The following is a 57,671-nucleotide window of genomic DNA, read 5'->3' as shown; positions in this document are numbered from 1 at the left end:
AATGGTTGCCATTTGCGCCAGCGTCAGTTCGTTTAACGGCTTACCGTAGTACACCTGCGCGGCTGCACCGACACCGTGGGCACGATGACCAAAGGTAATTTTATTCAAATAAAGTTCAAGAATTTCGTCTTTACTCAACAACTGTTCAATGTGGACAGCGATAAAAGACTCTTTCACCTTACGCATCCAGGCACGGTCAAAGCTTAAGAAGAAGTTTCGCGCCAGCTGCATGGTAATGGTACTGGCACCTTCCTGAATTTCACCGGTGGTGAGCAACACGCTAAAAGCCCTGGCAACACCTATTGGATCAACCCCAAAGTGCTGATAAAAACGGCTGTCTTCGGTAGCGAGAAAAGCATCAATAAGCGGTTGAGGTACATCTTCCAGTTTTACCGGAATTCGGCGTTTTTCGCCAAACTGCGAGATCAGTTCACCGTCAGCGCTAAACACCTGCATGGGTGTTTGCAAACGCACGTCCCGCAAGGTTTCCACACTGGGTAACTCGGGCTTAACGTATAAGTAAAGGCTGCCAACCGTTACCCCGCCAAGAATAATACACACCAGCAAGGTGTAGATTAGCCGCTTAAACCACTTCAATTATCTGCTCCATGACTTCATTTTTACTACGTCAGAACTTACGCCAGAACTTACTACAGAAACACGCCAAAGTGTTGAAACCGAAATCACCGACATAAATTAGCTCATAACTCTTACTGACTATTATGGAGGATTTTTGTTCACAACACTACGCTTGCATCTGGCTTTTCTACAATAAGGATATTGTCTAATGTCATTACTTCGGCAACAACCACTTGCTGTGCAAATTAATCGTGAAAATTGTCTGGTTTTACAATTGTCCCGCCGGGGTCGGCATTTTGTTGTCGAACACTTTTCTCAGCAGCACCATAGCAGCTTAACCGGCAAGGGCTTAAAACCAGACAGTATTGTCTCGGCACTGGACTACAGCGCAACCCACTATCAGAAAATTCCGTTAGACAATAACCAGCAGGTTGAAGAGCAATTACTGGAAAAATTACCGCCCCAGCTAAAACGCAATACCGGTATAAGCTACGACTACTGCACCCATAACCACGGGCAAGAAGCAGAAGCGGTTATTGGCCAGCGTTCAGCACTGGAGGAATTGCTGGTCTTACTGGCCCCGCTGAAAATGCCGGTGCAAGTGGTTGAACCCGTTTATCAGTCAGTAGTACGGGCAGCTAATGCGGTTTTGCCTTACCTTTGGCCTGACAATACCAAGTTCGAGACTGACATGGCGTGGATAGTCGTTGATCTCCGTCAGCAACAATCCATTTTGCTTTATTGTAAAAACGGCGTCTTTCAGCGGCTCGACTCTGTCGACACCAACAATTTGGTGGGCTTTTTGCTTAAGGCTCAGCTGTCTCATCAATTCAACTGGGTAATGAGTTTTGGCGATAAAGCCATTCAGTCGCAACTTGAACGGGAACTTTCTCATCAGCAACAACTGAAGCATCTGGTGCTTTCTACGGCACCATTTTTCCAAAACAACGTTGCCCCCATTGTTTCAGCCCTGGACAACGAACTAGTACTGCTGGGTTTAGCTTTACGGGGGTTCAGTCAATGGCATCGCTAAACCTGTTGCAGTGGCGGGAACAAAGCCTATGGCTGCGCTACCGTGCGCTGCATTGTCTGGGTATTCTCCTGCTGCTTATTGTCGGCGTTGTATCGGTGCAATGGGTTGTTTCTTACGAGGGTTACCTGAACAACTTAAAGCATCAGCTGGCAGAGCAAAAGCTGGCTCTGAAAGAGCAGAGCGTTCAGCAGCAACGCTGGGAGCAATACCAAAAACAGCAACAGTTGCAAAAAGCCTTTACCCAACAAAAGCATACTAACCACGAGATGCTCAACGCATTTTACGCTCTGCTTGAGCGAACACAGCACCATCTCCAGCAGCGCGAGCTTTCCCTTAGCCGGTCACAAATGAAACTCACCGCCATCTACTGGCAGATACAGCAGGTTAATGAACAGTATTTATGGCTGGAAAAGCAGTTAATAAACCCCGGACTAAAGCAGCAGCTATTGCCTCAGCAAGGTGTGGTGTTCTCCTACACAAGTCCTCAGAAAAACGCGGACAGCGGAGCTGAACCTAATGGCTGAATCACTTACAAAACCACTCTGGCTATGGATCGGCTCTGTTGCGCTTTTCACGGCGACAGCTATGGGTGTCAGTTACTTTCTTACCAGCTATCAGGCAAGCCAGCTAAACGAGCAGCTTCGGACACAACAGAAACAACTGCAGCAGACCGTTCCTGAGGTTCCCGAACAAACCGGGCCAGTTTTGAAGGAGCACGCAGAAACGGAAGTCTCCACTTTATTAACGCAGGCGGCAAGGCAGCATAATGTTGACCTTTATTATCAACAAAGCCCGGAAAACGCAAAGCAGTGGCTGGTTGGTGTTAACGGAACTTATCAGAACGCGTTGCGATTGGTCGCCTCTGTCATGCAAGCGCAGCAGAAAGTGCGACAGCCGTTTCCATTTACGCAAACACTAAAGTGGCGTGACACCGGGGAAAACAGCGGCAAATTAAGCTGGCAATTTCTCTGGTTAACGGCTGGCAGCCCAGCGCCCTCAGAACTTAGCGCCCCTTCGTTGTTTAAATCAGACTTCCCGGACGTTATCGCAGAGCCTATCGAGTGCTTGGGCAAACCTGAAATGCAAAGCGATATTCACATTAACGACTGGTCTCTGGTGCAGTTAATTGCCACTCAAACCTCTCCAGTCAAAAAAGCCCTGCTGAAAATGCCGGATCAACCACTGCTGACACTCGCGGCAAGTAGCTGGATAGCGGCCCCTCTCATGCAGCTACAAAGCGTTAACGGCGAATACGCCGAATTTCAGCTTTGGGAAAAGCAATCCGGATGCTGGTCAGCAAAACCGTTGAAAATCCATTTAACTAAGGACAATTCCTCACAATGATACCAACACGACTCTCTTTTTATGTCTTTTTGCTGCTGGCTATTCTGAGTTTCCAGCCCGTGTCTGCAGTCTATGCAGCCGACAAAAACTGGCAAAGCCTGCTTAGCGAACAACAGCGCTTACAACCGGTATCTCTCAACACCCGTAAAATGCCGCTGCGCGACCTCATACAGCTATTAGCGGATCAGCACCAACTGAACATATTGATGACCGACAACGTGAAGGGTGAGTCCAGTCTGAAGCTGAACGGTGTGGCATGGCAGGACGCATTTGCTACGTTAATTGCCAGCCATGATCTCGCTATTCGTCTGCAGGGCTCTATGCTGCGCATTGATGTTGCCGGTGAACACACCACAGACAGCAGCGAGTATCGCTCGATTTTACTCAGCGTTAATTTTGCAAAGGCCAGCGACTTAGCCAAGCTACTAAAAAACGAGCAGCAAAGCTTTCTGTCACCTAACGGCGCGGTAAGCGTCGATGCACGTACCAATACACTTATTCTACGGGATACACCAGAGCAACTGGCAACTATCCGGCAACTGGTTAATGATCTGGACGTGCCGGTTAAACAGGTACTGATTGAAGCCCGCATGGTCACCGTAAAAGCGAATGTTAGTAAAGAACTGGGCATTCGCTGGGGTGTTTCGGAATACGGTCTGGCAATACCCGAAGACCCCGGAAGTTTTGTTAAAGGCATGCAGGTAGACTTGCCTACCGCCGCACCCGCCGGCACTTTTTCTGCTAATTTAGCGCGGCTGAGCGACGATATTCTGCTGGATCTCGAATTAACCGCGCTGGAGCAGGAGAACAAAGCGGAAATTATTACCAGCCCCAAAATTTTCACGTCGAACCAACAACCCGCCTACATAGAGCAGGGCACCGAAATACCTTATGTAGAAACCGCCGCACACGGCGCTACTGCAGTGCAGTTTAAAAAAGCGGTAATGGGCTTAAGCGTTACACCGCAAATTACTCCCAACAACCATGTTTTAATGGAGCTGACCATAACTCAAAACACACGCGGCGATACCGTTGCCACCCCAACCGGCCCAGCTGTTGCTATCGACACTCAGGAAATGTCCACCCGGGTATTAGCAAAAAATGGCGAAACTATCGTTCTGGGCGGAATCTTTCAGGAACATAACTTGAATGATGACAGTCGCGTCCCCATCTTAGGGTCGCTGCCATTAATCGGGAAATTGTTCTCTCATCAGCAGCAACGCGATGAAAAGCGGGAACTTATGATTTTTGTAACACCAACGATATTGCCACAAAGTTAGTCCAAAAGCCGATTACTATTGCTAAAGTGGGCTCAAGTTGCGATAATCGCGCTTCTTTTCGTTGGGTTGGGGGACGTCTCCAGACACTCCGGATTCGTGAGTTACAGCTAATTTTAACCAATGATGTAAGCAGGAATATGGCTGAGAAACGTAATATTTTTCTTGTTGGGCCCATGGGGGCTGGCAAAAGTACGATTGGCCGTCAAATCGCCAGACAATTACATTTAGAGTTCTACGACTCAGATTCTGAAATTGAGCGCCGCACTGGTGCCGAAATCAGTTGGGTGTTCGAGCTTGAAGGTGAAGAAGGCTTTCGTGCACGCGAAGAAAAAGTGATCGAAGAGCTTACCGAAAACATGGGCATCGTCTTAGCGACAGGTGGCGGCTCGGTCATGAGCAAAGAAAGCCGTAACCGGTTATCGGCTCGGGGTGTGGTGGTTTATTTAAAAACCCCTATCGAGAAGCAGTTGGCTCGTACCCAGCGTGATAAACGCCGGCCTCTAATTGCCGAAGCTGAAGACCCACGCAAAGTGCTTGAAGAGCTGGCACAAGAGCGCGATCCTTTGTACGAAGAAATTGCCGACATTACGGTGCAAACCGATGAGCAAAGTGCAAAGTTTGTGGTCAACGACATTATCGAACAGCTTGAGTCCATTAACGGTCTTGGGTAAGTAACAGGAGCTGCGTTCATGGCTGAGGTTAACGTCTCTTTAGGTGAACGCAGCTACACTATCTACATTGGTAACGCCCTGTTACCCAACTATGTAGAGCGCCTTCCGCACAAACTGAATCAACAACTGCTGGTCGTCACTAACCCGACCATTAGTCAGTACTACCTTAAGCCGTTATTAAAAAGCCTTGCCGGTCATCAGGTGAAAGTGTTTGAAATGCGCGACGGCGAGCAGTTCAAAAGTCTGGACAGCTATGCCGAGGCCATGGATATTCTGATAGACGCAGGTTTTAACCGCGACTGTGGCATTATTGCTTTAGGCGGCGGTGTGGTAGGTGATTTAGCCGGCTTTGTGGCGTCAACTTTTCAACGCGGCGTCGATTTTTACCAAATTCCGACCACCTTACTGTCGCAAGTTGACTCTTCCGTGGGCGGTAAAACCGCGGTTAATCATCCTCAGGGCAAAAACCTGATTGGCGCTTTTTATCAGCCTAAATCGGTGGTTATCGACATTGACTGCCTGCAAACGCTCACTGAGCGGGACTACCGCAGCGGTTTAGCCGAAATAGTAAAATACGGCGTTATCTACGACGCCGATTTTTTCCAATGGCTGGAACAACATACCGAAGAATTAAATCAGCAAGACCCGGCCGCACTAACCTACGCTATTCAACGCAGCTGCGAAATTAAAGCCGAAGTTGTGGCTTTAGACGAGCGCGAAAAAGGCCTGCGGGCATTGCTGAATTTAGGCCACACCTTTGGTCATGCCATTGAAGCCGCCACCGAATACGGCGCATGGACACACGGCGAGGCTGTGGCTGCTGGCATTATAATTGCATCTAAGCTGTCAGAAGTGACACAGCGGCTCAATTCGTCAGATTTTCGACGCATTAAAGATTTACTGCTGGCACTTAGCTTGCCAACAAAGGGTCCGCAAATGCCCTGGCAGGACTGGTTAGACTACATGCAGCGCGATAAGAAAGTAAAAGATGGTCAGCTGCATTTTGTTCTTCCGGTTGCTATTGGTCAGGCTGAAGTTGTCAGTACTGTAGAACACAATACCGTTGCTGCTGTGATCACTGAATGTTGCTAACGCCAACGCGTTATCTCTATTCGGCTGACAGACAGGAACAGACAGATGCAAGCACTTGCAAGCCCACAATATATTGTTGCCGCGCCGGTAAAAACCAAACCGAGCCAACAGCAGGTTATTGACCAGCTCCACGAGCAGTGCCAGCAAAGCGTGTCGCTTATTATGCTGCACGGTAAAGAAGGCAGCGGCAAAACCACCATTGCTGAAGTCTTTCTTGAACAGGCATCGGAATACGCTGAAGTCGCTTTTATCAGCGCCAACGAACGCTCCACCAATGACCGCCTCCGCGCCCAAATTCTGAACCAACTGTTCGGTACTATCAGCATTAACGACGAGTCGTTAAGTCGTCAAATTCAACGCCAGCGCCCGCTAAAGCACGCCATTGTTGTTATTGATAACGGCGAACAGCTATCCGAAAGCTTCATGGCCGAGTGCATTTCTACCGTTACCCAACTGAGTGCCATTGGCCAGCGCACCAGTATTATCATTACCGGCGACAGCCGTTGGGCTCAACAGCAGCGTCCGGCACCGCACTTGCGGGTGCAGGGGCCAACCATGATAGAAGTACAGCCACTGAACCACGACGAACAAATACGTTTTGTGCAGGCGTTATTACCAGAAAAACAGCGCAGCTTCTGGAACCTGGAACGCATTCAGCAATTTTTAAATTCCATTCATGGGTTTCCCGGTGAAATTCAGCAACGTCTGCAATTTACTCTGACAACTCAGGCTGCCCGTTATCGCGATACCACGACAGACGAGAATTCCGACAAGAATGCCGACGGTAAAGACGCCAGCGAACAGAGCACAGCAAAACATAGCCCAGCACAAAACAACCGTCGGAATATGCGCCTTTGGCCCATTATTTTAGTTACAGTGGTTATTAGTCTGGCTTTTGCCGGCTTTTTGAATAAAGAACAGTTAACCGCTTATTGGCAGCAAGTGACTTCTGAATCAGCGACACCGGCAGAAACAACCGCAGGAGACGCTGCAAACAACACGACAGAAAGCGTGCCTGAAACAACAGCAGAAGCAACAGAGCAAGTCGCCAGCCTGCCAAGCTTTGAGCCTTTAACCGAGCGCTCTTTAGAACTGGTTCCTGCAGAATTAGCGGCGTCTTACCGGAACGCTCTGGGCACACTGAATACTGTCGCTGCCTCTGAAATATCAGAAGGCGAAATCTCACTTGGCTTCATAAAGCAACAACAGCCTCAGGAAGCCGAGCCTGTCGGACAATCTAACGAGCAGTCGCCAGCCGAGGCAGGCATTGATACCGTTGTAGCCCAACCAGAACCAGAAGTTAAAGCAGAACAACCTGAGCCGCAACCGCAACAGCCCCAACGTGCGTTGCCGTTCCAGACCCAATGGGCGCTGGATCAGAGCTCAGGCAACTATACACTGCAAATCAGCATTATTAGCGACCCGCAGCTACTGCGCAATTTCCGTAATGACTACGGCATTGCCGGAAATACCCAAGTTTACCAGCGTGCCGACCAACGTTATGTGGTTATTTTTGGCAGCTACCCCAGCATTGAGCAAGCACGTGCAGCCGCCACGCAGTTGCCAGCTGAAGTGCAGCAAATGGAACCCTGGGCGAAGTCGTTTGCCAGTGTACAAAGCGACATTAATAGCCAGTAGCGGGACGAATCACGCAGTCAGCAATTTTCATCCCCCGGCCTTTGGGTTACAATCCGCAAAGGATAAACCAACGGCCGGCGCATGAAGAAGAATCGGGCATTTTTAAAATGGGCAGGCGGTAAGTACTCACTTATCGAGCCGATAACAGCACGCTTGCCGCAAGGTAAAAAGCTCATCGAGCCTTTTGTGGGCGCCGGTTCAGTCTTTCTGAATACCGACTACGACAGCTATCTGCTTAACGACATTAATCAGGACCTCATTACCCTGTATCAGTTTGTGAAGCGCCGTCCGAAGACTTTTATTCAGGACGCCCGCAAGCTCTTCGTTGATCGTAACAACCAGGCCGACGCTTATTACGCCCTGCGCGCCGCCTTTAATGCCAGCAGCGACCCTTACTTTCGTTCATTGCTTTTTTTATATATGAACCGCCACGGCTACAACGGCCTGTGTCGCTATAACAGCAAAGGCATTTTTAACGTGCCCTTTGGTGATTACCGCAAACCGTATTTCCCGGAAAAAGAGCTCGAACATTTTGCCGAGAAAGCGCGCAAGGCCAAGTTTATTTGCCGCCCGTTTGAGCAAGTGTTTCGACGTGCACGACAAGGCGATGTAATTTACTGCGACCCACCCTACGCACCGCTGGATCAGACCTCTAATTTTACCAGCTACGCCACCGGTGGCTTTGGCCTGACCGATCAGGACGAGTTAGCTCGCCGCGCGGTACAGGTTGCGAAAAAACGCCATATTCCGGTACTGATCAGCAACCACGACACAGACCTCACCCGCGCCTTGTACAAGCACGCCGATATCAGTAGCTTGTCGGTTTCGCGCAGCATCAGTCAAAAAGGCGACGGTCGCAAACCCGTAGCCGAGCTGCTCGCCTTATATGATAGCGAAGTCAATAAAAGTAACGTGGTTTCTCTTAGCAACTCATTAAAGAAAGTAGGCACATGAACTGGCATTTAAAAGCATTTAACGACCTTTCACTGCATGATCTTTACGACTTACTGAAACTTCGACAGGAAGTCTTTGTGGTAGAGCAAACCTGTCCTTACCTGGACGCTGACGGCGCCGATGAACAGGCCTTACATTTGTACGCCCGCAACAATGCCGATGAGATGATCGCCTACGCCCGGCTATACCTGGCCACCGCCGATACCGGCTATTCCCGTATTGGCCGGGTAATAACGCATGAAAAAGTGCGAGGCCAGAAACTGGGCGTTGAAGTTATGCAACGCAGCATCGACTATCTTGAAGAGTATGCCCCCAAAGCCCCAATTCGGGTGGGCGCTCAGGTTTATTTGCTGAAGTTCTACCAAAGCTTTGGCTTTGAGGCCATTAGCGAAGAATATCTGGAAGACGATATTCCGCACATTGATATGCAACGCAAGGCTGCGCAGTGACAACTACGGCCCGGGTTCCCATTCTTGCAGGCAGCGATGCTGAAACCGTTGCGGCACAAGCCATTGCCGAGCGTTGGGGACTGCCGTCTGAAACTACGGATAATGACGTTTTTCAGCTTTGGCTGACCAACGGCGTACTGGCACTGCACTGGCTGCAAAGCCCGCAGAAAATGTCGCCCTTAGTGGTGGACTTTCATCAGGGTAAAGCTGCCTATCGTGCTCAGAACACACAGTTAAAGAACGAAGCTATTGCCAAAGCGGTCGGCGTAACCGGACAGTTTAAGCCATCGGTTGTCGATGGTACCGCTGGCCTTGGGCGAGACGCTTTTGTACTGGCGGGCTTAGGTTGTAACGTGCAGCTTATTGAACGGCACCCAGTTGTCGCCGCATTGCTCGATAACGGCTTACACCGAGCCCGGCAGGAAGGCGACTTTATTGGTGACACCTGCCAACGCATGCAGTTAATTGGCACCGACAACCTTTTTACCGGTAGTGGTTATACTCAAGAGCCCGACGTGGTCTACTTAGACCCCATGTACCCGAAAACCGGCAAGCAAAAGGCCCAGGTAAAAAAAGACATGCAAATGTTCCAGCAACTGGTGGGCAGTGACGAAGACGCCGATACCCTGCTCGAACCCGCCCTCGCTCTGGCCAAATATAGGGTAGTAGTAAAGCGCCCTAACAGCGCACCTTTTCTGGCCGGGCGTGAACCAAACAGTCAAATAAAAAGTAAAAAGCATCGCTTTGATGTTTATATAAAACGAGGTTTTCATGAGTCAGCAAATTAAAGAAGGCGATAAAATTCCATCAGGTTCACTGACCAGCAAAGGTGATCTTGGCATTCAGAACTACGACCCGGCAGAGATATTTGCTAAAGGCACGCACGTACTGTTTTCAGTGCCTGGCGCGTTTACTCCGACCTGTTCGGAGAAACACCTGCCCGGCTACGTAGAACACGCCGAAGCATTAAAAGAAGCGGGTGTTCTGAGCATTAATTGTGTGGCCGTAAACGACGCCTTTGTTATGAAGGCCTGGGGCGAATCTTTAGGGATCGGAGAAAAGGTTCGGTTATTGTCTGACGGCAACGGCGCATACAACCAAATAATGGGCCTTAGCATGGACACCGGCAGCTTCGGTGGCATACGTTCTAAGCGCTACGCTATGATTATTACCGACGGCCAGGTAAAAGGCCTGTTTGTTGAAGAAGACAAGTCCTTTGAAGTGAGCAAAGCCGAATACATACTGGAGCAGTTGCAGAAATAATGTCGAACTGGGATGTGATTATTATTGGTGCCGGCGCGGCAGGGCTGCACTGCGCCGCTCATGCCGCACAGCGCGGTAAGTCGGTGCTGGTATTGGATCACGCCAAGCAGGCAGGTAAGAAAATTCTGATTTCCGGCGGCGGTCGCTGCAATTTCACCAATATGTACGCCGGCCCGGAAAACTTTTTGTCTTCCAACTCACATTTTTGCAAGTCAGCACTCAGCCGCTACACCCAATGGGACTTCATTGGCCTGGTGGCTGAATACGGCATTGCCTACCACGAAAAAACCTTAGGGCAGTTGTTCTGCGACGACTCCGCCAAAGATATTGTCCGCATGCTGATGAGCGAATGCGACCGACACGGCGCCAAAGTTCAGCTGCGCACCGAGATTGTGTCAGTAGACTACGACGACAACTACCATATTGAAACCAGCCGTGGCGGCTATAGCTGCGAAAAACTGGTTATTGCCTGTGGTGGGTTGTCTATGCCCAAATTGGGCGCCACTCCGTTGGGGTATCAAATTGCCGAGCAGTTCGGGCATTCTATTGTGCAGGTACGCGCCGGTTTAGTGCCTTTTACCCTGCAAGACGACGAAAAGGCCCGCTTTGCCGAGCTTTCCGGTGTGGCTGTTCCGGTAAGTGCAGAAGCCCACGACGGCTATTTCCGAGAAGCCATGCTGTTTACCCACCGTGGCGTCAGCGGACCGGCCATTTTGCAAGTATCTTCCTACTGGCAACCCGGCGAAGCCGTGACCATTAACCTGCTACCCGACTTAGACGCCTTTGAGTGGCTGAAAACACAACAACAGCAACAACCCAAAACCCAGCTCAATACCGTATTGCAGCAACACTTCCCCAAACGCGTGGTGACCGCATTAGCAGAGCACCACCAATGGCCGCTGAACAACAAACTGGCCGACACCTCTAACGCACAATTTCAGGCCATAGCCGACAACCTTAACCGCTGGCAGCTAAAACCCAACGGCACCGAAGGCTACCGCACCGCCGAAGTCACCTTAGGCGGCGTTAACGTCGACGAAGTCAGCTCCAAAACCATGGAAAGCCAAAAACAACCCGGCCTGTACTTTATAGGCGAAGTGCTGGACGTAACCGGCTGGTTGGGAGGCTTTAATTTCCAGTGGGCCTGGAGTAGTGGTTTTGCTTGTGGATCGGAGTTGTAGGTGGCTATAACTAATGGAAAGGGATAATCTGTGAGTAATTCACCTCTTACTGAGCTGGCTAAGTCGAAGCTATCAACTTGGGAGGAGCTTCTTAATAACCAATTGAGTGAATATCCAGACTTTTACTTAGAATTTCGAATACTGAGAGAGTCAAAAAATTGGAACCAAGTCTTAATGGATGAAATCTTTAAGTATTCGGATCAGTATCCAACTATGCACCAAATATTGCACGACTGTTGGGATTACTTTGAGTCGAATTATGAAAGAGTTTTCCCTCTATCCACGCAAAACAAAATAATTGAAATCGCCCAACTGGCTACCGAAGCAAACTCCCCTAATTCACTCTCAATTCAAAGTGCACTTCTAACTAAATTAGCTAAGTTTAAGACGCCTAATGGATCCTGTAGTTATTTTCAAGAAGTAGAGAGAGGCTATCGTATCTGTTTTACTATATTTAAAGAAAAATACTTTGACAGTCACGAAGGTAAAGAAGCCCTTAAACTGCTTAGACGCATTGACTGTGAAGCTGATATGACAAGCTCCCCTGCCTTGGAAAAGATTTTATCACTAGAAAATCAGATGAAACTTGATAATAAGTCACTTTTAGAGGCGAATGTAAGGCGTCTAATAGAGTTGGGCGAGATAAACCCTGTAGAATATGTAGAGTTTAAAGAATCCCTAACTTTATCTAGAAAAGCGCGCAGAAAAGGAAATAAACCGCAGAAAGACATTGAAGCCAAGACTCTAAAATGTTTAGCCGCCTTTTTAAACACTCAGGGAGGTTACTTAATTTTGGGTGTTGATGACTACCACAATATAAGGGGGGTAGACCAAGAGGTTAATGAAAACTTCAACGGCAGCTATGACAATTTTTATCTTCATATACAAAACATCATTAAAAGTAGGCTTGGCCCTGATGCAGCGCGCTTGATAAACATAAGCCCATGCTCAATTGACTCTAAATCGTTGGTGTTCATGGAAGTTGAATCCGCTAATAGACCGGTTGAGTTTGATAAAATCTTTTACATTCGAGAGTTTGCAAAATGTGAAGCTCTTAAAGGACAAACCTGTGAGGATTATTTAAGAATGCGCTTCCCAAATTAAAAGAATAAGGTACTCGACCTTAAAGCCAGCTGGGCATATTGAAAATATATGAGTTTGTAGTGGATGCGGTGGTAATATTGACAGACTCAATACACTTAACCACTAGAAACGTTACCAGCTTCCTTTTCCTCGCTATTATTATGCTCAACTTTTGCATGCGAGAGTTTCTGTTCCCATAGCCGTTTAAATTGATAAGCGCTTATAACCTCTTTCACATTATCAAACAATGCATAGCCTGGAACTGCTAGTACCGCACCTAGAACAAATAAAGGTTGAATGAATTCTTCCAAACTATGACCCGATTCAGACTCAAAAAGATCATTTATCCAAGAGCCAGCTAATCCAGAGAGCGAGAGAGTAATGCAAACAGTAGCTACAATCAGAAATAACCAGCTACTTTTTTGGTTGAATTTAGCAGACTTTTTAATACACCAAACATCAGACGAATTTGAGGAGCTGGGCTCTAAGGCTTTTCGTCCGTTAACATAAGCTTCAACTGTGGATAATGGAAAACGCAGTTGCGCAACAGCGTCCAACCCCAACTCTTGGACAAACACATATTTAACACCATAAGCCTCCCATACTTTTTCCTTTAAGGAACGAATTAATGCAGTGTCATAATCATAGACTATAAGCTCACTGGCTTTATGAACACTTACCCCACACAATGCTTCTAACGCTTCTATCCGAAACTTTTGGTGTTCACGCTCCTTTCTTTTCGGATCCCAATCAGAGAGAAGTTTCATGAACTTGATAAAAGCAATACCGCCAATAGCAAAACCCAAAACCATAGTAGACTCTTCTGAATTAAAAAATCCACTTTCTGTAAGGGAAGACCAGGCACTCATAGTTTAAATTCCCACTCTCACAAATATGAAGATAAAACATATTTTAAAAAATAATGACGTACAATAATTAACACTGCATATACAAAAACAGAACATGATGTTAACTTAAAATAAACGTTTAACCTAGATTATAAATATGTCCAGTCCAATTATAAAAACGAGCGACGAGCTGAACCAAGCAAAACAATTACTCAGTAAAAGCGTTCCAATGCACCGCAAAGCATATAGCGATCGAACAGCATGGTTAATGGCATGCTTTGCTGAGCTAGCCTATATGAGATTTAACCCCCCGGTTATTACAGAAAGATTGGGCAATCAAGTGGAAAGCATGCTGTCGAAAGGAAAAAAGAGTGATGGAGTGCTTAAAAGTGCTATTCAGCTAGCTGTCGACAAGTTTGCCTATAACCATGACGAAGAAAAGAAGCTTTTGGATGCACAGTTAGGGCAGCTTGATGCTGAACTCATAAAAACATTCGATGCTGATGGCAGCCAAGCAATACTTATAAAAACAAACGAATTTGTCGTACTGTCGTTTCGCGGTACCGAGCCAACAGAGCTAAAGGATATTAAGTCAGACGCCGACGCGGTTCTGACTAACTGCGTTACCGAAGGAAAAGTTCATTCAGGCTTCCACAATGCCTACAACATAATCGAAATGGAAGTTAATCAATCTCTAAAAGAATTCGGCGAATTACCTATTTTTATTACGGGACATTCTCTTGGTGGAGCTCTCGCAACAATAGCAGCTAAAAGAATAACTCACTTGGGAGGAAATGCTGCCTGTTACACATTTGGCGCTCCAAGAGTTTCAGATGACCACTGGCTCATGACAATGAAAACGCCAATTTACAGGGTTGTTAACTCCTCTGATGGTGTAACTATGGTGCCTCCTCCCGACTTTCTCATCACTTCTATTTCATGGGTACTAGGTTTTATTCCTGCTGTCGGAGATAAGCTTAAATCAGCTCTCCGAGAAAAGTTTGGAGAATATATTCACGGGGGTGATATGCGCTTTTTAACAAACGTGAAAGCAGGTGAATACAGCAAAGCTCGATTACTAACTCATGTGGATATTTGGTATCGACTTAAGGGGTGGGCGAGAAAACAGTTGACCTGGAAAAAGTTTGGGACCGACCACAGTATGTCTGTCTACCGCGCTAAACTAGCTTTTATTGCTTTAAAAAGAAATTAGAGTAAATGAGATGAAAGATTTATTTGAAAAGCTTTCTACATACAACATTTTCAACTATCTCTTGCCGGGGGTGGTCTTTGTAGCAATAACTAAGTCATTAACTAAATATAACTTTATTCAAGAAGACATTGTCATTGGGGTTTTCCTATATTATTTCATAGGGTTAGTGATTAGCAGAGTTGGTTCCATTATAATTGAACCAGCACTTAAATGGATTGAGTTTATTAAATTTTCGGAATATAGAGATTATGTTGAAGCGTCTAATAAAGACAAGCTTATAGAGGTTCTTTCAGAAGCAAACAATATGTATAGAACTTTCTTATCATTGTTTCTATCTTTATCTCTTTTAAAGATATTTGAAATTTTGTCTGAGCGCCTCCAATTTTTGAATAAGTTTTCGGCAGAAATGGCAATTGTAGGGTTGCTATTACTATTTGCTTTTTCATATAAAAAACAAACCGCTTACATAACAAAACGCATAAATAGTGCGAAGGACAAGGAATAACTAATGTCTGACTTTTTTGAAATAGATTTCTTGGACGTTGAATCTAAAAGGAGCGGAGATGCAATACCTCTCCGATATTCAGTCAACGGAGATACCAGGATTCATGTAACCGATGGGGGGTTCCAAGCCACAGGTGATTCGTTAGTCAAGCACATAAATAAATATTACGGACTGCCAAGACGTATAGATGCTGTAATTGTAACGCATCCCGATGGCGATCATGCCGGAGGGCTCAGGAAGCTGTTTGACGAATATGAAATTGGTGAATTATGGATGCTACGGCCATGGCTATATTCTGATAAGTTAATCGACCGATTCAGTCGCTTCACATCTTCAGATAATCTAACAAAAAGGCTAAAAGAATTATATCCAAACTTGGTTGCTCTAGAAGAACTAGCACAAAAACATAAGGTAAAAATCTCAGAGCCATTTCAGGGCGCAAAGATCGGAGACTTTAATGTCTTGGCTCCATCGAAAACGAGGTACTTAGACCTTGTTGTTCAGTCAGAAAAAACCCCTGAAGCAACAAAGGTGGAGGAGCAAAATTTAGCTGAAGCAGCCGGACAGTATATTAGAAAAGCTATTAATTTCATTAGGTCTGCATGGGGTGAAGAGTATTTCCCAGAGGACGACACAAGTCCTGAAAATAATATGAGCGTAATTCAGTACGCTTGCCTATGTGATCAGAAAATCTTGCTAACTGGTGACGCAGGTAGATCTGCTCTCGACGAAGCTGCAGAGTATGCTCCATATGTTGGTTTGCAACTCCCTGGAATTGATCGAATACAGGTTCCCCACCATGGTTCCAGACACAATGTATCAACGGAAATATTGGATAGGTGGCTAGGTACTAAACATAACGCACATCCTGATTCGGAGAGTTTTACTGCAATCGTTAGTGCTGCAAAAGAAGATAAAGATCATCCTCGAAAGTCTGTTGTTCGAGCCTTCATTCACAGAGGAGCAAAAGTAATTTCTACCGAAGGAAGCCACAAGAAAACCGGTTACAAGGCTCCAGAACGTGAGGGATGGGTAACTGTAACTCCGTTACCATACCCTGAAGATCAGGAAAATTGATTTACTCATATGATTTATGACGGGGTTAGTCTTATCTATTTATGAAAATTGATATAAATGAGTTACTAAAGTTGGAAGATAAAACGATCGCTAGACTGGGGTTGCTTGTGACTGCAGCAATGATGTTTATTTCACCAGCCGCATTTATCTTTCTATTTGAAGGCGCAGAGAGGCTTCTAGAGTACAGCACTCCAATAGTCTTGCTCATATTTGGTATTGTATCCGTTCCGTTTCATATACTAGGTGGCATCACCTACCTCCATCCATACAAAACACAGTGGGAAATATCCCAAGGAATACTCTCTAGCTGGGCTATAGTTCTGGGCGCTGGTATGTGGTCATCTATAACTGCAATTGCGTCTTACGGCTTAGTGCATGGTCTATTTATAAAGCAGTTATCGGAGTTTGACCCTAGTATCCCGGTTTTATATGTGCTGGCTTGGTTTTGCCAAATTGCTCCTATGTCTTTACTGTTATTCTTTAATAATAAAAGGTTGTCTCGCGCCCCAGGCAATAAAAGCTAGCAAGTGTCGTTACCGGCTCAACAGCCACGATTCTATATGAAACCTAAAGCTGCCCAATTGTCAAACGTCATGACTTTAAGAAGTAAAGACTGAAAAAAATGAATGCGGTTGTGAATGCGTTTTATGGAGAGATGCATAGATGAATTTTATAGTTTTAGATAGAAATGAACGCAAACCCCCTACAAGCATGAATACTGCTTACTTAGAGGTGGATTATTGGAATGACTACTCTTTCATTACCGCTTTCTATTTGACCGTATTTGATGAGAAAGGAAATGAATATGAAATTGGCAATGTGAAGATTGCTTTTAAGGGACAGACAACTGATAAAGCTACATATGTAACGTTAGGTAAGAATTTTTCGAATTTAAGTGACCAGTACTTCTCATTAGGAACTGATGTCGAATATTACAAAAACCTTAGTAAGCTTGACCCGCAGCTCAAGCGCGATGTATTAATTTCTTTAGAAGATATTGTTTATAAGCCTGAAAGAATCAAAGAAATTGAAGATGAAGTAGTCTTAAACACGTCTCTTTTTCGTGGGGTGACATTATCCGACGTGCATGGACAGTTTTCTAGAGTCTTAAACGGTCTTGCTGAGTTATCTGATTATGATTTTAGTTTTGTTAGGGAAAATTTCGATGGTTTTTGTGACCTTAAAATACCATTTAAAGTTAAAGTAGGTTCAATCCCGAGTACAAATATTCATGCTTTTATCGGCCGTAATGGTTGTGGTAAAACAACTATTTTAAACGGTATGATTGATGCAATCACTAACCCTAATAACGAGTCCTGCTATTTTACAGAAAGCGATATATTAAATGAATCTCGCATTCCTAATGGCTATTTTCGCTCCTTAGTTTCAGTCTCCTTTAGCGCATTTGATCCATTTACTCCACCTCATGAGCAACCAGACCCGGCTAAAGGAACGAAGTATTTTTATATAGGTCTTAAAAATAGAGAAAATAGTGAAGCGCTAAACTCACTAGTTGATCTTCGTAAAGACTTTGTTTCAGCTTTAATCGGTTGTCTAAGTAACGAGGAAAAAAAAGATCTTTGGCTTGACGCTATCGATAACTTGAGCAGCGACAAAAACTTTGAAAATATGGGGCTTAGTATTCTTAATACACGATATGTTAGCCTTAAAGAAAAGCACAAAAACATTCAAACTGATAATGAGAAGTTTGAAGAGTTATTTTATCTAGATATTTCTAATTACTTACAGCGCATGAGTTCGGGGCATGCAATCGTACTATTCACCATAACGAGATTAGTTAACACAGTTGGTGAAAAATCTCTTGTATTGTTGGATGAGCCAGAGGGTCATCTACATCCACCTCTTCTATCTTCATTTTTACGCACCTTGAGTGATTTGTTGTATCTCAAAAATGGAGTGGCAATAATCGCAACTCACTCCCCTGTTGTTCTTCAAGAAATACCTAAATCATGCGTGTGGAAAGTCACCCGCTCTAGAGAGGTTATATCTGTTGACAGGCCGGAAATAGAAACTTTTGGCGAAAATCTTGGAGTATTAACTCGTGAAGTTTTTGCTCTTGAGGTTGCAAACTCTGGATATCACTCGCTTTTAACTAAATCCGTTGAATCTGGAGCATCATATGATGCTCTATTATCAGAGTATAAGAATCAAATAGGCTTAGAAGGCAGAACCGTTCTAAAAGCAATGGTTTTAAGTAGGGATGCAAAAAAAGCGCAATGAAAAGACTCGACCTTCCCAATATATCTTTCTATGGCATGCTGGCAAAGTGTGCGGAAGGAATGGAGCAAGTTAATGTCCGAAAAAGCTTTATTTCAGAGTTTCAGGTTTTTCATGATAAAGAGCAACAGTATCAAGAATTAAGCAAAGATGGCAACTTGCATGCATACCCCAAAACACATCCTTTAACCAATGAAACACCAGTGGTAGGGCACCTAACAAAAAGAAAATTAGTCAACCTATATGAAAATAATTTACGTAATAAAAGCAAACCTGCAAGAGATTATTATGATGCCCTTTTGCTCTCTTCCGGAGAGCGTTGCCCATTTTGTGGAGATATAGGCCATACTAAGAATTTAGACCATTTTTTGCCTAAAGCTCATTTCCCTGAGTTTTCCATAATGCCATTAAACTTAGTACCATCATGCCGTGATTGCAATATGGGAGAAAAAGGTCAAGTTTTCGCGACCATTTCCGACGAACAAGCGATTCACCCCTATGTTGATAAAGATATTTTTCATCAAGAGCAGTGGGTTTTTGCTGAGTATCTTGCTGAAGATGATGGAGCGTTTTGCTTTTTTGTTAATTGTCCCAACACATGGAGCCAGGAAGACCAAAATAGAGCAGCAAACCATTTTAATACTCTAGACTTAGCCAGCAGATATAGATTAGAAGCTGGAAAACATCTAAGTGAAGTTATCGATCAAAAAAATGCTTTCACACAAAGTGCATTGAGGATCGCACCACAAGTAACACCTGATGTGGTCAAAACGGAGTTTATTCGGTCATACCTTATGCCAATAATACAATCCACCCAGTTTGCTAATCATTGGAAAAAAGTAATGTACCAATGCTTAGTAGATTCAGTCGCTTTTTTTGAGGTGTAGTTTGATGTTTGCTCTCAATTCAGTGTGCAAACTTTATTGTCAGTTCACAAGGTGGTTCTTAATATTCAGATAGAAAACCCGAACTGTGTTACACTCTCAGCATAGCTTTTTTAAGTTCACAAGCTCCAGTCTTCTCTCATATACAATCAAAACCTATTCTCCACATCAAAGTACCTGCACATTTCATTCTCGCTTGCAGTAAGAATTGCCAACCACTGTTGGTTCAAACGCTCAAGCACAAGGCAATACCATGAATATGACTTCATTAGGCGTTATTGGCAGCTCTAAAAAGGAAGATGAACGGCGCGTGCCGATACATCCGGAACATTTATCGAGGCTCCCCGAAAAAATACGTAAGCAACTCATTTTTGAAACGGGTTATGGCGAACGCTTTGGTATTGATGATGCTGAACTCGACGATCAGGTGGGAGGATTGGCATCAAGAGACGAGTTGTTAGAAACCATGAACACCGTTGTTATCGCCAAACCAGTACTTGCCGATTTTGAGCAATTGCGTATCGGCGGCGTACTCTGGGGTTATCCTCATTGCACACAACAACGAGAAGTCACCCAGATTGCCATTGATAGAAAACAGACTTTAATCGCTTTTGAAGATATGTATGTCTGGGGTCCTCAAGGCCAGGTTGGCCGCCATACATTCTATAAAAATAATGAAATGGCGGGATATTGCGGGGTTATCCATGCGCTCCAGCTTAAGGGCATAGACGGCCATTATGGTAATCAGCGTAAAGCGCTTATCTTCAGTTTTGGTGCTGTCAGTCGTGGGGCTATTTATGCACTCAAAGCCCATGGCTTTCGCGATATTACTATCTGCATTCAGCGACCTGATCATGAGGTCCGTGAAGAAGTCCTCGATTGTCATTATGTTTGGTTAAGAGCAGGCGCTGCCGATCAAGCAAGAATGATGGTGGTTGAACATGACGGTACAGAAAGGCCACTGTGTGATTTGATCAGCGAATCGGGGCTCATTATCAATGGCATCTATCAAGACACCAACAACCCTATCGACTTTGTCACTGAACAAGAGAAAGCTTGTCTCAAACCGGGCTGTTTGATTATTGATGTCAGTTGTGACGAAGGTATGGGTTTTTATTTTGCTAAACCAACCACCTTTAAGAATCCCATGTTTCAAGTTGAAAAAGTGGATTACTACGCCGTTGACCATACACCCAGCTATTTTTGGGAAAGTGCCTCACGCTCAATTTCCGCCGCATTGGTTTTCCATTTACCGGCCATAGCCGCAGGACCGGATGGATGGCAGCAAAATGAAACCATACGTCGAGCCATCAATATTGATAAAGGCGTCATTCAAAAACCAGATATTCTGGCTTATCAAAACCGCCAGCAGGCTTACCCACACCTGCCAATTTAGTGGCTCCAAGCCCATTTATTTGGGCTTCCTCTACACCACGTGCGATGTCGTTGAGCCACTTTAGTGTTCGCTTAGCCGAAATGAATCCCGTAAATGCAATGAAATTTTTAAACTACTTACGTTGCCCGCCCTAACTTTCGATGCAGGCATACCTAGTCAGATTCAGTTCTTGAGAGGGACACAAGAAATCAACAGTACAGTCCATTTTTAGGCGTCAACATGGGGCTGTTTTGATAATCCATTTTTCAAGGCTAAGTTTATCTCCGCAATATTGTGCATTTTGTTATTGTGCTGTGTATTTAAGTCGTTTACTGTCAATTACATAACAAAAATTTAAAGTTGGATATCATGAGGCCGTTAGAGGGTGGCTGAACATGCTCAAATTGCTTTTGCTTATTCAGGTCATTTCAAAGTAGGAATTTTCGTTTGCTCAGTAACTTAAGAAGTGGCAACTATCAATTGAACGAGTTACAAAGTGCGCATCCACAGTATATAAATGTTATGCCTTTAATAACCCCATCATTTTATGGAGAGAATAAATGAAAAAGATATCTTTCGCTCTGCTAATCGCAGTTTTACCGATGTCTCTTGCGGCGGAGAACCTTCAAGATACTGTACCTCAAGCAAAGACTAAGATTGAGCAATTTAGTGCGAAAACAGGGATTGTCTTAATTCGAGGATTTCACAAAATTGGTAATACACAAGGGCTTTACAATACGTCAGTAAATATCGAAGCTAAGGAATTCACTAACGTTACTGATGGAACAAAGCAGTACGGGATTACAATCGAAGCTTTCAAAGAAAACGGACAATATGACAAAGATCACACATCTTTCATCGACTATGACGAGATCGATTCTCTAGTTAAAGGAATCGAATACATATCAAAAGTTAAAGCATCTGTGACTAAACTTGATGATTTTCAAGCAGATTATTCAACTAGAGGTGATTTGAAAATATCCACCTTTAGCTCTGGTGAGCAAATTATGGCTGCCGTAACCAGCGGAAATATAGGTGCTGTGGCTGCTTACTTCAACATTGACGACCTTGAAAAAGTAAAAGCTCTCATTGTGAAGGCCAAGAACAAGATAGATGAAATCAAAGCATGACAAAGCGCTGCTAGGGACTTGCTTACGCTACGCTTCGGCAAGCCCCGGAGCGCGAGGTTATAACTTAAGGAGAGTTCGTTGAAAGACTCGGTTTTCTTCACAATACTGGCTGGTGTGGCGGTTTTCGTCGTGGGCCAATTTATTCTGAAGCTGGTGCTGGAGCCAATAGTTTCCTTCAAAGAAAGCCTAGGTAATTTATCCGCATTTTGCCTGCGGTACAGAGCCAAAATCACAAATGCCAACGCTTCACTTGAACTCCAGAGTGAACTAAAGGTGTTGATCTCAACGATTTTATCGAAGAGCCAGTCTATTCCGTTCTACTCAGCTTTCGCTAAAGCGCTAGGTTTGCCAAACCAGGATTCTATAATCGAAGGTTGTCGCCTCCTAAACGGTATCTCATATGAAATGGTCAGAGAAACATCACAGCATCAAGGAAAACTCGAAGGCCCAGTTCAGATACTTACGGATTTGCAGAGAGTGAGCGAGCTGTTGAGAGTTAGACTTGACTACAGTGAATTATAACCAAACCAGTCACGGCGACTCCCACTCTATTGCGGCTTCGACCCATTTCCTAGCCACCCGTACTGAGCGGCGTTATGTTTTAAACCATAGGCGTAGTACCCAATATGACTGAAGAACCGGATGAGAAACTGTTAAAAATTGCTCAAGTGGTTGCTGCTTCAGCTGATCGCCTTAATGGGTTTCTTAAGCGGGTCGAAAATAGCCCATTGTGGAAGAAGGTAATCTTTGTTGCATTGCTTCTACTCATGCACTTGGCTATTTCGCTTTACTCGAAGGATTTCGGCTGGCTATCCGCTGGAGGCGGACTCATAACGATCCTCGGCCTTCTTGCAATATTTTCAGAAGCATACTTTTCGTCACTTGATACTGACAAAATGAAAGTTTATCTCGAAGGTACACCCGAAATTGTAAGGGACTTCGGAAGTTTTTGGGGCGAGTATACACCCGATTCTGAAAAGGCTGCAAAGCTAAACGAGCGTCGCAGTCAGTTCATTGAGAGGTACAGAAACGTTTGGTTTTATCTATTGGTAACTATACTCGGCACGCTAATATGGGCTTACTCCTCGTTTCTAAATTCGGTATTTTTTCCGGTTTCAGAGTTTACGGCAAATCAAACATAACCAGTAGCGGCAGTTCGCGACCGGTGGCCGCCAGCGATTAAACCATCAGAGTAGTTCTCCCCCTTTACCACGAGAGACGGGCGATGACACGCTTCTCATCAGAGAGCAGCGAAAACGACCAGCCGTTGCGCTCACACAGCCGCTGTACAATACCTAAACCCAGACCATACCCGTGAGACGACGCCTCAGTCGGCGTGTGCCGCTCATCAGCGTCACTGCTCACCTGATTAGTGACTAAGAGCTCGTTCTGTTTAATACGAACCGTGATGGGCCCTTGGCCGTCGAGTGTGTGCTCGAATGCATTTCGCACCAGATTATTGACGGCGATAGCGAAAGCTTGTGGATGTCCGTAGACTATGGGGTTTGCGTGCTCGGCAATTTCAACATCAACGAACTTGCCGCTCAACAGGTAGCGCTGTTGCTCTACCGCCAGGCTCACCAGCGGCATCACTAAAAACATCTCATTATACAATCCGTCGTCGGTTTCGCGAGAGAGACACAGAAACATTTCAATCGTGGTTTTCATGTCTAGCGTGGCGCGCCTCACTCTATTTAACGTCTTCACATCAGTCGCTGACAGATCGCTTTGCTCAAGTAGCTCAAGCGCACCGGTTATCACCGTTATAGGTGTCCGCAACTCGTGGCTGGCTGAACTGGTAAAGTATCGCTCCCTCTCAACAAAGGCACTGATACGCTCAAGAGTCTTCTCAATAGTCCTGGCGAGCAGGCCTACCTCATCATCGCCAAACCGAGTGGACTCTATACGTTTATGATCTTCTGCCGATAGTTGCTCTGGATTGATGTCCGCGACTACTTTGGCGAGCTGTGCAACCGGGGCGACAGCTCTACGCATTACAAGAATTCCCAACCCGAAACCAAGAGTACCGAGCGTACCCACGACACCGGTAATAACGAGCAGCCACCACCAATCCTCTGACGACGCAGCCTCTATTCCGGCGACATCGAAAACCACAAAGGCGTGTCGCTGTTCATTGTCGGTAGAGAGCACCGCGACATGCAGCTCTTCTTTCTCGAATTCGTACACGCCCTCACCGGGGTTTGTCTGCGCCCACTCCCGGAGTGGTTCCGGCAAGTTACTCGCCTGGTCGTAACCACGAAGGTTTATCGGCATAGAGGGATAACTCTCAATAGCATGCTGCAGTTGACGCGTCATCACACGGTCCTCGCTCAACTTAATCGCGGCGAAGAACGCAAAACCCCAGACCACGCTGAGCACAGCAACACAAATCGCAAATGCAACGGCGACACGCGTGCGCAAACTGTGTCGATACATTACTCAATGTCCTCTGCAATTCGGTAGCCAATGCGGTGCACGGTATGAATTAGCGGAGTATCAAATGACCTATCAATAGCCTGTCGCAGTTTGTACATATGCGAGCGAAGCGCATCACCATCAGGGGGTTCGTCAGCCCACAACAACGTCTCTAGAGCATCGCGAGTCACAACCGACGGGGCTTCTTCCATCAATCGCTGAAGGAGTTTCATGCCAGTAGGGTTGAGATCAATTCGTCGCCCCGAGCGATGAACTTGCAGCGTGGATCGATTCAGAGTGAGCTCTCCAACCGTTAACAGGTTATCGGTTTTTCCGTGACTGCGTTTGTAAAGCGCTTGCAGCCGCGCATGCAGCTCCTGTAATGCGAATGGCTTAACCAAATAGTCATCAGCTCCCGCCTCGAAACCCTTAATTTTATCGTCAAGCGTGTCTCTCGCCGTTAGCATAAGCACTGGTGTTTCTAGCTTGCCATCAGCGCGCAGCTTTTTGCAAAAACTTAGGCCATCCATCCCTGGAAGCATGAGGTCCAGAACAATAATGTCAAACGGGCTGGTCAACGCCAGGTGCATAGCGCTGATACCGTCGTAGGCAAAGTCCAGTATATAACGATGCTTTTCCAGGTAAGCGGCAATGTTTCCACAAATGTCGCGGTTATCTTCGACAATCAACACTCTAATCGGCGCCGCACCAAGCACGTTTGTCATCTACTGTTCTCCTTATCAGGCTCTTTAACAAACCTCTTTACCAAGCATAATCGAATCGCAAACCAATCAGAGGCTCGGCCTCACTTTCGTCTTTCACTTCAACACCCCGACGGTAGTCAAACTCGGTGTCGTCGCCCGATGATGCAGACGTTACGTTGATGACATCGAGAAAGGCGGTTACATCTACAGGGCCAACTGCGCGCCGATAGTCAACGCGAATATTCAAAATACCGGAACCGCTTTTGCGACCGACATTGCGCTCAGTAATCTCTTTCGAATAGCGCAAAGGTTGTCCTGGCCCCAATACGTCTGAGTGAATAATAAATTCGTTGTCTGGCCTGCCAGAAAGATATTTGTAACGCCCGGCGACCTTCCAGCGGTCATTTATTTCCCAGGTCAGGCCGAGGGTCGCAACATGCTCTCGGTTAAACTCGGCGGCTACGTCACCGCGACCGTCTTTCCGGTCGACTTCGGCATCGTTATAAGAATAGGTTGCGGTAGCGTACAGGCCTTCACTAATCATACCATTGGCGACAATATCCACACCGTAGGATGTACCGTCACCAATGTTTGCAAAAGTCCCGTTTGCTCGATCAAGGTCTACCACCAGATTATCGAGATTTTGATAATAGGCTTCGGTCAAAATTGACCAACGTTGGCTCGGGAAGTACTCAAAACCGACACTGCTGTGTGTGATTTCTTCGTTCTCAAGATCGTTAGACTCGTTAGCAGCAAGGTCTAAAAACCGTGGCGACTGATGAAATAGCCCAGCACTGGCAAAGTATCGAACCGTGTTACCGGGTCGCCAGTTAACACTGAACCTGGGCGACACTAAAGTTTCGTCGGCAAAGCCGTCCCGCTCAAGCCGCATGCCCGTGCGAAAATCCCAATCACCGTACTCAAAAACTTGCTCCACGTAACTTGCTAAGCTCGTTTCTTTCTGACTGAGTGAAGAGTTAATGTTTTCCGGCGTCAATACAATATAACGTTGATCGGGGTCTGGCCTAAAATCATCGTCGTCGTAGACAAATCGGTTCCAATCTCCATCTAAGACGGTGTCGTAATCCAAATCCAGTTGCGTGACTCGAATACCAGCACTGAAAACGCCCCATTGATTCAGCATTTCGAAGTCACTTCGCCAGCCAATCTCGGTTTCGTCTTCCCCGATAGTAATTATGTCTTCCCGAACCGGAAAACTGGACGCGGGCGACCCCGAAGGCACTTGATCAGGGAATGCCTCACCCTCAGAACTGGTTTTGTCGCTTTTGCGGTAGTAAACCTTGTTGGTCAAGACACCGGTATCACCGATTAATGACCGCAAAGTAAATCCATACATATCGCTGTCTTGTTCGGAATCTTGAAGCGCAGCATCTTCGAAATTGGGTGATGCGAAAACATGAGTTACGCCACGAGTATAATCCTCGTGTGTATCAATCAGTAAAATTTCCAATGTATTTTTCTGATTAATTGGTATGACCGACTTTACGATGACGTCTCTTAAAACAGGCTCACCAATGTCGAGTTCATCGATAGTTTCAAACAAATCGCCGAAGTCCAGTCGTCTGGCAGAAACGAGTAATGTCGCGTCTTCTGTGATACCGACAGGACCATCGTAACCCACTTCATAGCCGGCAAGGTCGTAGCGGAAACTTGCAGAGGGGCTTGGGTTGCCATCGGCGACTTCCAGTTTGAGTAGCGACGCCGCCCGGCCACCATACGCCGCGCCCCACCCACCGGGTGAGAACTCTGCTCCGCTGATAACGTTCGGTGCGAATATCGAGAAACGGCCACCACCGCCGACGTCTTCCTCTTCACCCAGTGTCGCATCAAAGTGCACCGCTTTATCAAAGGGAAAGTCATCAACGAATAGCAGATTGTCTCTTGGCCCACGGCCGCGAACACTAAAGCTTGCGAATTCACTTGCGGATGCTAAGCCAGGCAACCCGTCCAACGAGAGCAGCGGATCGGCTCCACCGCCCACAGCGCTTCGCAACGCTTCTCTGTCAAGATAAGTGCTGGACGCTGATGCGAATGCATCGGTTTGCTGTCCCAGGACAACAACCCTCTCAATTTCCACTTCTTTAAGCTCTAATTCAAGCTTGATATTTTTGCGTGTAATGACGCGTATGCTTGGTTCATACACTGCAGTAAAGCCGCTTTTGGCTGTATTCACCGAGTAAAGGCCCGGGTCGAGCTGTTCAGCGACAATACGACCTTTTTCGTCGGTTTCGAAAGTTTGCGAGGAAGAGGTTTCCCGTTCCGTAATCGTGACCTGCGCGTTCGGGACTGGTCGGTCAGTATTCTGATCTTTGACTATAACGGTCAGCGCACCGGGCGCCTCTGCTGCGTAGGCAAAAAATGGAAAGCTAATCAGAAGTGTCCACAGAGCTAACCACGATACCTGTTTGAATTGTCTATTCATATTGTTACCCTCTAAAAACCCACTGTCATTTTTTGATGGATTGCTGCGAGGTTAACAAAGCTAATGTGACTAAAAAGTCGCTGTCATGTGAAAGCTACATCAAAGATATTGACTGACAGGAGCCAATACTGCCGATTTGGTCGGTCGTTATCCGTTGGAAATTCGCAGTTCTCTTCCTTAAATTTAAAACAAAATCTCTAAGCCAATTGGAACACTGCAACAAAAAGTGAAAGCCTGCACGCACTGCTCTAAACGCTGACTTCGCAGAGATACTGGCATTCCGAAGGCCGGGCGTAACACATTAGAGCGCTCAATCGCGATCAATATTGAAAAGCAGAGCATCAATACAAACAAAGTGCTTAATAAAAAATGTTGAAATAGTGGTATCTCCGGCGCATAGCTGGACAGAAGAAATGCCACAACGATACTGACACTTTGGTGAATAATATAAAGTGGGAACACCAGAGTGTTTAGTCGTGTAATTTGAGGTTTAGCATGGTTAAACCATTTGTAAACTGTTGCGACAATCGCGATCGGCACAACCGCCCGGTTAAGAATGTACCCGAACTCAGCAATGACTTTGATGAATTCGTTCGGGTTTTCGGATTTCCATACAAATAAGAAGCCTATCTGCACCGCAATTAAGCTAAGAACGGCCAACGATATCAGCACTTTTACATGTTCAGATATCTGGTTCCAAAAGTTTATATATCGACCAAGTGAAAACCCAACAAAGAACCAGACCAATCCGTAAGATTCTCTTACCAAGTCACCTGAAAAGGCTTCTTGAATAAACAATGCTAAGACGAATATCGCTAGTAGAATTAACCATATTTTCTTCGCTATAGCGGCTAAAATTCGTTTACCAATAGTAGTCGCTAACAAAGGTGAAATTAATATTGCCAGTAGACTGTATTGCCACAATGATCGGAGAAACCAAAGGTGATTTACATCAATGCTCGGCCAGATCCCTGCTGTGAAATTCCTGAACGTTTCACCCTGTTGAAAAAACAACGCATAAGTGAACTCTGAATAACTCAGCGGCATTTCGCTCGCTTGTGACATTTCAATATAAAGCTGGGGGGGAACAATCAAAAGTACACCAATTAAAAGCGGGAAAAGCAATTGTGACGTCCGCTTCAACAATGCATATGGGATCGATATTTTGGTAATCATGAAGCTTAACGCAATCCCAGATATCAACCACAATAGTCCCATGCGCCAGGGAGACGTCACTACCATTAAGTTTTGTAAAAAGACCCATTCCGTTTCGACCTTATAGTGAAATCCCCAGTCAGGTACGTAGATCATTGCGTGGTGAAACATAACCAATACAGCTATAGCTACCACTCGTAGCGTATCAATTGCAGGTATTCGACCTTCTACGAAATTTTTAGTTGTATTCATGTGTGATTTCCGTGTTAGATATACACGGATCTTTTACTTGAAACGCATCATCTTGTCGTCGCTAACACCTTGTTATGACAGTTAAAAGTGATGAGCGGTTGAAAATAGGGGCTAACGAATTGTCGTGAGAATAAATAAGCAATGGTTTCAGACTCATAAAAGGCTGGTTGAGCTAATTTTGTTGTTCGCAATTTTCTCAATAAATGGGCTGATAAACGCGACGACAGTATTAATGCAAGATATGCGGGGAAACGAGAGCGCATTTTTGACCTGGGAGCCTTTCGTCTGGGAACTATCAAGTGCTTACTCGACGCTATTGTTATTCCCACTTATTGCATTGTTTACTGAGCACTTCAGCTGGCAATGGAAGTACCCATTGAAATCTTTTTTCAGATATACAGGTGCAGCAATCGTTTTCAGTCTATTACATGTCTGCACGATGGTTCTTGTAAGAGAGTTTGCTTACGGCTTCACCGCATCAGAATATGATTTCGCAACAAATACAAATACTTTTGTATTTGAGCTATTTTATGAAATACGAAAAGACGTTTGGAGCTTCACATTCTTTGTCGTTGTAATTGAAGTCTATCGTTACGCACTTTATCAGTGGTTAGGTGATACCAAGCCAATTTTTCAATCTTCAGTGCCTCCCGCGGAAAGTCACAACGCCCTACCTGAAGTCCTACTAGTAAAGAAAATGGGAAAAGAGTTTTTGATAAAGACGAGAGAGGTGCAGTGGGCTGAATCTGCAGGAAACTACATCAATCTCCGTATTGACGAAGCCATTTACCCGATGCGAATTACAATGACAGACTTCGCTGAGCAAGCAAAATTCTATGGTTTTGTTCGAACTCATCGTTCACAAGTCATCAACACCCATTGGATAGAACATATTGAGAAACTCCCCTCTGGTGATGCAGACATCAAAATGAGAGACGGCACCGTGCTTAAATTATCCAGACGTTTTAAAAAGGAGTTTGACACGTTTGTGACTTCGCTTTCCACTGCGTGAGTTGAAATGGGAATGGAGTTCTTCGTTATCTGAACATTCAAAATCCTAAAGACGACCCCCCGTTTTTTCGTGCAAATACTGCCAGTGACGCCGTAGATCTTGAGATAGCCAATATAACGATTTAATCAACCTATTCCCGGATATTCGCAACCGTAACTAACTCAAGGCCTAATCAAGAACTCCTGCGTTTGCATCCCTAACCGCTTTTAACATAGCTTGCGTGTCCTCAGATGAATACCAACGTCCGTTAGACATAACGCCCGAAATTGCTCTGGTATTGTCGATATCCACCAGCGGATTACTATTCAGTACCACAAGGTCTGCCTGGTAACCTGCAGCAACGACGCCCGTTTTTAGCCCCATCCACTGTGCGGTTTCAGCCGTCGCGCTTCTCAATGCCTCAGCTGGTTTATAGCCGGTACGAACCAGCGCAGCAAGCTCGTCGTGCATGGAAAACCCGGGAACCATTACAGGCACATTTGCATCAGTACCCGCCAGAACCTTGACCCGATTATCGCGCATAGCCTGCAAAAGTATCTGGTTGGCTTTTGCGTAAGCTTTCCAATAACGCTGATTACCGGGAACACGCTCTTCAGGATAGTCTTCCGGTAAACGATAAATGTTTACTTCGGGCAGCCACCCCATGACTTTAATACTTGGGTGTAGAGCCTCCGCAATTCCGCGGTTTACATGCTCTACGTGAACATGACTCAGTGCACTTTCTACGCTTATTTTCTGTACAGGAAAGCTCTCGACAAGCGCCAGAGTAGAAACCACCGCCATATTATTCTCTGCCAGACGGCTTGCTATGTCGGTACTACGCTTTTCTACAAACTCCAGAAAGGCCTCAGTATTATCGCGGCCATAGCCACCAAACTCACGGTCCAGGGCTTTAACAAACTCTTCAACATGGGCTATTTCTTTCAGGTTCGACGGCCAAAGCTCTGAAAGTGGCAGGTTATATGGAATATGCCCTAAAATTTGTATATCGCTATTAACCGCCTCTTCGTTAAAAGCAAAGAAGTGGTCATTGCTTAAAAGCGTGTAAATTTTTATGGCATCGTAGCCTGCGTCTTTAATCTCGTTTACCCGCTCAGGTATATCGTCGATATCGGCTACCGAGTTTATTTTTGCAGCCCAACGGTCGAACAAGCCAGCAATACCACTTGAGCTATTATGACGTCGGGTTGCCACAAATAAGTCCGGCCCCGGCCGTCCTGATGCAATTTCAGCACGCCATTGCAGGTGCTCTTCACTACCATTGAGCTCACGTACATGGGCGACGCCATTAGCCAGATACAACAACAAGTCATTCGGGCTTTGCCATAAGTGCACATGCGCATCAATAAGGCCGGGAATTATAAACTTACCCGTGCCATCAATGACTTGCGCATCCTCAGGTAATGAGAGGTCGCTCCCCACTTTTGTTATTTTGCCTTCTTGAATCAATACCGTCTGATTAGGCAGCATGTACTGTCCATTATCTGACAACACGTTTGCGTTGGTAATGGCGTAAGCGTCCTGAGTTTTTGCATAAAGCGCAGGGTCTACAACAGGAACATATTCTCCCCAGGCTTTATTCACCTGGTAGTACATAACACCGAAACTGGTCGCGCTGAGAGCAAGCAATAAAACAATTAACCACAAACCGAGTTTCTTTAAGTTTAAAGCTTTCATAACTAATTACCTTTGGTTCTGATAAGTGCATTCAGAATAGAAAGGCAACCCAATAAAAGCTGATCGATTATGAAAAATATCGCGTCAATTTTGAAAATTCTGAAGGTTTTTGCGAAATTGAGACGGCGTCACTCCGGTTTCTTTTTTGAAGGCACGATTAAAAGGCGGTAAAGAGTTAAACCCGTTATTCAGTGCAATGGTTAAAATGGGCAGGTGGTCGTTCTCCCGTTCTGAGAAGCAGTCCATCACGCCTTTAAGCCTGAAAGAGTTAATGTAATGGCTGAAGTTAGTGAAGCCCGTTTGGGTGTTTATCAAGGTTCTCAATTTATGCTCTGCTACCCCCAGCTTTTTGGCCAAATCAGCAATGGTCAGAGCTTCTTCTAAATACATCTTGTCTTGTGTCATTAGCTTGTCGAGTTCGGCCAGTATTCTTTTATCCACTGCTGACAATTGCTTTTTCTGAGACGCGTTCCGATAAAAAGTCAGCGCCGACGTGTCGCCCTTTAATACCCATAGGCTCATGGAAAAAATGGGAAGCCAGACGCTCAGCGCGTTAATTGTAGACTGGGCGCTTTGCAACCAAACAGAGCCCACCAAAACCGCGACCAAAACAGACGCTGAAATAATAAACAAAAAATAAAGTCGATAGGTACGCCGGGCTTCAATTAAGTCATCATTCCGGCCTATTAGCGTAACGAACACCATATGTGCCACCAGAAAAAGTGACAGCGTAATGACAACAATGGGCCACCACGCAGGCAGCTCATTCAACCAACCCAGCCAAACAGCCCGTTCAGCCAGCATAGAGGCGCTTACTGCAATTAAAGCAAGCCAATGGAGTTTTCCTGGCCTGAAATCTCGATGAAAAAGGGTTAACACAAATACCCAGGTAACCGGCAAAAGCAAAGTATCCAGTAACCGAAAGGGAACTTGCCACACCATAGGAAGCGCAAATTCAGCGGGCATAGAACCAAGCAGAAAGCTTGCCAGGCAGAGGTTTGTAGCCACCATTAAAGTACAGCGTCTGGAACGGGGCAGATCTTTAATTACCAGCACCGTCATAAGCAACAACAAGCCCAGTGCGGAAAACCGGATGAATGCGTCAATCAATAACATAAGCCTGTGCCTTGGGCTGTCCTGAGAATCAGTATCTTTAGTTAGATTATAACCAGCGCTTCTGATGAGCAATTCGTTTTTTCAGACGGAGAATCTCTGAACACACGCGACGTTATTCGACTCTCACTTCAACTAAATTGGCCACAGGGTAAGTCAGTTGACCTACCGCCATACAAACACTAAACCCTATTAACCAGTCCAATAAGTCAGGTAAATTTAGAGAAGATAAAAAGTGATCAGTTAGTAGCCAGCTCGGTACTCCTAAAATACATGTGCCTAATACGGAAGAGAGTATACTTGCCGTTAAGTTAACCTTACAAAACTCACACGAAATATAGCCGCGAAAAATAAGCGCAATTTTTTCCTTAAAACGAATGTTTCTTCCGCAACTAGGGCAATTGGTATCTAATAACTTCACTTAGGCTCCAAAGAACTGAAGTTGTAGAACAACTATACCTGTAGTTTTATTTAAAAAAATCATACTTTTCCCCTAAACAACAATTTCCCCTTTACCTGCACCACACATCTCGCTTATGCTAAATAGCCGTTTAGACGCCTAAACGGCTTATTCGTTCATTTTGTGAGGTATTTAATGAAATCAAAGTTATCAACTGTTGCCGCTGGGCTTATCGCTGCATCGGCATCCCCAGCTCTGTTAGCCAATGATGCTAGCTCCGAGTTGGAACGCATTAGTGTTACGGGTTCCTACATTAAACGGGCCCAGAATGAAGACGCCACGCCGTTGCAGATTATTGATGCCAGCGACATAGCCGCCAGTGGTGAAATTACGCTGACAGACTTGCTGCGTGACTTAACGGTGAATACCGGTAACAGTTACGACGAACAGTACACCAGCAGCTTTTCGGCGGGGTCGGCGTCGGTTGGCTTGCGCGGCTTAAGCCCCAAAAACACACTAATTCTGGTAAATGGTCAGCGGGTGTCTAACTATGGTTTTGCGCTGGGCACTCAGGACACCTTTGTTGACTTGAACGCGTTACCTTTAGGCGCGGTGGAGCGCATAGAGGTACTGAAAGACGGGGCTTCAGCGGTGTATGGCTCCGACGCTATTGCCGGGGTTATCAACATTATTTTGCGCAACAACGTACAAAGCACTCAGTTCCGCGCGGGTGTCGGCGGTGCCAGCGAAGGCTCATTAACGCAATACAGTGCGGGCGTAATCAGCGGGTTTGGCGATATAGCAGACGACGGCTATAACCTAACGTTCAGCTACGACTTCCTGACCCGCGAGCGGCTAAATGCCGACGACCGCGACTTTACCCGTTCCGGAGACTTTCGCGATAAGCCCGGCGGGCGTTTGTCTGGCTGGTCGTCGCAGGGCGGTAACTATTTAAGTGACCCGCAAAACCCTCAGGCTTTTGAGAACTGCCCGGGCATTTCTGAGAAAAGAGACCGAGGCGATTTTACCCCCGGTGCAGAGGGCCAGGTGTGTGCTTTTAACACCCAGCCATACAACACGCTGCAGCCGGAAGTTGAGCGGCACCAGTTCTCACTGCAGGGCACTTTGCAGCTCACCGACGACATACAAGCCTACAGCGACTTTCTGTACAGCAATAACCGTTCAAGTCACGTATTTGGCGCGCCGCTGAGCGTCGGTGCCGGGCTGCGGGCCTATAATCAGGAAACCGGCAGTTTAGTGGATATTCCGGTGGAGCTACCGGTCGGGCATCCGGATAACCCGGGCTCAGGGGCCTTACCTTTTGAATACACCTTTTTTGATGTGGGTGAGCGCGTAAAAGCCAATAAACAAGACTTTCATCGTTTTCTGGCCGGTGTGAATTACCGGGGCTTAGACTGGGACTGGTCGGTTAATGTACTGAACTCACAAAGCCGCCAGCGCGAGTATGTTGATAACTTCATTAACCGCTACACTTTTGAGGATGTGCTGGCCAGCGGTGAATATGATTTCTTTAACGGCAACAATGACCCCCAAACCATAGAAGCGTTGCGCATTGATACGCGTCGTCCGGGCTTTTACGAGCTAAACAGTATTAACGCTAATGCCAGCACCATTTTAAAAGAGCTGGATAACGGGCCGCTAAGCGTTGCCTTTGGGGTCGACTGGCGTGAAGAAGAAATGGACGCGGGAACCTCGCCGGAAGTGTTATCGGGTACGGAGCTGCGCCCGGCTATCAACCTGGTTAAAGGGAAGCGAAAAGTTGCAGCAGGCTTTGTTGAGCTGGACGTTCCGGTTGTCGAGAACCTGAACGTAAACCTGGCCGGCCGTTATGACCATTATGATGATTTTGGTTCAGCCTGGTCACCTAAAGTGGCGTTTCACTATGTTTTAGGCGACGACTGGTTGCTGCGCGGTTCCTGGTCACGCGGCTTTCGTGCGCCATCGCTTCCGGAAATTGCTGAAAGTAATACCATCAGTTATGGCTCGGTTATTGACCCGAATGACCCTATTGATCCGGGCGGGCGCCGCGGTTTTACGCAAGTGCGCACGGGTAACTCTGAGCTTGATGCCGAACGCTCAACCAACCTCAATGCCGGTATTATCTGGTCTCCGCAAAAAGGTGCCAGCATAGCTGTGGATGTATTCGAAATTGAGCAGGACGATATTATTGCCCCCGACAACGCGCAGTTCATTATCAATAATGAAGACCAGTACGCAGACCGCATTCAGCGCGACGACGCTGGGCGACTGCAAATTATCAGTAACCAATATAAGAACCAGGGCACCCGCTCTACCCGCGGCTTTGATATGGATGCGAACTACCAAGTGCAGCTAAGCAACTCGACGCTTCAGTTTCAAAGCACATGGTCACGGCTGTTGGAGTACGAGCAAGCCTTAATAGCCGGTCAGCAACCCGTTGATGGTTCCGGCGGTAATATTCTCGGAGCACTACCTAAGTGGAAAGGTAACAATCAGCTACGCTGGCTGGTGAGTGACTGGCAGTGGGGCGTCAGCCTTAACTACACCAGCAGCTATGAGCAGCAGGTTGCCACACAAAGCAGCAACCCGGGTTTAGATAACAAGGTTGATAGCTACTGGCAGGTTGATTCGCAGTTGGTTTATCAGGGTTTTGGTGACACTCAACTGACCTTAAATATCAGCAACCTGTTCGACGAACAGCCGCCGTTTGATCCGGCTGGCGGAGCCTACGGATACGATATGACCCAGTACAATCTGCGCGGTCGTACAGCTAATTTATCCGTTGTTCATAACTTTTAACTGATAATGTCAGCAGGGTCAGAAATTCTTCTTCTGGCCCTATTTTGTAAACGTGTGATCTAAACACCCCTCTTACGCTATAGTACAAGGAGTCTCAATAAAGGAAGCTTGCGCTTATGAAAAAATGGATCTGGATAATTGCATCGGGAGTTACCGCACTAGCAGCGGTTAATGTCCAGGCGCAAGAACTGTCTGATATGCAGCAGTGTCTGCTGGATGAAATGAACAGCACGAAAGCGGAGACCACTATTGCCGATGTAAGGTCTAAATGCGAGGAGAAACTTCGCTCTGCTGACGACGAAGACATTGTTGAAGTGGATGCCGTAGAAGAACCCGGCGCTTTAACCAGCCGAATGAAAAGTGAACAGGTCACCCAATTTGACCCGTACGTTTTAACCCCGCATCGCCGTAATTACTTATTACCGGTTATTACCAGTAATAACATCAACCGTTTGCAGTACGCCGATATTGAAGGTTACCAGGACAATTTAGAAGACTACGAAGCAAAGTTCCAGCTCAGTTTCAAAGTGCCTTTTAACAAAGAAAGTTTGTTATTCGAAGACGACAAGTTGTTTTTTGGCTTAACCGTGCAGTCCTGGTGGCAAGTCTACTCCAGTGATATTTCTAAACCATTCCGGGAAACCAATTACATGCCGGAGGTGTTTTATGCCACTTCAACCGGCTGGCATCCTTTTGGTACTAATACAGCGCTGGTTTTTGGTTTAGAGCATTTGTCCAACGGGCGCAGTCAGCCTTTGTCCCGTAGCTGGAACCGCGGCTATATGCAGTTTGTGGTGGAGAAAGGACGCTTTGTTTTCTCGCTGAAGCCCTGGTTACGTTTTCAGGAAGATCCAAAAACAGACCCCATGCAGTCCAGTGGCGACGACAACCCGGATATTACTGATTACGTGGGTGACTATGAATTCACCACCGCCTATAACGATGGTGATTTCGAATACATTCTCAGGCTCCGCCATGCCGTAGATACCGGAAGAGGGTCGGCAGAACTTAACTGGACATTCCCTATTGGCGGGAAGTTTATTGGCTATACCTCTATTTTCACCGGTTACGGAGAAAGCCTGATTGATTACAACCACAAACAGACTCGTTTTGGTATCGGTATAGCCCTAAATAACGTTCTATAAGAGTTTAGAAGCTGTAGGCGGCTGACAACCATAAGCGTCGGCCGTCTTCAACATAGCCGTACTCTTCCACGCCAATCTCTTTGTCGAATAAGTTGTAAACACCCGCAGCCAGCTTTAAGTCACGCGTGACAAAGTAGTTAACACCAACGTCAGCTAAGGTGTACGAAGGCGCAACCAAAGAGCCCTGTGAAGGTCCGGTTGTCGGTTGGCTCTCTTCACCGCGATAATGCACACGCAGCCAACTGTTCCAACGCTTACTTGGCTTCCAGTTTAATGACGTTTGCACTAAGTGCTTAGGTAGCTGGTTTAACGGTTCACCTTTGTATTCGCCGGACTTCTGCTCAGAATCGGTGTAAGTATAATTACCTTTCAGAGACCATTCCCGGCTGAAGTGAGTACTTAAGGTCATTTCAATACCGCGAGTAACAGCTTCATCAACGTTAATCCGGGTGGTCGGCATAGATCCAAATTGATTAGGCCCCGCATCACAGATTGTTTGAGGACAATCGACACGCGTGATTTTGTCGTCAAACTGATTATAGAACACGGTTATTGAAGTTGAACTACGACGTCCCCAGTCGGTGTATAAACCCAACTCGTAGTTGGTCGATGTTTCAGCCTTCAAGTCGGGGTTCCCGTAAACGTTACCACCACGGCTTACCTGTCCCCATTCAGCTGTTGTTTCACGTAAACCTGGTGCCCGGAACCCCGTAGATACACCACCTTTTATTGTGGTTGCGTGGCTTAATGTATACACACCGTATACGCGGGGGCTCCAGTGTCCACCAAAAATGTCGTCGTCATCGTAACGGACACCCGTAGTCAGGTTAAAGCCAGTGAAGATTGGCCATGCAGTTTCTGCAAAGGCCGACCATTGCGAGCCTTCAATACGAGTTCTGTCACTTATTTGGTTACTGGTTAAGTCTTCCAGCTCTTCTTTTTGGTAGGCCACACCAAAGTTCATGGAGCTTTCTTCAAGCAGCGGTACGTTCCAGTGACTCTGAAAATCGGTGTTTTTAATAGTCATGAGACGCGCTTTGTTTTCATACTCATCGCGCTTTAAATAACTGCGGGCGCCCACCAGGCCCCACTGGCCATTATGAGCAATAGATACGCTGGTATTATCGTATTCGGTGGTTGATGACTCGGGGCATCCACGGCGACCACACTCCTCCCCCGGTGCCAGCGGCTCAATAGTTTTGCCGACAGAGGCGTCGATGCTTTGCTTAGCAGTACCCACCTCAAACAGAATTTCGTGATCCCGGTTGGGTGTGTAAGCCAGTTTTAAGTCCGCATCTTCTGCGGTTTTATCCCGGTAGCCAGAAACAATTTCATCTTCCAGGCGACGCGTATAACCGGCGGACAATTGAATTCCCAAAGTATCTTTAATTAACGAGCCAGAGGTGAACAAGTTGGTCTGGTAACTGTTTCCTGACTCCGAGCGTTCCTGCAAAGTGCCATCAACGCGGATCTCCGAGCGCCATTCTTCCGGCGTTTTACGGGTAATAATATTGATAACACCACCTATTGCGTCCGAACCATAAAGAGACGACATAGGCCCCCGAATAACCTCTATCCGGTCAATTGCCGCCAGCGGCGGTGTCCAGGCACCTTCAACGCCGGGGCCGTCACTGTTTGGACGGGTTTCGCGTGAGCTCTGACGCTGACCATCGACTAGAATTAGCGTGTAGTCTGCTCCCATACCGCGCAGGCTAATATCCTGACGGTCGCCGCCACCAGTCACGATAACACCCGGTACGTCGGTCATGGCATCGGTTAAGTCTTTATAAAAACGCTGAGAAAGGTCTTTTCTGTCAATAACAGAGATTGAAGCGGGCGCTTCTTTCAAATGCTGAGCAACACCTGATGCCGTTACCACCATAACTTCCATATCTTTGTGCTTATGATGCCTTCTTTCCGGCTTTTCCTGTTCCTGCGCCTGAGCAACGCCTACAGCTGATGCTACAGTTAATGCTAGAATGCTCAATTTTAAGCCGCTGATACTGCAATTCATGTTCATCCCCTAATGAATTATAAATGCGAATTATTTTCATTAGCGATTTTAACTGGTACTATGGAATCAGCAATTACAAAAATATTGAAAGCTTCTTTAGCAGGACTTAACAAATGAATCCGAAAATGATTCGATCATTAAAAGCTTTTACCCGTACGGTAGAACTCAACAGCATGAGTGCCGCTGCAAATGAACTGCATATGACAGTGTCCGCTATTAGCCAACAGCTGCAGCGACTGGAAAACGACAACGGAATTTCGCTTTTTCACCGTAATACCCGTTCGCTTTCACTTACCGAAGCCGGTCAGGTTTTTTATCAATCGTGCCTCGATATGCTGGCTATTGCAGCGAAAAACCAGGAACGTTGGGACCAGCTAACGAATCAGCCGCAAGGGCAAATAAAAATTATTGCGCCCGTGGGTTTTGGCGGAGGCTTGTTAAGTGAGCCATTAAAACAGCTGCAGCAAGAGTTTACTAACGTGAGCTTTCAACTGCATATGACCGATGAACCTATCGATTTGATTACCGCGGGGGCAGATCTGGCTATTCGCATTGGTCCGCTGGCCGATTCAACCTTATACGCCAGACATTTAGCAGACTGGCACATGGTTCCCTGTATTGCTGCTGAACATCCTGCGGCTAAAAACTCGATAAAAAGCTTTGAAGATTTACCCGAAGGTTGTTTTATTGGCCACATACCCAGCTTACCCAATAAGGATTTCCCCAAGCCAAAAGTGCTGCTGAATAACATGCAGACGGTCGTCCAGTTGACACTAGATGGTGTTGGCTATGCGCTACTTCCGGAGCCGGAAATTAAACATTACATTGAGAGTGGGCGTTTACTGCGTTTGTTGCCAGAATGGGAAGGCAGTCCGTACAGCGTACACGCCGTGTTGCCTATTAAAGACAACATACCGGCGAAAACTGAACGGACTATTGAGGTGCTAAGCCATTTCTTTCATCGACTGTAACGAATGATCAACTTCGCTTTCGCCAGCCATTAGGTCAAAGGCTCTCATCTCAGTGCCGCTTTCATCCAGGCAACGGCGTAGCACACTGGCAACATCCTCACGCGGGATAGACCCCGGCGCCAACGATTCACCAACAACCACTTTACCGGTGGCTTCTTCGTCGGTTAATGCTCCCGGACGTACAATAGTCCAGTTGAGTTTGGTGCGCATTAATTCGCGGTCAGCATAATGTTTGGCGGCATAATAAGGAAGCAGAGCTTCAGCCCAGTTCTCACGGTTGTTCGACTGCCAGGCACTGACCATAACAAAGCGCTTCACTCCGGTCGCTTCGGCGGCTTCCATAGTTTTGACTGCACCGTCCAGGTCGACTAATAAGGTTTTGTCGTCACCAGAGCTTCCACCAGAACCTGCCGTAAATACCACGGCATCAACGCCCTGAAGCAGCTCTTCCAATTTTGCGACGGGGCCTTCTAAATCACCCAATTTGGCCGTTACTCCGCGGCCTTCCCAGGCTTTTTGCTGCTCTTCCTTACGCACTACTGCAATCACTTCATGTTTTTTTGCGTGTTGCATCTGTTCAACTAAATGCTGACCAATTTTTCCATTTGCGCCTATAACTGCTACTTTCATCATCGACCTCCATGAGTGTTTCGTGTCTGAGTTTACGTAACAAAAGCTTAGTTTAGATCGCTCATTTACACCGATTTACAGGCACAAAAAAAGGCAACCCGAGGGTTGCCCTTTTAGACTTCGAGGCGCGTAATTAAAGCGCTACGATGTTTTCAGCCTGAGGACCTTTAGGGCCTTGAGTTACTGCGAACTCAACGCGCTGGCCTTCAGTTAAGGTTTTGAAACCGTCGCTAGAAATAGCGCTGAAATGTGCGAAAACGTCTGCGCCGTTTTCACGTTCGATGAAACCGAAGCCTTTTGCTTCGTTAAACCATTTTACTGAACCAGTAATTTTCTCTGACATAATATATCTTCCTGTAACTTTTAAGTATGTGGTCATTTAGACCGATGGTGCGGGTAATAATAAGAACTTAGAACTACAGGACGATGGTATTAATAATAATAGGTCAACGAAGTGGAGTTTTTTAACTAACTGTCTTTCTATCTATCCGACCCCTCGCAGTCTACGCTTATTACACTGCGAGTCAAACCATTTACCAAGTTATTTTCATAATAAGTTTAAACATCGCTTTCACTGGCCCAGACAACACGGTTACGACCTTCTCGCTTAGCCTTATACAGCGCCTGATCCGCTCTTCTGTAGATACTGGAAACATCATCATCAGCGCGGCTTTCTGACGCACCGATACTGACCGTCGGATTAATGATTTCGCCTGAATCCAGGGTAACTACCGTTTCCTCAACGGTCGCTCGCACCCTTTCCAATACCTGTACGGCACTTTCATGGTCGGCATAAGCAAGTACCACCATAAACTCTTCGCCACCCACTCTAACCACACTGTCACTGCTGCGAACCGCCGCTGACATAGCTTCAGAGCCTGCAATTAATACTTTGTCACCAATATCGTGGCCATAGGTATCATTAATGGTTTTAAAGTGGTCAAAGTCGATAACCGAAACGACAAACCCCTGCCCGCCATGTTGACGAACCAGGCTCTGTTCAAGTATTTCCATTCCAGCTGAGCGATTTTTTAACCCGGTTAGTGCATCGGTATAAGCAATTAGTGCCATATCGTCGCGCTGACGGATTAAATCGGAACGAATTTTCTGTTCCGCAATAACCGTTTCCAGCGCGGTGCCCATCATTCGCACCATTTCAATTTCAAGTTCAGTAAAAGGCTCAGCCCTTTTGTTTTTACGAGCAAAACCCAGAACTCCCCACACCTGGTCATTAATAATAAGTGGCGTACCTATATAAGTCTCCAAACCATAAGTTTGATAACTCGCGTGCTCTTTAAACCGTGAATCTCGTGATGCGTCATTGGTATAAATAAGATGGTTAGCCTTAAGCACAACCGAACAATAGGTGGTTGCCAGCGGTAGTTGCACGCCGGCGGAAAAATCCAGCTTCGCTGTTTGCACCCACTCAATGGTATATGTGCCGTTTTGAATGGAGCTGGCAGTTCCGATATCAACACCTAAATAGTCAACGCCCACTTTTAATAGTTCATCAATAGAAGCCGGGTCAATGCGCCGTCCACGCTTATGAATAACTTCATGAATCGTGCGCATAACATCAACCGATGCGTAATAGTCACTGACATCTTCGACAAGCACGTAGATACCAGTAACCTTGTCTTGCTCATCAAATTCAGGAAGATAACGAATATCTAAGAAGCATTTATGCCCATTACGAAAAGTGACAGAGTCTGAAAACTCCATTTTCTCGCCGGTGGCAAAAATATGGTCATGATTGGGCTTTATGCGTTGATAGGACTCCTCGCTCAGTACGTCGATTAAAGGTTTACCCAGCATTTCCTCAGGGGTCAGGTCAAAGAACGCCGCATACGACGTATTTACATAGCGAAAAAGCCTGTCTCTGTCGACATAAGCCACCATAGTGGGTAGCTGTTCAATAATTCTATGAGTAATATGATGTTTTGTCATGACGCCTCATCACTTTATGGTTCGACAGAGCAAGCAATGCTAATTAATGTGAGATTACTACTAATAGTGTAGCAACAACTCACACTCTAGACTGGCAAGATTGCTTTGAAAAATCCAGTGCCTTTACGTCGGGCAAATTCGATATTGCGCTCAGGAATCGATTCAGGGTCGTCATAATCTCTCAGAGCCTCTTCAATACTGGTCTCACGCAGTAAATGTAAGGTTGGATAGGGGGCACGGTTGGTATAATTTGCCGGGTCGTCCTGAGGTTCGCCCTCAAAGCAGTAGTCGGGGTGAAAGTGCGCCAGCTGATACACGCCCTCGTAACCTTCCTCAACAAGCAAAGCATCGGCAACATCAACCAAATTCAGAAATTCGTAAAACCCTTCAAATCCCGACGGCAGAATAAACAGCGTAGTTTCGGTTTCAGGTGTGGTATCCATGTGCTTAGCTTCATCCAGCAACTGCTGTAAAACAGCTTGTGGCTTGCGATTTTCAGCTACACTGTAGCGAATACTCTTGCGCTCAACTTCGCGGCGTGCAAAAGGGCAGATGTTGTACTTTACAATCAGCTGTTGCACCCAGTGCCGGGTTTGCTCAATAATCTGATGGGTATCGGTCGTCATATTTCTTGTCTTCGCTAAAAGGGGCGCCACTTTGCCATGAAATCACTTGAACTCAAAATACCACCTTTGCTGGTTGTTGCCATAGTCGCCGGTTTAATGTGGTTAACGGCTCACTATACGCAGGCCTTTAACCAATTTTATGTCGGCCAGCGCGCCGCAGCTATTTTTCTATTGGTATTAGGAGTCTTGTTGCCCCTGCTCGGCGTTATTGGTTTTCGCAGAGCGCAAACCACGGTAGACCCACGCGCTCCGAACAAAAGCACCGAACTTGTCACCACCGGAATATACCAAAGAACACGTAACCCCATGTATTTAGGCTTTTTCTTTTTGCTCATGGCCTGGGGTGTGTTTCTGGGAAGTGTCTTTTCTTTATGGGGGCTGGCGTTATATGTGGCCTATATGCACCGCTTTCAAATTCTGCCGGAAGAACGTATGTTAACCGAAACTTTTGGTGAAGCTTACAAAAACTATTGTCGTAGAACCGGGCGCTGGTGGTAACTGGCAGCTTCAGAACAACTGTCGGTGTTTTAAGCTGCGACCGAGTAAAATTAAGCCTGACAAACTAAACCATAACGCGATGGTAGCGGCAATAATATTCAGTAAGCTGTTAAAGTCGCGTTCACCACTGTAATCCATAAAGTGTAAACGAAACATCCAGTCACTTAGCCACCAACTATTATTACGGTGATCAACCACTTCACCCGAAGCAGCGTCAACATAAACTCGTGTATGAATGTCATCGGTAAAAGTGACTCTGTAACCGGGCTTGTTCCAGTCAATAATTTCCTCACTGCCCGTTACAGCCTGTACTTCATTAACTGAACCCGGTCCGTTATAGCTTTGCCGCGCCAGCTTCGCGGCCAGCGGCGCGGATGTTTGCCAGCGCTCGCCGGTCTGGGCATTCACATAATGTCTGGAGCCATCAACTGTCAGAACCAGGTACTGAGCCGTTTCGGAAATTGAGCGTATTTCCACACTTTTAATGTTATCGAAGCGCTCAATTAGGGCGTTTTCAGGGTAAAAAACAGGCCCGACCGGCGCTTTAGGAGCGCTTTGAAAGTAGTCATGAGCGGCCAGACTCTGGTGGCCCACCCAGCCGAAGTACAGGCCACTGACCAGCCAGATAAGCACTTGTATAAAAATAACCAGACTCAGCCAGCGATGCAGTTTACGCACATACCTCATGCAGCTCGCCTGCTTTTTCTACGCGGCCGGAAATGGAAGTAAAGCAGAGCCGTGCCAGTTATCACAAAAAGTATATTCGCTATGCTAAACGCCTTTAACCACCAGGTTTCAATATCCACTCGGTCTTGGTAATCCATTATGTGAAGCATCCAGAAAAAGTCGAACAGTCGCCAGAAGTTATGTCGTTTGGTTACCAGCTCCCCGGTTGTCGCCGAGAAATATAAGGTAGCACCGGCCAAATCATTAAAATCTACTCGCCATGCGGGTAACAAAGCGGGGTTAAGCTCACCCGGAGCACGGTCTTCAATAAAGCTAACCTGGGCTTTTGCGTCTTCATTTCCACTGTAATGTTGACGGGCAATATAGCCAATATCCATTCGATCAAGTGTGACCGATTCCAAAGATTCAGCGCTCAGCAATTGCGTACCGGTTTGGCTTTCAACGCGGTAAACCGTCTGCAAAGAACCATCTACCCATTGGCGCATAAGTCGCACCGATGTGGCTTGCGGATGTTGCTCTAAGACCCAGCTTACCGGCGAAATTAACGTGTTCTCAGCTATAGGTTGCTCAAGCTTTTTCACCAGATGGTCGCCGTGAATGAAGCTTAAATCAAAGAACACCATATAGGCGCCACTAATGCTCCATACCACTAACTGCAGGCCAAAAAGAAGAGATAACCAGCGGTGCCAGATGCGCCATTGTCGTAATTTCATCAGGGTTATCCGTGCCCGCCGCGTTTAAGTTAAGCCCCTAAAATTATCGACTTGCCCTGTAAAAGTCAAAGCAGTTCTTTCACTCTTTGTCTTAATTCCGGAATAACCTCAGTTTCAAACCAGGGGTTACGCTTCATCCAGATATTGTTGCGGGGGCTCGGATGAGGTAATGGTAATAACTGCGGCCAGTAACTTCGCCAGTCTCTGACACGTTCGGTCAGGCTTCGCTTAGGTTCCTGCAAATGCCACTGTTGCGCGTATTGACCAATAGCCAGTGTTAATTCTAAATTGGGTAGCTGTTGCAGTATTTGCTCGCGCCAGGTGGGCGCGCATTCGGGGCGGGGCGGCAAGTCACCGGACTTACCAGTGCCCGGATAACAAAAGCCCATAGGAATAATAGCCAGTTCTTCGGCATTGTAAAAAGTGTCTTTATCAATGCCCATCCACTGACGAAGCCTGTCGCCACTGGGGTCATCGAAAGGCTTACCGGAGGCATGAACGCGCTTTCCGGGGGCTTGTCCGGCAACTAGAATTCTGGCTTTAGGGTGCAACTGTACAACGGGGCGGGCACCAAGCGGCAGCTCTGGTTCACATAAGGCACAGGCACGGACATCACGCAGAATTTGTTGCCAATGCGGCGGCTCTTCCCATTTCATAACCTTGCTCCAGCAGCTTTTTATCCTGAGTGAAACGTCCTACCGGAAAATCCTCCGGCGGAGCCAGAACGGTCATTTTACAGTCCGCAGGAGGGTTATCAATAAAGTTAATAGCGTCATTGTAAACGGCCGAGCGGCGGGCTACTGCGTCAAATAAGGCAGGATGGTGTTTAAAAAAACGCTTAGTAAACTTAGGCAGGGGTCTTATCTTCTTTCGGAAACCTCGCGGCCGGGACAAAATAACCGTTATATCCAGCGCACCCATTTCATAGGCTTTAATCACCGGAATAGAGTCACCCAGTCCGCCATCCGTCATAGGCGCTCCACCAACGGCGGGAAACTCACGATAAGCCAGCGGAATAGCGCAAGAAGCAGGAAATAGTTCGTGTAAGTTATCGGCTGTCACCCGGGTATACACCGGAAACCCTGTATCGACATTAGTCGTTACAACGTATAAAGGCCGGTTCTGCTCCAGGTAATGACGGGTATTCAGTGGTACTTGTTCAAACGAAGCGTGCCAAAGCCAGCTCACATCGCAAAAATGTCCGCCTTTTAAAAAGCGTCGCCAGTTCAAAAACTCGGGCTGTAGCGCATGCTGCAAGAGAATTTTACGGTTACGTCCGTGGTCGCCGGCAAGAAAACCAATCAGGTTGGTTGAACCTGCCGACACCCCAATTGCAAAATCAAAGTTGGTTTGTCCGGTTTCAAGAAAGCCGTCCAGCACACCAGCGGCGAAGATACCGCGCATGGCGCCACCTTCTACCACTAGTGCTTTTTTACTTTGCTCCTGGGTCATACACCTGCTTATTTTTCAATACTCTCTACTTCTCAATACTCTTTATTTTTCAATAAAGGCCTGCTCAATCACGTAGCTGCCTTGCTTACGCGATGTTGCTTTACTAAAGCCCCGTTCATTGAGAATAACCATCAGATCTTGAAGCATAGCGTCATTACCGCACAACATAAAGCGATCGTGTTCAGGGTTCAGATCTGGCATACCAATGGTTTTGGTTAAGGTACCAGACTCCAGCAAATCGGTAATACGTTGCTGATGCGCTTCATCACGGAATGGCTCGCGGGTCACTGTCGGGTAATAAATGAGCTTTTCCCGCACCCAGTCACCAAAGTATTCGTTGTTTGGCAGAATCTCAGAAATTTCTTTTTGATATGCCAGCTCAGAAACCCAACGCACACCGTGAACCAACACGACTTTATCGTACTGTTCGTATATGTCGGGGTCTTTAATAACGCTCATAAAAGGCGCTAAACCGGTGCCGGTACTGAGCAAGTACAAGTTTTTGCCGGGTAGTAAGTGCCCCGGTACTAACGTGCCTGTAGGGCGTGTCGACAACACCACTTCGTCGCCCACCTTAATATGTTGCAGGCGTGACGTTAAGGCACCGTCCGGCACTTTAATACTAAAGAACTCAAGCTCTTCTTCGTGGTTTGCGCTGGCAATGCTGTAAGCTCTGAGCAGCGGCTTGTCTTCCAGTTGCAGTCCCATCATTACAAACTGACCGTTTTCGAAGGTAAAGCTTGGCTGACGCGTGGTTCTAAAGCTAAACAGGGTATCGTTCCAGTGGCGTACCTGAGTCACTTTTTCCGCAATGATACTTCTCATAACAATTCCTCATTGGCGATTTTGTGCGCATAATAACATAAAAAAACTAAATCTAAATGAGAATTTTTATCATTAACTATTGAAAATGAGAACGGTTTTTATATAAGATACATGCACTGTTGTTTGTAAAGGAAGAAAAGTTAATGGCTCGACGTTCGGGTGGCCGCAGAGGGTGGTCTTTAAAAGACTGGCATTGGATAAGCTCTGCCGTTTGCCTCATTGGCATGTTGTTGTTTTCAGTCACCGGTATAACGCTAAACCATGCTGGCTGGATAGAATCCGCACCCAGCGTCGAAAGCCATGAAAGCTCTCTCCCACAAACGGAATTGGACCGGTTGGCGAATGCTTCAGGGAATGACGCTCTACCAACTTTTTTCCACCGCTGGTACGAAGATAAGACGCAAAACAGCATCAGTTCAAATGCCGAAATCGAATGGAGTGACTACGAATTGTACGTCGCCATGCCTCGCCCTGGCGGGGACAGCTGGTTCAGCGTCGATTTAACCAGTGGTGCTTTTTATTCGGAAACCACCGATCGCGGCTGGATAGCCTATTTCAATGACCTCCACAAAGCCCGCAACACCGGTTTTCTCTGGAGTCTTTTCATTGACGTATTTGCCGTTGCCAGCATTTTATTCACAATTACGGGGTTATTACTTTTGAAAAAATACAGTAAGGGGCGCAAGTCCACCTGGCCACTGGTTCTGGCTGGCTTCATCATTCCTTTGTTCGCCGTTATGGGATCAGCACATGCTGCTGAAAACGAGCTCAACGTCGAAATTCCCCGCCTGTCAGTGGCTGAATATCACGCACCTTACCTGGCGGTATGGCTGGCAAATGAACGTAGCCAACGGGTAGCTGATATTGCAGTCTGGTACGACGTTAACCTAAAAGATAGCGAAGGCGAAAAGTGGCTTAAAGACATGCGCCAGTGGTGGCGTCGCAGCGGCCGCATGGCCGACATGCCTATAGACGGAGTATCGGGTGCAACCCGACGCCCCGGCACTCATAAGGTGGATTTAACTCCGTTATTAACCAAACTACCTGACCTTGAACCCGGACAGTACTACTTGTATGTAGAAGCCGCGCGCGAAGTCGGCGGTCGTGAAATGTTGCGCCTGCCATTGTCTTTACCTATCGATAGCCCAATATCCATCTCAGAGACCGGCGAGCACGAGCTTGGCCGAGTGTCATTAAAACTGGAGCCTTAATCATGAAATTATCTTCTGTACTTACTACCAGCCTGGCTGTGCTGACCTTATTTGCCAGCACCAGCAGTGAAGCTCACCGGGTCTGGATTAAACCCAGCGCCACCGTTGTTTCCGGCGATTCCGAATGGGTGACTTTTGATGCCGCTATCGCCAATGGCATTTTTTATCCAGATCACTACCCGCTTAGCCTGGATTACGTAAAAGCCATGGCACCAGATGGCTCCGATGTGACTCTGGAGAATGGCCATAAAGGCAAGTATCGTTCGGTATTTGATATTGAACTGGAAAAAGAAGGCACTTATACCATTTATTCAGCCAGTTCAGGGTTATCTGCACGCTGGGTAGATGACGAAGGTGAACGCCAATACTGGCCGCCACGTGGTGCGCAAAAAACCAATGAAGACTTCTACAAAGAAGTGCCTCAGGACGCTAAAGAGTTAGAAGTTAGTGAGCGCTCACGTCGTGTTGAAACATTTGTAACTTCTGGTGCACCAACTTATGACACCCTGGGTCCAACAGGTAAAGGTCTGGAACTTGAACCAGTGACCCACCCGAACGATTTATACACTGGTGAAAACATTACCTTTAAGTTCAATATTGACGGTGCCGCCGCAGCGAGAACTGAAATTTTCTTGGTAAAAGGCGGTGAGCGTTACCGAGATCAGGCACAACCAACCAAGTTAACGACCAACGAGAAAGGCGAAGTCACCTTCACTCTGGATGAACCAGGCATGTACTGGTTAGAAGCAGAATACGCTGACGACAACGGCGAAGCCCCGGCTACCAAACGCCAGGGCTCTTACGTTGCCGTATTAGAAGTTCTGCCTATGTAACCTGGCTACTGAAGACGGACCACTCCCAGGGTGTTGGCGTCGGTACCGAACCAAATGGAATCGGTAGCTTCATCATAGAACATATGACGAACAGTACCGCCGCCACTCTCCAGCTCAATTGGCTCTGAAAACTCGTGGGTTTCGGTATCGAAGCCCACCAGCCGGTTTGGCTGCACACCGGTCTCTACAAACCAGACGTCATTACGTTTATCCACCGCCATACCATAAGGCCGTGAATTTTCTTCAGCTGGTGCCCGCCAGTCTTTATTCTCACCGCTAGCCGGGTCGTAGCTACCCACGTAACCTTTATTATAATCGACATACCAGATGGTACCGTCGTCAGTCATACCAAGCCTGCGTGGCCTATTGTCCTTTCTGTCCAGCTCAATTTCCTGTAGCTTGCCGTTTTCTACAGTCGCCAGCTTATTGGTACCAAAGAGCGTTGCCCAGGGTTTGTCGTTTTCAACAATTAAACCGTAAGGCCGGGCCGAATCCGTGGGCACATCCCAAAGTTCTATTTCACCGTCATCTGTTTCCAGAAAGCCTATTTGGTTACCGCCCTGCACCGTAAACCAAAGATTGCCATCGCTAGTGAAGTCCATGGTGTGGCTGTCACGCGTTCCATCTCCGGGTAATTCAAACTTTTTAATGTCGCCTGAAACCGGATCAATTAAGCCAATATGGTTCATAAGATTGCCGGTGTACCAAGCGCCACGATCATCGACAATAACAGTATGCGGACCCGCTCCATCGGGTAGATCGTAGCGTTTAAACTCTTCGGTTTCGGGGTTAAATGTTGCCGCGTAATCACTTCCCTGACCCACGAACCAGACCGTATTATTGTGCACCCAGGGGTCACGAGGCCGGGAGTCCTCCCAGGGAACCTGCCACTCCTGAATTTCCGCTTTAGCCAGTCCACTGTCTTTGTGGTCATCGCTGTTAGCCGGCGCACTGCTTATTCCCGCCAGACCAATAATTACCGCACTTGTTAAGCTTAAGTATTTCATTTTATGGCCTCCGTAAATAATTTCGTAGCCTGACATTCATGTCAGGTGAGATATCGCTCCTGACGTAAACGTCAGACTACTACAATGGGATGTCAGGCAACTAACTGATTTATCAGTATAGACGCTATTGCTTCAAACCCAACACTGTGCAATCTTCAACCTTTAAACACTAAACGGTACCTGTTACATGCTGGATCAATGGCTTATTGGAATAATCTTAGTCGCCATGTTGGTGCTTTTCGTCATAGATAAATGGCGTTACGACCTGGTTGCCATGATGGCGCTATTGTCCGCAGCTATTCTTGGTCTGGTTCCAACTGCCGAGGTGTTCAGTGGTTTTGGAAACGCTGCGGTCATTACTGTTGCGGCGGTATTGATTATTAGCCAGGCACTTTGGCGCTCCGGCGTTGTCGATGCACTGGCATCGGCTATGAAAAACATAGGCGATAAACGCTGGTTACAGATGATAGCCCTGACCTCGGTCACTACGATCTGCTCAGCTTTTATCAGCAATACAGGCACCATGGCGATAATGATACCAGTCGCCCTTCAACTAGCCCGCAGCAGTGGCAATAACCCCTCCAAAGTGCTAATGCCTATGGCCTTTGGCTCCTTACTGGGGGGTACTATTACCATGGTGGGCACACCGCCGAACATTATTATCGCCGACATTCGTCGCGAGGCTATGGGTGAGTCTTTCGGTATTTTTGAATTTACTCCGGTTGGCCTCAGCATCGCCATCGCGGGCTTACTCTTTATGTGGGTTCTAAGTCATTGGTTGGTACCAGAAAAAGCTGGTAAGTCGAAATCGCAGTCACTGTACGATGTCAGCAGCTACCTGACCGAACTCTATGTGCCTGAAGGCTCTAACTTTGTTGGTGAAACTCTCTATGAGCTGGAAAATCGTAGCGAAGAGGACTTTGTAATTGTTGCACTACAACGTGGCGAAAAGCGCTGGTCTGCACCGGCCCGATACTTGCGATTGAAACCTGAGGATGTATTAATAGTTGAAGCCAACGCGGAGACCATTCAACAAGTTATTGACGGAACAGGGCTTGAGCTTAACGCCGAGGAAGAAATTGACGAGCGCTTTTTAAAATCCGACGACATTACCGTTATAGAAGGGATTGTCGGGCACGATTCACGCCTTATCGGCCGCTCGGCTGGCGACATAAAATTACGCAGCCGCTACGGTATTAATGTACTGGGCGTTGCCCGGGAAGGTCAGAAGCTGGGAACAAAACTAGCGAATATTCGCTTTAAGCCGGGTGATGTTTTATTACTGCAGGGCGACGCGGAGATCCTCGATGATGTATTTCAGCGCTTTGGCTGCTTCCCTCTAGCTCAACGCAGCTTGCGACTGGGCTCACCAAAGCAACTGATACAGCCACTGGGGATATTCTCGGCAGCGATTCTGGCAGCAGCACTCGGCTTTATCTCAGTGCCGGTTGCGTTCTCTCTTGCGGCTGGCCTTATGGTTATTACCAATATTCTGCCTCTTCGGGAACTCTATGACGCCATAGACTGGCCTATTATTGTCTTGCTGGGAGCGACAATTCCACTGGGGTCTGCGCTGGAGCGCAGTGGTGCTGCCGACACCATTGCCAACGCGGTGCTTTATGTGAGTCAGGGGTCACCCGATTTTGTTGCCGTGGGCTTACTGCTAATAGTCACTATGCTGCTATCCAATATTGTCAATAATGCTGCGGCAGCAGTGCTTATGGCGCCTATTGGCATTAGTATGGCAAGCAGCTTCGGCGCCAGTATGGACCCGTTTTTAATGGCGGTTGCTATTGGTGCCGCTGTGCCTTTCTTAACCCCGATAGGCCACCAGTCAAATATATTGGTTATGGGTCCGGGGGGTTACAACTTTAGCGACTACTGGCGGCTTGGCCTGCCGTTGTCCCTGCTGGTGTCGGCAGTCGCGCTGGTCATGATACTGCTGGTATGGCCGTTGTATTAATCGCTGATTTTATAAGGCAGATAGGTTTGCAGTGTTTTCAGGTGTTCGCGTAACGCACTGCGTTCATCTTGACAATACTGCTCAATGGCGTCGCTAAGAGGCGCCTCCATAAAACGGTAAAATCCTTCGCGCAGAACAGGCTCGAAACCGCGATGCAATTTGTGCTCACCCTGAGCGCCTGCATCAAAATACTGCAGCCCTTGGTTTATGCAAAACTCAATTCCCTGATAATAACAGGCTTCAAAGTGCAGAAATTCAAGCTCTTCCCGGCAACCCCAGTAGCGTCCGTACAGTGTGTCTTCTCCTTTAAAACACAAAGAAGCAGCCAGCATGTTGCCGTCTCTGTAGGCAGCAAAAACAACAATATAATCGGATAAATACTCAGCCCAGAGCTTGAAGGTAGCAGGGGTTAAATAGCCGCCATGCCCAGAACGTTTTAAATAAGTACGCTGGTAGAACAAAGTAAATTGCTGCCAAAACTCCGCAGTTAACTCGTTACCCTGCAAGGTTCGCATTTGCACATTTTGTTCTGATATTTTCTGCCGCTCTTTACGAATCGTCTTACGCTTACGCGACACCAGGGCCGCTAAAAAGTCATCAAAACTGCCGTAGTTGCGGTTTTGCCAGAGAAACTGAATATCAAAACGCTGCCACCAGCCTTCGTCGGCTAAAGCACGGCTTAAGTCAGGTTCAACATACAAACTCTGCAAATTACTTACGTCATGCTGCTTTAATAACTCAGACTCAATAATGGACAGCATCTCGCCACAATTAAGACCCTCGCTAATAGCCAAACGCGGCCCCTGACATGGCGTAAAAGGTATAGCGTTAATCAGCTTAGGGTAATATTGAAAACCATAGCGCTCAAAGGCTTCGGCAAAAGCCCAGTCGAACAGATACTCACCATAGGAATGCGTTTTCTTAAACCACGGCATAGCAGCAACCATGGTGTCATTATCATCATAAACAACAACATATTGCGGCAACCAGCCGCGCTGCAGCCCAAGACTGTCACCCTGTTCAAGTGCCAGCAGAAAATCATAGCGCGTAAAAGGATAATGGTTCCCGAATAGGCGATCCCAGTCGTTTTTAGCTACAGTGGTGATTGTTGCGTGAATAACTGCTCGCATGCGTTAGGCGCTCAAAGTAAAAACCCGCACCCAGACATCAGCGGTGAGCTGTAAAAAGCTCATAGCTTCGGCGCGTTCACGGCCTTCGGCGCTGCTACGGTAGAGGTGTGGTGTCATCGTAAGTAGATCTTTCACAGCCTGATTTGATGTCAACGATACGGGGAAAATCACACGCCGTTCGGAGGCTAACTCAAAGCCCGGGTCGGTTACCGGAAGCATCTCATTTTTGATTTTTATTTCAGAATAAATAATGGCTTTTAGCTCTTTTAGGTGATCACCTGCAGGGTCTACCATAATCAGCCGCCCGCCGGGCTTTAGAACCCGCTTAAATTCAGCTTCAACAGGGAAGCCAAATACGCACAAAATGGTATCGACACTGTTATCGTCCAGTGGAATAGAGTTATTGGAAGCAACCATCCAGCTCAGGCGTTTATCGCGTTTTGCCGCAGCTTGCACTGCCCATTTTGAAATATCCAGGGCGGCCACACTCAAATCAGTACCTTTCTGTTCAGACTGTTCAACCAAGTAGCGTAAATAGTAGCCTTCGCCGCAACCGGCATCGAGCACGGCCTGCTCACCCTGTGCTAACACAGTATCAGCCAGAACCTGCGCCAGTGGTTCATAATAACCCTGTTCCAGAAACTCCCGCCGTGCCTGCACCATAGCTTTGCTGTCGCCGGGGTCTTTCGATCGCTTATTCTGCACCGGCAACAAATTCACGTATCCCTGTTTAGCCACATCATAGCTGTGACCATTTTCACAGCGCCAGCTGCCGTCCACCAACTGCAAAGGTGACTGCTCTATTGGGCAACGTAAGGCGGATATTTTTGTTATTGGCATACCATCTACTTTTACAACGCTATTTTGCGACCATCTTATTCTTCCTGCTCGCCTTCTGCCAGCACAACAAAAAAACCACCACCGCTAAAAATTAACGATGGTGGTTTTGCTATAGCTAATACGTTAAATAATAACTACTGGCTTGTACTAACACCCAGCTCTTTCAGCAAGTTATCCGCGTGGTCAACGTATTCCATCTGCCACAGCATGTAGCGAGTATCCACCTGAATAGAACGGGTGTTCTCCAAGTTGAAATCCCAATCGGAAATAATGGAATCCAGCGTGCCGTCGAAAGCCAGACCAACAAACTCGCCTTTATGGTTCAAAACCGCAGAACCTGAATTACCACCGGTAATATCCAAAGTAGCAAGGTAGTTCACAGGTACAGAATTTAAATCCGCTTTCTCATAAGGACCGAAGTCACCGGCTTCAATCGCCTTCAGTTGTTCTTCCGGCGCATTAAACTCCCCTTCACCAGTGGCTTTTTCTGTTACACCACGCAAGGTGGTAAAAGGTGCCCAGGCATTACCGTCTTCGGTACCATGGTCGCGGCCTGCAACGTTACCGTAAGTAATTCTCAGCGTGCTGTTCGCATCAGGGTACACGGCCTCTCCTTTACTTTGCATAAAGGCAATTTTTGCGCGCATGTAGTCAGCGTAGGCTTGCTGAATTTTACCGGAAAGTTCTTCGCTCTTTTTCTCATCTTCTAAATCGGAAGGATAAAGTGCGACAGCGGCTTTAACGAACGGATCTTCGCTTTGCTCAAACTGTTCCGGGTCAAATTCCAACAACGCCATGCGGCTATCTCGGTCAAGTAAGCTAGTGCTTTCATACCAACCGTCAATTAACGCGCTTAACTCGTCGTTGCTCATGCCATCACGCAGACCCATAGCTTTATCGAAAGCGGCATCGCGCTCTGACTTAGGCTGTGCCATGTAGCTGCTCAGATTGTGCAGATCTAATGCCTTCTCAACCTTAGCGTCAAAATTGCGATCCATACCCGCTAAATATGACTCAAAGCGCGGAATATCACGTTCCTGGTAACCGGCTTTGCGTTCGGCGTCGGGCTTGGTGCCTTCCTGAGCCAAACGGTGCACAGCGCGGGCAACAGAAAGCAAACGCGGCGTTGCATTATTCAGTTGGTAATCAGCACGACTTTTCTTATGGCGCTGCTGTAGCAACGTATCAATGGTATTAAGCCCATCGGCATACAACGCTTTTTTCGTGCGGTCGCTGTTTACCCACTCAGTCAGCTCTTTATGTTCCTGTTGCTTACGTTCCAGCAAGTCGCTGTTCGCAAAGCTGTCCAGCATACCCTGACGGTTTTTCAGGTAATTGTTCAGGCCGGCAACACGGCTGGCGTACTTGAGCTCCGCATCTTTATCGTCGGCTGTTTCCCGGGCAATAATGTCCAGTGAATCCTGAAACTGTTCAACTGTTTTAGGGTAGCTCCATTCAAAGGTTTCTTTTACTTCAGACGGCAGACGATGACGGTTCGTGCGGCCCGGATACCCCAGAGCCATAACAAAATCACCCTCTTCCAAGCCTTCGCTGGCTATCGTTAAGTGGTAATCCGGCTTATAAGGTACGTTGTCTTCGCTGTAATCGGCTGACTCACCTTCCGGGCTGACATAGGCGCGTAAAAAACTGTAGTCGCCAGTGTGGCGTGGCCACATCCAGTTATCGGTATCGCCGCCAAATTTGCCCACACCACTTGCCGGTGCATGGACTAAGCGAACATCTTTAATTTCCAGCTGTTTAATTAAGTAATACTCGAGGCTACCGTAGTATGCAGCTACCGTGCAACGATGCCCTTCATCCTCTTCACACTCTGCCACCAAAGCTTTCTGGTTATCTTCTATTGCGTCCAGACGCGCTTTGCCCGTTAACTCGGTTACTTTGGCATCAATCACCTTATTAGTGACTTCATCAACTGCTTTGGTCACAAAAATACGGCTGCCCGGCGCCGCCGGTACTTCTGCACTTAAGTCTTTGGCTAAAAAGCCATTAGCAAGCAAATCGTTCTCTGGTGTAGAGTTATGAGCAATGCTGTTGTAAGCGCAATGATGGTTGGTCGCCACTAAGCCTTCTGGTGACACAAACGAGGCCGAACATCCGCCCAGGCTAACAATGGCAGCAGCGGGGAACTCAGTTAATTTAGAAATATCATTAGGGTCAATAGTCAGACCTGCCGCCTTCAGCTTATCGGCAATTTCCGGTAACTGTTTGGGCATCCACATACCTTCATCGGCTGCCGCAAAACAGCTGACTACAGACAAAGCAATCAATAACTTTTTCATAGTGTCTCTTCTGTTAATTGTTAGGGAGGGAACAATAACCTCTGATAAAAGCTATAGTCATAGTCTTGCCGAAACTTGTCAATAAACAGACAAGTAATGTTACAAAATAACAGTGTCAAAATTTAGGCACAAAAAAGGCCGTGCAAAAGCACAGCCTCTTACAAGTAAAGCTTGCTGTTTTTACCAAGCGTATTTAACACTCAGTTCCACATTGCGCGGAGCACCGAAAAAGCCCTGATTATAAAAGTCGATGCTGGAATAGTACTTTTTATCGAACAGGTTGTTGACGTTAAAGCTCAGATCCCAGTTTTGGCTTAGCTTATAGTTGGCCATGGCATTCACGACGGTGTAGCTGTCCTGAGTAAAGGTTTCGCCATTTGGGCCTATATTCGGGTTAGACGATATTTTGCTCTGCCAGTTGGCGTTCACACCGACTTTCAATTCATCTGTGGCAGTATAAAGTACGCTGGCTTTCACCATGTCTTCGGGTAAATAAGGCGCATAGTCTGAACCATCACGATCTTCCGACTCGTTGTGCGTATAACTGAAGAAAATATTCAGTGAATCGGTTGGCTTACCATTTAACTCAAACTCATAACCTTCACTTTCGGCACCATCAACTCCGATAGACGGCTGGATAGTCGTGCCTGGTAGGAAATCCGGGTTATCGGGGTCATTAATCGCTAGGTTATCTTCTTTCACTTTAAAGACGGCAACACTGGCTGTTAAAGCTTCATTAAAGAAGTCGCCTTTAACGCCCAATTCTGCGTTTGAACCTTCCACCGGACCGATGAGTTCATTTTCTGCATTTCGCGCGCTTTGAGGTTTAAAAATCTCCGTGTAGCTGGCATAAGTTGAAATGACGTCTGTGACATCATAAACCAGCCCGAAATAAGGGGTGTTAACGCCTGAGTTTTTATAATCGCTTGGCGACCAGGGTGACTGTACAAAAGTGTCATAGGTTGTGATTCTATTACCTAAAATGGCAGTTAAGTCATCCGTTAAACTCAATTGTGCCGCAGCGTATATTCCTTTTTGCTTATATGATTCATACGTTCCATAAGCGGGAGTG

General features: G+C 46.7%; 54 protein-coding genes (2 of these 54 cut by a window edge). 31 read left to right on the top strand and 23 right to left on the bottom strand.

Going from position 1 to position 57,671, the window contains the following annotated elements; translation table 11 throughout:
* A protein-coding gene (locus tag DET62_RS06550) for a penicillin-binding protein 1A (RefSeq protein WP_110013483.1) crosses the window boundary here: on the bottom strand, window positions 1-597 show its beginning. Its footprint begins 1,866 nt before the window's first position; the window shows 597 of its 2,463 coding nt (coding positions 1-597); its start codon is at window positions 595-597; its stop codon lies off the left edge, out of view.
* A 190-nt stretch (window positions 598-787) separates the two neighbouring features.
* On the opposite strand from DET62_RS06550, the gene DET62_RS06545 reads away from it, so the two are divergent.
* From DET62_RS06545 to DET62_RS06485, 13 genes are all read left to right on the top strand, one after another.
* Window positions 788-1,612 (top strand): hypothetical protein, encoded by an 825-nt coding sequence (locus DET62_RS06545; protein ID WP_034822777.1) that lies wholly within the window; start codon window positions 788-790, stop codon window positions 1,610-1,612.
* On the top strand, window positions 1,600-2,136 hold the full coding sequence (locus DET62_RS06540) for a hypothetical protein (RefSeq protein ID WP_034822779.1): 537 nt from the start codon (window positions 1,600-1,602) through the stop codon (window positions 2,134-2,136). The genes DET62_RS06545 and DET62_RS06540 overlap by 13 nt, the downstream gene beginning before the upstream one ends.
* Window positions 2,129-2,956 carry a hypothetical protein gene (locus DET62_RS06535; protein WP_034822781.1) on the top strand — a complete coding sequence of 276 codons (828 nt, stop codon included), beginning with the start codon at window positions 2,129-2,131 and terminating at the stop codon, window positions 2,954-2,956. The genes DET62_RS06540 and DET62_RS06535 overlap by 8 nt, the downstream gene beginning before the upstream one ends.
* Complete coding sequence (gene pilQ / locus DET62_RS06530; protein WP_034822783.1) at window positions 2,953-4,236, top strand: type IV pilus secretin PilQ; 1,284 nt, start codon at window positions 2,953-2,955, stop codon at window positions 4,234-4,236. The genes DET62_RS06535 and pilQ overlap by 4 nt, the downstream gene beginning before the upstream one ends.
* Before the next feature lie 137 nt (window positions 4,237-4,373).
* Entirely contained in the window at window positions 4,374-4,907 is a 534-nt protein-coding gene (gene aroK, locus DET62_RS06525) for a shikimate kinase AroK (RefSeq protein ID WP_011235696.1), read from the top strand.
* Between the two features lie 18 nt (window positions 4,908-4,925).
* On the top strand, window positions 4,926-5,999 hold the full coding sequence (gene aroB, locus DET62_RS06520) for a 3-dehydroquinate synthase (protein ID WP_034822786.1): 1,074 nt from the start codon (window positions 4,926-4,928) through the stop codon (window positions 5,997-5,999).
* A 45-nt stretch (window positions 6,000-6,044) separates the two neighbouring features.
* On the top strand, window positions 6,045-7,637 hold the full coding sequence (locus DET62_RS06515) for an AAA family ATPase (RefSeq protein WP_034822788.1): 1,593 nt from the start codon (window positions 6,045-6,047) through the stop codon (window positions 7,635-7,637).
* An 81-nt stretch (window positions 7,638-7,718) separates the two neighbouring features.
* Window positions 7,719-8,591, top strand: a complete 873-nt coding sequence (locus tag DET62_RS06510) for a Dam family site-specific DNA-(adenine-N6)-methyltransferase (protein WP_011235699.1) — start codon at window positions 7,719-7,721, stop codon at window positions 8,589-8,591.
* Entirely contained in the window at window positions 8,588-9,040 is a 453-nt protein-coding gene (locus tag DET62_RS06505) for a GNAT family N-acetyltransferase (RefSeq protein ID WP_034822789.1), read from the top strand. The genes DET62_RS06510 and DET62_RS06505 overlap by 4 nt, the downstream gene beginning before the upstream one ends.
* A complete protein-coding gene (locus DET62_RS06500) occupies window positions 9,037-9,828 on the top strand; it encodes a class I SAM-dependent methyltransferase (RefSeq protein ID WP_034822790.1) in 792 nt (263 codons plus the stop codon). The genes DET62_RS06505 and DET62_RS06500 overlap by 4 nt, the downstream gene beginning before the upstream one ends.
* Window positions 9,812-10,303 (top strand): peroxiredoxin, encoded by a 492-nt coding sequence (locus DET62_RS06495; RefSeq protein WP_034822791.1) that lies wholly within the window; start codon window positions 9,812-9,814, stop codon window positions 10,301-10,303. Before DET62_RS06500 ends, DET62_RS06495 begins: the two co-directional genes overlap by 17 nt.
* Complete coding sequence (locus tag DET62_RS06490) at window positions 10,303-11,484, top strand: NAD(P)/FAD-dependent oxidoreductase (protein ID WP_034822792.1); 1,182 nt, start codon at window positions 10,303-10,305, stop codon at window positions 11,482-11,484. Before DET62_RS06495 ends, DET62_RS06490 begins: the two co-directional genes overlap by 1 nt.
* A gap of 30 nt (window positions 11,485-11,514) precedes the next feature.
* Entirely contained in the window at window positions 11,515-12,588 is a 1,074-nt protein-coding gene (locus DET62_RS06485) for an ATP-binding protein (RefSeq protein WP_034822793.1), read from the top strand.
* A 95-nt stretch (window positions 12,589-12,683) separates the two neighbouring features.
* Here DET62_RS06485 and DET62_RS06480 read toward each other — a convergent pair whose 3' ends face one another.
* Window positions 12,684-13,436: a hypothetical protein gene (locus DET62_RS06480; RefSeq protein ID WP_133566282.1), complete on the bottom strand. Its 753-nt coding sequence runs from the start codon at window positions 13,434-13,436 to the stop codon at window positions 12,684-12,686.
* Window positions 13,437-13,572: 136 nt separating this feature from the next.
* Here DET62_RS06480 and DET62_RS06475 point away from each other — a divergent pair, with 136 nt between their 5' ends.
* The 10 genes from DET62_RS06475 (at window position 13,573) to DET62_RS06430 (ending at window position 22,979) form a co-directional block, all read left to right on the top strand.
* Window positions 13,573-14,628, top strand: coding sequence for a lipase family protein (locus DET62_RS06475; protein WP_110013485.1), 1,056 nt, complete (start codon window positions 13,573-13,575; stop codon window positions 14,626-14,628).
* A 10-nt stretch (window positions 14,629-14,638) separates the two neighbouring features.
* Window positions 14,639-15,133 (top strand): hypothetical protein, encoded by a 495-nt coding sequence (locus tag DET62_RS06470; protein ID WP_034822812.1) that lies wholly within the window; start codon window positions 14,639-14,641, stop codon window positions 15,131-15,133.
* 3 nt (window positions 15,134-15,136) lie between these two features.
* Window positions 15,137-16,210 (top strand): MBL fold metallo-hydrolase, encoded by a 1,074-nt coding sequence (locus DET62_RS06465; protein ID WP_034822813.1) that lies wholly within the window; start codon window positions 15,137-15,139, stop codon window positions 16,208-16,210.
* A gap of 41 nt (window positions 16,211-16,251) precedes the next feature.
* Window positions 16,252-16,734 carry a hypothetical protein gene (locus DET62_RS06460; protein WP_034822814.1) on the top strand — a complete coding sequence of 161 codons (483 nt, stop codon included), beginning with the start codon at window positions 16,252-16,254 and terminating at the stop codon, window positions 16,732-16,734.
* 139 nt (window positions 16,735-16,873) lie between these two features.
* On the top strand, window positions 16,874-18,451 hold the full coding sequence (locus DET62_RS06455; RefSeq protein WP_034822818.1) for an AAA family ATPase: 1,578 nt from the start codon (window positions 16,874-16,876) through the stop codon (window positions 18,449-18,451).
* A complete protein-coding gene (locus DET62_RS06450) occupies window positions 18,448-19,335 on the top strand; it encodes an HNH endonuclease signature motif containing protein (protein ID WP_034822821.1) in 888 nt (295 codons plus the stop codon). Before DET62_RS06455 ends, DET62_RS06450 begins: the two co-directional genes overlap by 4 nt.
* A 250-nt stretch (window positions 19,336-19,585) precedes the next feature.
* Entirely contained in the window at window positions 19,586-20,728 is a 1,143-nt protein-coding gene (locus tag DET62_RS06445) for a N(5)-(carboxyethyl)ornithine synthase (RefSeq protein WP_110013486.1), read from the top strand.
* Window positions 20,729-21,267: 539 nt separating this feature from the next.
* Entirely contained in the window at window positions 21,268-21,837 is a 570-nt protein-coding gene (locus tag DET62_RS06440) for a hypothetical protein (protein WP_034822829.1), read from the top strand.
* A 78-nt stretch (window positions 21,838-21,915) separates the two neighbouring features.
* Window positions 21,916-22,359: a hypothetical protein gene (locus tag DET62_RS06435; RefSeq protein WP_034822831.1), complete on the top strand. Its 444-nt coding sequence runs from the start codon at window positions 21,916-21,918 to the stop codon at window positions 22,357-22,359.
* Between the two features lie 104 nt (window positions 22,360-22,463).
* Window positions 22,464-22,979 (top strand): hypothetical protein, encoded by a 516-nt coding sequence (locus tag DET62_RS06430; RefSeq protein ID WP_034822832.1) that lies wholly within the window; start codon window positions 22,464-22,466, stop codon window positions 22,977-22,979.
* Between the two features lie 64 nt (window positions 22,980-23,043).
* Here DET62_RS06430 and DET62_RS06425 read toward each other — a convergent pair whose 3' ends face one another.
* The 4 genes from DET62_RS06425 to DET62_RS06410 form a co-directional block, all read right to left on the bottom strand.
* On the bottom strand, window positions 23,044-24,273 hold the full coding sequence (locus tag DET62_RS06425; RefSeq protein WP_034822834.1) for a HAMP domain-containing sensor histidine kinase: 1,230 nt from the start codon (window positions 24,271-24,273) through the stop codon (window positions 23,044-23,046).
* Complete coding sequence (locus tag DET62_RS06420) at window positions 24,273-24,950, bottom strand: response regulator transcription factor (protein WP_034822933.1); 678 nt, start codon at window positions 24,948-24,950, stop codon at window positions 24,273-24,275. Before DET62_RS06420 ends, DET62_RS06425 begins: the two co-directional genes overlap by 1 nt.
* A 64-nt stretch (window positions 24,951-25,014) precedes the next feature.
* On the bottom strand, window positions 25,015-27,399 hold the full coding sequence (locus tag DET62_RS06415) for a carboxypeptidase regulatory-like domain-containing protein (protein WP_034822836.1): 2,385 nt from the start codon (window positions 27,397-27,399) through the stop codon (window positions 25,015-25,017).
* 183 nt (window positions 27,400-27,582) lie between these two features.
* Window positions 27,583-28,806, bottom strand: coding sequence for an acyltransferase (locus DET62_RS06410; RefSeq protein ID WP_034822838.1), 1,224 nt, complete (start codon window positions 28,804-28,806; stop codon window positions 27,583-27,585).
* A gap of 232 nt (window positions 28,807-29,038) precedes the next feature.
* On the opposite strand from DET62_RS06410, the gene DET62_RS06405 reads away from it, so the two are divergent.
* Entirely contained in the window at window positions 29,039-29,818 is a 780-nt protein-coding gene (locus tag DET62_RS06405; RefSeq protein WP_133566280.1) for a LytTR family DNA-binding domain-containing protein, read from the top strand.
* Window positions 29,819-29,986: 168 nt separating this feature from the next.
* Here the strand turns inward: DET62_RS06405 and DET62_RS06400 are convergent, their stop codons facing one another.
* Together DET62_RS06400 and DET62_RS06395 are read right to left on the bottom strand one after the other, a co-directional pair.
* A complete protein-coding gene (locus DET62_RS06400) occupies window positions 29,987-31,495 on the bottom strand; it encodes an amidohydrolase family protein (RefSeq protein ID WP_110013487.1) in 1,509 nt (502 codons plus the stop codon).
* An 84-nt stretch (window positions 31,496-31,579) separates the two neighbouring features.
* Complete coding sequence (locus DET62_RS06395; RefSeq protein WP_034822840.1) at window positions 31,580-32,611, bottom strand: AraC family transcriptional regulator; 1,032 nt, start codon at window positions 32,609-32,611, stop codon at window positions 31,580-31,582.
* A gap of 592 nt (window positions 32,612-33,203) precedes the next feature.
* Between DET62_RS06395 and DET62_RS06390 the strand changes: the two genes are divergently transcribed.
* The gene (locus tag DET62_RS06390) at window positions 33,204-35,807 is read left to right on the top strand and encodes a TonB-dependent receptor (RefSeq protein ID WP_110013488.1); all 2,604 of its coding nucleotides are present in this window, start codon (window positions 33,204-33,206) and stop codon (window positions 35,805-35,807) included.
* Between the two features lie 116 nt (window positions 35,808-35,923).
* On the top strand, window positions 35,924-36,952 hold the full coding sequence (locus DET62_RS06385) for a phospholipase A (RefSeq protein WP_110013489.1): 1,029 nt from the start codon (window positions 35,924-35,926) through the stop codon (window positions 36,950-36,952).
* Window positions 36,953-36,956: 4 nt separating this feature from the next.
* On the opposite strand, the gene DET62_RS06380 is transcribed toward DET62_RS06385, so the two are convergent.
* A complete protein-coding gene (locus tag DET62_RS06380) occupies window positions 36,957-38,972 on the bottom strand; it encodes a ligand-gated channel protein (RefSeq protein WP_181396967.1) in 2,016 nt (671 codons plus the stop codon).
* A 107-nt stretch (window positions 38,973-39,079) separates the two neighbouring features.
* On the opposite strand from DET62_RS06380, the gene DET62_RS06375 reads away from it, so the two are divergent.
* Entirely contained in the window at window positions 39,080-39,937 is an 858-nt protein-coding gene (locus tag DET62_RS06375) for a LysR family transcriptional regulator (protein WP_110013491.1), read from the top strand.
* On the opposite strand, the gene DET62_RS06370 is transcribed toward DET62_RS06375, so the two are convergent.
* The 4 genes from DET62_RS06370 to DET62_RS06355 form a co-directional block, all read right to left on the bottom strand.
* Window positions 39,911-40,570, bottom strand: a complete 660-nt coding sequence (locus DET62_RS06370; RefSeq protein WP_243734896.1) for an SDR family oxidoreductase — start codon at window positions 40,568-40,570, stop codon at window positions 39,911-39,913. The genes DET62_RS06375 and DET62_RS06370 overlap by 27 nt on opposite strands.
* A gap of 130 nt (window positions 40,571-40,700) precedes the next feature.
* Window positions 40,701-40,910: a cold-shock protein gene (locus DET62_RS06365; protein ID WP_011235717.1), complete on the bottom strand. Its 210-nt coding sequence runs from the start codon at window positions 40,908-40,910 to the stop codon at window positions 40,701-40,703.
* Between the two features lie 215 nt (window positions 40,911-41,125).
* Window positions 41,126-42,514 carry a diguanylate cyclase gene (locus tag DET62_RS06360; protein ID WP_110013493.1) on the bottom strand — a complete coding sequence of 463 codons (1,389 nt, stop codon included), beginning with the start codon at window positions 42,512-42,514 and terminating at the stop codon, window positions 41,126-41,128.
* 86 nt (window positions 42,515-42,600) lie between these two features.
* Window positions 42,601-43,140: a DUF1415 domain-containing protein gene (locus DET62_RS06355; RefSeq protein WP_110013494.1), complete on the bottom strand. Its 540-nt coding sequence runs from the start codon at window positions 43,138-43,140 to the stop codon at window positions 42,601-42,603.
* Window positions 43,141-43,176: 36 nt separating this feature from the next.
* Here DET62_RS06355 and DET62_RS06350 point away from each other — a divergent pair, with 36 nt between their 5' ends.
* Window positions 43,177-43,638 carry an isoprenylcysteine carboxylmethyltransferase family protein gene (locus DET62_RS06350; RefSeq protein WP_110013495.1) on the top strand — a complete coding sequence of 154 codons (462 nt, stop codon included), beginning with the start codon at window positions 43,177-43,179 and terminating at the stop codon, window positions 43,636-43,638.
* Window positions 43,639-43,647: 9 nt separating this feature from the next.
* Here DET62_RS06350 and DET62_RS06345 read toward each other — a convergent pair whose 3' ends face one another.
* From DET62_RS06345 to DET62_RS06325, 5 genes are all read right to left on the bottom strand, one after another.
* Entirely contained in the window at window positions 43,648-44,325 is a 678-nt protein-coding gene (locus tag DET62_RS06345) for a PepSY domain-containing protein (protein WP_110013496.1), read from the bottom strand.
* Window positions 44,322-45,038, bottom strand: coding sequence for a PepSY domain-containing protein (locus DET62_RS06340; protein WP_110013497.1), 717 nt, complete (start codon window positions 45,036-45,038; stop codon window positions 44,322-44,324). Before DET62_RS06340 ends, DET62_RS06345 begins: the two co-directional genes overlap by 4 nt.
* A gap of 65 nt (window positions 45,039-45,103) precedes the next feature.
* Window positions 45,104-45,694, bottom strand: a complete 591-nt coding sequence (locus tag DET62_RS06335; protein ID WP_034822851.1) for a uracil-DNA glycosylase family protein — start codon at window positions 45,692-45,694, stop codon at window positions 45,104-45,106.
* The gene (locus DET62_RS06330; RefSeq protein WP_034822852.1) at window positions 45,651-46,490 is read right to left on the bottom strand and encodes a patatin family protein; all 840 of its coding nucleotides are present in this window, start codon (window positions 46,488-46,490) and stop codon (window positions 45,651-45,653) included. The genes DET62_RS06335 and DET62_RS06330 overlap by 44 nt, the downstream gene beginning before the upstream one ends.
* A 42-nt stretch (window positions 46,491-46,532) precedes the next feature.
* The gene (locus tag DET62_RS06325; protein ID WP_011235725.1) at window positions 46,533-47,315 is read right to left on the bottom strand and encodes a ferredoxin--NADP reductase; all 783 of its coding nucleotides are present in this window, start codon (window positions 47,313-47,315) and stop codon (window positions 46,533-46,535) included.
* Window positions 47,316-47,458: 143 nt separating this feature from the next.
* Here DET62_RS06325 and DET62_RS06320 point away from each other — a divergent pair, with 143 nt between their 5' ends.
* Together DET62_RS06320 and DET62_RS06315 are read left to right on the top strand one after the other, a co-directional pair.
* Entirely contained in the window at window positions 47,459-48,526 is a 1,068-nt protein-coding gene (locus DET62_RS06320) for a PepSY-associated TM helix domain-containing protein (protein ID WP_110013498.1), read from the top strand.
* A 2-nt stretch (window positions 48,527-48,528) separates the two neighbouring features.
* Complete coding sequence (locus DET62_RS06315; RefSeq protein WP_110013499.1) at window positions 48,529-49,359, top strand: DUF4198 domain-containing protein; 831 nt, start codon at window positions 48,529-48,531, stop codon at window positions 49,357-49,359.
* A 5-nt stretch (window positions 49,360-49,364) separates the two neighbouring features.
* Here DET62_RS06315 and DET62_RS06310 read toward each other — a convergent pair whose 3' ends face one another.
* On the bottom strand, window positions 49,365-50,366 hold the full coding sequence (locus tag DET62_RS06310; protein WP_110013543.1) for a lyase: 1,002 nt from the start codon (window positions 50,364-50,366) through the stop codon (window positions 49,365-49,367).
* Between the two features lie 187 nt (window positions 50,367-50,553).
* Between DET62_RS06310 and DET62_RS06305 the strand changes: the two genes are divergently transcribed.
* Entirely contained in the window at window positions 50,554-52,329 is a 1,776-nt protein-coding gene (locus DET62_RS06305; protein ID WP_110013500.1) for an SLC13 family permease, read from the top strand.
* Here the strand turns inward: DET62_RS06305 and DET62_RS06300 are convergent.
* From DET62_RS06300 to DET62_RS06285, 4 genes are all read right to left on the bottom strand, one after another.
* Entirely contained in the window at window positions 52,326-53,459 is a 1,134-nt protein-coding gene (locus tag DET62_RS06300; protein WP_110013501.1) for a GNAT family N-acetyltransferase, read from the bottom strand. The two genes, DET62_RS06305 and DET62_RS06300, sit on opposite strands and share 4 nt — an antisense overlap.
* Window positions 53,460-53,462: 3 nt before the next feature.
* Window positions 53,463-54,299 carry a putative RNA methyltransferase gene (locus tag DET62_RS06295; RefSeq protein ID WP_110013502.1) on the bottom strand — a complete coding sequence of 279 codons (837 nt, stop codon included), beginning with the start codon at window positions 54,297-54,299 and terminating at the stop codon, window positions 53,463-53,465.
* A 134-nt stretch (window positions 54,300-54,433) separates the two neighbouring features.
* On the bottom strand, window positions 54,434-56,599 hold the full coding sequence (locus DET62_RS06290; RefSeq protein WP_110013503.1) for a S46 family peptidase: 2,166 nt from the start codon (window positions 56,597-56,599) through the stop codon (window positions 54,434-54,436).
* A 180-nt stretch (window positions 56,600-56,779) separates the two neighbouring features.
* Window positions 56,780-57,671, bottom strand: the 3' portion of a protein-coding gene (locus DET62_RS06285; RefSeq protein ID WP_110013504.1) for a TonB-dependent siderophore receptor. 1,256 nt of this gene lie beyond the right edge of the window; 892 of the gene's 2,148 nt are visible here — the last part of the coding sequence; the start codon falls outside the window, past its right edge; the stop codon is at window positions 56,780-56,782.

This window comes from Idiomarina sp. H2 (assembly GCF_004364275.1).
Classification (GTDB): domain Bacteria; phylum Pseudomonadota; class Gammaproteobacteria; order Enterobacterales; family Alteromonadaceae; genus Idiomarina; species Idiomarina loihiensis.
The sequence above is the reverse complement of the archived record's forward strand: the minus strand, read 5'-3'. Positions and strand labels throughout refer to the sequence as shown.

Excerpts from the sequence above, each read along its gene's own strand:
- pilQ (WP_034822783.1), top strand. The coding sequence starts at position 2,953 with ATGATACCAACACGACTCTCTTTTTATGTCTTTTTGCTGCTGGCTATT.
- DET62_RS06510 (WP_011235699.1), top strand. The coding sequence starts at position 7,719 with ATGAAGAAGAATCGGGCATTTTTAAAATGGGCAGGCGGTAAGTACTCA.
- DET62_RS06465 (WP_034822813.1), top strand. The coding sequence starts at position 15,137 with ATGTCTGACTTTTTTGAAATAGATTTCTTGGACGTTGAATCTAAAAGG.
- DET62_RS06390 (WP_110013488.1), top strand. The coding sequence starts at position 33,204 with ATGAAATCAAAGTTATCAACTGTTGCCGCTGGGCTTATCGCTGCATCG.
- DET62_RS06305 (WP_110013500.1), top strand. The coding sequence starts at position 50,554 with ATGCTGGATCAATGGCTTATTGGAATAATCTTAGTCGCCATGTTGGTG.
- DET62_RS06310 (WP_110013543.1), bottom strand. The coding sequence starts at position 50,366 with ATGAAATACTTAAGCTTAACAAGTGCGGTAATTATTGGTCTGGCGGGA.
- DET62_RS06480 (WP_133566282.1), bottom strand. The coding sequence starts at position 13,436 with ATGAGTGCCTGGTCTTCCCTTACAGAAAGTGGATTTTTTAATTCAGAA.
- DET62_RS06385 (WP_110013489.1), top strand. The coding sequence starts at position 35,924 with ATGAAAAAATGGATCTGGATAATTGCATCGGGAGTTACCGCACTAGCA.
- DET62_RS06290 (WP_110013503.1), bottom strand. The coding sequence starts at position 56,599 with ATGAAAAAGTTATTGATTGCTTTGTCTGTAGTCAGCTGTTTTGCGGCA.
- DET62_RS06350 (WP_110013495.1), top strand. The coding sequence starts at position 43,177 with ATGAAATCACTTGAACTCAAAATACCACCTTTGCTGGTTGTTGCCATA.
- DET62_RS06455 (WP_034822818.1), top strand. The coding sequence starts at position 16,874 with ATGAATTTTATAGTTTTAGATAGAAATGAACGCAAACCCCCTACAAGC.
- DET62_RS06540 (WP_034822779.1), top strand. The coding sequence starts at position 1,600 with ATGGCATCGCTAAACCTGTTGCAGTGGCGGGAACAAAGCCTATGGCTG.
- DET62_RS06515 (WP_034822788.1), top strand. The coding sequence starts at position 6,045 with ATGCAAGCACTTGCAAGCCCACAATATATTGTTGCCGCGCCGGTAAAA.
- DET62_RS06300 (WP_110013501.1), bottom strand. The coding sequence starts at position 53,459 with ATGCGAGCAGTTATTCACGCAACAATCACCACTGTAGCTAAAAACGAC.
- DET62_RS06460 (WP_034822814.1), top strand. The coding sequence starts at position 16,252 with ATGAAAATTGATATAAATGAGTTACTAAAGTTGGAAGATAAAACGATC.
- DET62_RS06470 (WP_034822812.1), top strand. The coding sequence starts at position 14,639 with ATGAAAGATTTATTTGAAAAGCTTTCTACATACAACATTTTCAACTAT.
- DET62_RS06490 (WP_034822792.1), top strand. The coding sequence starts at position 10,303 with ATGTCGAACTGGGATGTGATTATTATTGGTGCCGGCGCGGCAGGGCTG.
- DET62_RS06365 (WP_011235717.1), bottom strand. The coding sequence starts at position 40,910 with ATGTCAGAGAAAATTACTGGTTCAGTAAAATGGTTTAACGAAGCAAAA.
- DET62_RS06410 (WP_034822838.1), bottom strand. The coding sequence starts at position 28,806 with ATGAATACAACTAAAAATTTCGTAGAAGGTCGAATACCTGCAATTGAT.
- DET62_RS06415 (WP_034822836.1), bottom strand. The coding sequence starts at position 27,399 with ATGAATAGACAATTCAAACAGGTATCGTGGTTAGCTCTGTGGACACTT.
- DET62_RS06505 (WP_034822789.1), top strand. The coding sequence starts at position 8,588 with ATGAACTGGCATTTAAAAGCATTTAACGACCTTTCACTGCATGATCTT.
- DET62_RS06440 (WP_034822829.1), top strand. The coding sequence starts at position 21,268 with ATGAAAAAGATATCTTTCGCTCTGCTAATCGCAGTTTTACCGATGTCT.
- aroK (WP_011235696.1), top strand. The coding sequence starts at position 4,374 with ATGGCTGAGAAACGTAATATTTTTCTTGTTGGGCCCATGGGGGCTGGC.
- DET62_RS06315 (WP_110013499.1), top strand. The coding sequence starts at position 48,529 with ATGAAATTATCTTCTGTACTTACTACCAGCCTGGCTGTGCTGACCTTA.
- DET62_RS06405 (WP_133566280.1), top strand. The coding sequence starts at position 29,039 with ATGCAAGATATGCGGGGAAACGAGAGCGCATTTTTGACCTGGGAGCCT.
- DET62_RS06400 (WP_110013487.1), bottom strand. The coding sequence starts at position 31,495 with ATGAAAGCTTTAAACTTAAAGAAACTCGGTTTGTGGTTAATTGTTTTA.
- DET62_RS06330 (WP_034822852.1), bottom strand. The coding sequence starts at position 46,490 with ATGACCCAGGAGCAAAGTAAAAAAGCACTAGTGGTAGAAGGTGGCGCC.
- DET62_RS06445 (WP_110013486.1), top strand. The coding sequence starts at position 19,586 with ATGAATATGACTTCATTAGGCGTTATTGGCAGCTCTAAAAAGGAAGAT.
- DET62_RS06340 (WP_110013497.1), bottom strand. The coding sequence starts at position 45,038 with ATGAAATTACGACAATGGCGCATCTGGCACCGCTGGTTATCTCTTCTT.
- DET62_RS06535 (WP_034822781.1), top strand. The coding sequence starts at position 2,129 with ATGGCTGAATCACTTACAAAACCACTCTGGCTATGGATCGGCTCTGTT.
- DET62_RS06495 (WP_034822791.1), top strand. The coding sequence starts at position 9,812 with ATGAGTCAGCAAATTAAAGAAGGCGATAAAATTCCATCAGGTTCACTG.
- DET62_RS06295 (WP_110013502.1), bottom strand. The coding sequence starts at position 54,299 with ATGCCAATAACAAAAATATCCGCCTTACGTTGCCCAATAGAGCAGTCA.
- DET62_RS06345 (WP_110013496.1), bottom strand. The coding sequence starts at position 44,325 with ATGAGGTATGTGCGTAAACTGCATCGCTGGCTGAGTCTGGTTATTTTT.
- DET62_RS06320 (WP_110013498.1), top strand. The coding sequence starts at position 47,459 with ATGGCTCGACGTTCGGGTGGCCGCAGAGGGTGGTCTTTAAAAGACTGG.
- DET62_RS06430 (WP_034822832.1), top strand. The coding sequence starts at position 22,464 with ATGACTGAAGAACCGGATGAGAAACTGTTAAAAATTGCTCAAGTGGTT.
- DET62_RS06325 (WP_011235725.1), bottom strand. The coding sequence starts at position 47,315 with ATGAGAAGTATCATTGCGGAAAAAGTGACTCAGGTACGCCACTGGAAC.
- DET62_RS06355 (WP_110013494.1), bottom strand. The coding sequence starts at position 43,140 with ATGACGACCGATACCCATCAGATTATTGAGCAAACCCGGCACTGGGTG.
- DET62_RS06380 (WP_181396967.1), bottom strand. The coding sequence starts at position 38,972 with ATGAACATGAATTGCAGTATCAGCGGCTTAAAATTGAGCATTCTAGCA.
- DET62_RS06360 (WP_110013493.1), bottom strand. The coding sequence starts at position 42,514 with ATGACAAAACATCATATTACTCATAGAATTATTGAACAGCTACCCACT.
- DET62_RS06375 (WP_110013491.1), top strand. The coding sequence starts at position 39,080 with ATGAATCCGAAAATGATTCGATCATTAAAAGCTTTTACCCGTACGGTA.
- DET62_RS06450 (WP_034822821.1), top strand. The coding sequence starts at position 18,448 with ATGAAAAGACTCGACCTTCCCAATATATCTTTCTATGGCATGCTGGCA.
- DET62_RS06335 (WP_034822851.1), bottom strand. The coding sequence starts at position 45,694 with ATGAAATGGGAAGAGCCGCCGCATTGGCAACAAATTCTGCGTGATGTC.
- DET62_RS06425 (WP_034822834.1), bottom strand. The coding sequence starts at position 24,273 with ATGTATCGACACAGTTTGCGCACGCGTGTCGCCGTTGCATTTGCGATT.
- DET62_RS06370 (WP_243734896.1), bottom strand. The coding sequence starts at position 40,570 with ATGATGAAAGTAGCAGTTATAGGCGCAAATGGAAAAATTGGTCAGCAT.
- DET62_RS06545 (WP_034822777.1), top strand. The coding sequence starts at position 788 with ATGTCATTACTTCGGCAACAACCACTTGCTGTGCAAATTAATCGTGAA.
- DET62_RS06475 (WP_110013485.1), top strand. The coding sequence starts at position 13,573 with ATGTCCAGTCCAATTATAAAAACGAGCGACGAGCTGAACCAAGCAAAA.
- DET62_RS06395 (WP_034822840.1), bottom strand. The coding sequence starts at position 32,611 with ATGTTATTGATTGACGCATTCATCCGGTTTTCCGCACTGGGCTTGTTG.
- aroB (WP_034822786.1), top strand. The coding sequence starts at position 4,926 with ATGGCTGAGGTTAACGTCTCTTTAGGTGAACGCAGCTACACTATCTAC.